Genomic DNA, 57,671 nt, shown 5'->3' on the forward strand with positions numbered 1-57,671 from the left:
AAGCATCTTGGCATCTCCGGCGGGGAGCCAACCTTACGTAAAGATTTGTTAGCTTGCGTAGAAGCAATTCTAACGGCCTTGCCACGCTTAAAAAGCCTTTCGATTACCTCACACGGCTTCCATCCCACAAAATGGCAAAGGCAATTGCCACTAATTGTAGCTTTATGTAAGAAATACAATACCTTTTTTAAGCTTAATATTAGCGTTGATGGTATAGGTGAACTGCATGAAGAGGTAAGAAGAATAGAAGGAGGTTGGGCAAAGGTTGTGGAAACTATTGATGTGGCCAAGTCAAATAATGTTCCTGTGCAAATACAATGTACGGTTTCAAAACACAACGTTTTTGGGGTCAATGAAGTTCTCCATTTTGCAAAGTCCAATAATTTGGAATATATCTTTAGGAGGGCAACAAGCATTAACAGGCTTTATAATCATGAGATAACCAACGAGTTTTTTAATAGCAATCAGGACGATTCTTTTTTTGCAGATTTTGTCACATCAACAAGTGTGACCCATACCACCGAGAATCCAGGGAGAAGGTTGTTCTACAAAGATTTAGCTAAAAGACTTACAGTTGGCGGCAATAGAAAGGCACCTTGTCACTTTCAGTATAACGGCGTCTTAATCTCTGCCCATGGTGAAATGTACCATTGTTCAATAGATGAAGAACCTTTGGGAGATTGTAGGACCACCGACCCCTATGAGGTGTATTTTGCCCAAAACTCTAGAGAGCAACTAGAAGCATTGCTATCCTCTACCTGCCCATCATGTATTCATGATCAATCTGGGGCTTGGAATCCAATTCTTATCATTAATGAGGTATTGTCACAAAAATTTCCCTTTTTTCCAAAAATTAAGCAATTAAGCACATTCGCATTTGCTAACCTTAAGTCAGCTTTTGGGATTAGTCCCCGTAATATCGGTATCAGCGAGGCTAAGAATACCGCACAGGCACACATAATAGGTGCCTATGGCGGCGAACATGTTGGCGACTCCGCTATCCTAGGAGGTGTGATATTACGCATTGCAGAAAGGCACCCTAATTTAAAAAACGTAGTGGTTTATAGCAAAAGACCTGATAGGACCAAGTTTTGGGTGCGTGGCCTAGACTTTGAAAGTGAGCTCACTATTGTGGTTAAACCTTATACTATTTTAAATGCTTTGGAAGCTTCTGCAAAGGACGTTCTATTTTGGGCAGGTGGACCGATTATGGAGATGCCGATAGATTTATTTGAGCACCTTAAGACCATCGATTGCTTTGTTAAGAATGGTTTAAGGTTTGAAATTGTAGGTTGTGGTTGGGGCCCATTTAAAACAAAGTATTCCCGTGCAAAGGCAAATTCTATATTGAACAAAGCCGCCAAGGTTGAGATGAGGGATAAATACGACCTGCCAGTGGAATACCAACTAAACCAAGACCCTGCATTTGATTATCTATTAAGTGGAGTGCACAAAGAACCAAAAATTAGCTGGTCAAGAAAAAAAACCGATGATTTTCTAGATAAGGTGAAGACAACCCAACAAGATACTTTGGTGTTACTAAATTTGAGACCAATTTGGGACAAATACAACAAATCAAATCAGTCATCCGCGGAGTTGGATGATCAGGTTGTAAATGAAGTTTTTCAATTAATCAAAAAACTTCCGCATCATGTGGCGCTAATTTCAGTTCCGTTTAATACTGATCATTATGGATTTTCTGACATGGAGCCAGCACTTAGGTTAAAAGACAAGTGCACGGCAGCCAAAATAAAGAACTTTCACGTTTTTGACCGAGAACTAAATGCTAGGGATATGCAGTATTTTTTAAAGAGCTTTGATTTGGGGATTTGTATGAGATTCCATGCCTGTATCTTTATGAAAAGCTTGGATATCCCCGTTTATGGTATTGACTATACGGCTGGAGAAATAGGAAAGGTAGGAGGCCTCTTCAAGTCTTTTAATGACGACAATTGGTCTAATATAATGGATTTAAATCACAAGCAAATCTTGAAATTCATTGAACGACAATAGTAATTCTATGAGAATTCTCATTGTTCACAACCAATACAAACAATATGGAGGAGAGGATACCGTAGTACAACAAGAATTGTTAGCTTATAAAGAACTAGGCTACACTGTGGCAATGTACCAACAAACAAACGCTGACTTAGGCTTTATTGATTTAGTGCTTAGTCCTTTTAATATCATGTCTGCCATCCGTTTTAGAAGAATAGTGAGGGATTTTAAGCCAGATGTTATCCATATCCATAACCTTATATTTAAAATCTCCCCTTCAATCTTATGGTTTAACACAAAAAAACCAAAGGTATATTACACCATTCATAATTACAGGTTTTTGTGCCCAAGCGGAACACTTTTTCACGACGGAAGGATTAATTTGGATTCCAAAACCTTTTTAGGGTTTTTAAAAAACGTATCAAGGGGAGTATACCAAAATTCAAAATTCAAAACCCTTATTCTAGGTCTTATTTATAGGGCCAATCTATTCATTGGAACCTTTAATAGAGTTGATAATTTCATTTTTCTTACCTCTTTCTCGAGGGATATCCATATGAAGTGGAGACCTAGACTTTTTTCCAATAACGTATTAAAACCCAATTTTTTAGCCACCCCGGCTAAATTTGAAAACACACCTAAAGAAATTGACTTGCTGTTTGTTGGGCGGTTTACGGAAGAAAAAGGTATTGCTTCTATCATGGAATTGTTATTAAAAAATCAGCAATTGAACATTCATTTAGTTGGGGATGGCCCAGCTTTCGAAGCTGTTGAAGGAAGGTCCAAAGACGTTGGGCATATAAAACTCCATGGAAATCTAGATAGGGATGTTATACTTTGCCTCATGCAAAAAACACGGTTTTTGATATTTCCGTCAATTTGGTACGAAGGAATGCCTATGACTATCATAGAATCTTTCTCCAATGGCACTCCTGTAATCGCGAAAAACCTAGGAGCCATGTCCTCAATGGTGACCCATAATAAAACAGGGTATCTTTATGAAAACTTAAAGGAGTTGGATACCATCCTGTCTACATTAAATTCCATAGATGCTGAAACGAGAAATTTGTTCAGTCAGAATTGCTTCGCTGAGTTTAGGGATAAATATAGTTATGGTGTGGGGTTGAAAAATTTAAAAAAAATCATTGAGACAAGGTGAAAATTAGCTTTAACCAACTACAGCAATTACTGTTGGCAGCGTTGTTTGTCGCAAGTTTTACCTTCGTAAGAAAGTATCTTATACTGGTATATCCTTTCATAGCATTTGTTATACTTGTTATTTTTAAGTTGTCTTTTAGTTACAGAACGGTCTTTTTCTTTTTCATATTGGTCTTGATTACTGCATTTTCGTCGTTTTATAATGGACTTTGGCTCACCAACAATGTTTTGTCCCTGTACATCTTTCTTCCTTCTTTTTTGTTGATTTTAGCGAGGCCCAAGACAGGAAATTTTTATCATCTGAAGCTTCGGTCTCAATTTTGGCGGATTTCATCAACCATATTAATCATAGTAAATATCACGGCGTTAACGACTTTTATCTATACACATTACTCTCATAGGTATATTGCTCCGATAACTTCTGATTTGCTAGATGATGCATTTTATGGCCTTTATGGCAAGTATGGGCTTGGGGGCCATATTTTAAGCGTTTTTAACATTATTTATGCCACAAGATTTTTCTTTGTTAAGAAAATAAAACTTGCCATAGTGTTCTTGATTTGTTCAATCCTTGGTTTTTATGGCTTAGGTTTAATACTTGCAATTTTATCCCTTTTATTCACGCTTAGAAAAAAGATTTTCAGCAGAGGTAGTTTAAAAGTTGTTGTGGTTACTTTTCTGTTTATGGCAATAAGCGTGTTGGTCATACGAACAGTTAATAGGCATAACTACAATTACATCAAAAACACCTTAATGTCTTTTGTTAATAACATGGATTTTGACTATCAGGAAGAGATGGAAAAGGCAAATAACTTTAAAACCACCAGAGTGCCCAGAAAGATTACCTTTTATAAAGGGGTTTTGCTAAGAATTAAGGAGACTCCAAGTATTTTAGTACTAGGCACATCTCCTGGCACTTATAATTCAAGAGCAGCATTTCTGTTAAACGGAGATTTGTCCAGAACAAAAATTCTTAAGGATAACGTTAAGAAACGGCCTCCTTACCATCAAACAGATGTCTTTCCGCTATTTAATACAATAACAACTCGGGTGCCTTGGATGGGCGGCACAAGGAATCAACCATTTTCGTCCGTAATAGCTATTTTTATGGAGTATGGTTTTATCCTTGGAATCCTTACAATGTACATACTTTACCGTGCCTCAATGAATATCATTGATAAACACAAGAACTCTGACGATTATTATCCTTTACAATTTATTCTCATATATACTTTTTTACTATCGTTTTTCGTGTATTATTTTGAACTGGTAGAATACGCCTTACCTATAGTCTTGTTACTTAAAATGTATCAAATTTCAAATATAGATTCAACCAATATTGTACCTAATGCGACAAAATAAAACAGATATAACAACATTTTATCTGTTAATACTTATTGCTGTTTTACTTCCTTGGAGCAATGCACTTACCATGTTGTTGTTGATTCCACTCGGCATTGTGGCAATTTTAAGATTAAAACATACCTCTTATCAAGAGATTATATTTTGGCCAGGAGTTTTAATAACCGTTTTGTTTTTGGTAAACCTTGCGGCTTGTTTTGTTCAGCCCAATGTATTGGATAATCTGCAACGGGTTTTGGGTTTAGCCCCTTTGATTATGATACCAGTTTTTGTCAAAGCTACTAGCGCCGGGATTACAACAAGGGCAAGATGGAAATTGTTAAAAGCTTTTTCTTTTTCTACCCTACTTATGGCAGGAGCAAATTATATTGGCGGACTAGTGAACGGATATAGACAATACAACTCCATCGCAAAAGCGATTGCTGAGTTAAAGTACGATGTGTTTTCCATGGCTTTGGTACACCACCATCAACTGTATATGGCAATGTACTTAACCTTTGCGGCCATATTGTTTTTCTATCTTGTATTAGGTGCAAAAAACAATAAATCACGCTTTCTTTATGTTTTCAGCCTGGCAACAACTTTGTTCTTAATGGTCATATTAAGTGTTAGAATGGCGATGCTTACCTTGCTTGTTTCTTTTGTTTATCTCATTTTGAAAAGGCAAAAGGCGTTGTTCTTTAAGGCCATATTAATTTCTGGAGTATGTGTTATTCCTGTAGTAGCCTATAAAATGAATCCTGAATTCAAAAGAAGGGTAGATTTTATAACAGAATTTTCCTTTGAGTACAACTATCATGAAGACTGGACCTATCAAGGATTGGCATTGAGATTGATGAATTGGGAGTGCTCTTGGTCGGTAGCAAAGAAAAACTTTTTTTATGGTGTAGGTGTAGCAAATGTCCAACAAGAACTGGACAGCTGTTACTTGGAAAAGAAATTTGATTCTATTTTGTGGTTTCAAAAGAATCAAGGATCAAAGTTCAACTCCCATAATATGTTTTTACAGACTCTTGTATCCAGTGGTGTTATCGGTCTTATATTATTTGTGCTCAGTATTGGAATGTTATTCGTGTTAGCGCTAAAACAAAAAAATCTTTTACTACAAATTTTTTTAATTTCCTTTTGTTTACAAGGGTTAACGGAGTCTTTATTATATAGGGAAAAAGGGATTTTATTCTTCGCCTTCTTTTGCTCGCTTCTGCTTTTATATCCAAACAAAGACATGCAAACCTTACCAACGGAATAGAAACATGAAAAAAGAACTTTTTGGCCTTCAGTTAAATGTCATTTCAAAAGCAGAGGTGTTAGATGAAGTAATTGCCTGTGCAAAGAGCCAAAAGCCCTCTTATTTATGTGCGGTAAATGCCCACATGGCCTCCGAGGCCCAAAGGGACCATGCTTTGCTGCGCGCGGTCAACAGTGCAAACTGGGCGGTTACTGATGGAATGCCTGTTGCTTGGGCATTTAATAGGTTAAATAGGCTTGGTCAAGAAAGAATTGCAGGTATGGATATAACCCCACTACTAATTCAGAAAGCAGCGTCACTAGGATTGGTGGTTTCTATTTTTGGGAACACAAAGAATAATTTAAAATCTTTTAAAAGTTATGTTTCAAGGCATTATCCCGCTTTGAAGATAGGGGAACTTATTTCTCCACCATTTAGACCGTTAACCAACGATGAAACGGAATTGTTTATTGAAAAAATCAACAAGGCAAGGACAAATATTCTTTTTGTTTCTTTGGGTTGTCCAAAACAGGAAAAGTGGATGTTACACCATGCGGCTAAAGTAAACGCGGTTTGTTTGGGAATTGGTAATGCAGTCAATACTTTAATAGGTGTTGAAAAAAGACCACCTAATTGGGTACAAAGATTAGGAATGGAATGGTTTTATCGTTTAGCTCAAAACCCAAAACGCTTATTCAAAAGATATCTAATTACCAACACCAAGTTTATAGTTCTTTTCTTTAGGGATTGGTTGGGAATAAAGAGGCATATTTAAATAATAATCCAGTTATCTTTGTTTCCACTATAATTAAAAAGTGATTAACAAAGTAAAATATACAACATCCATATATTTAATATCACTCCTTCTGGATTTGTTGATAATCAATCTGCTTGCCTATTATTACCCCATACTTTTTAAGAATCCGCTACTTTTTCATAGTTATGTGACCGTTGCTTGGTTAATAATCTCGTTTAGAACTAAGTTTTACGGAATATACGCAAACACAAAAATCACTTATATATTAAAATTATCCGTTAGGCAGTTTTTATTTTTTTTCTTAATTATTTATGCGTTTATAGGTTTTTTTAAACAGCCTAATATCAGTAGATGGAATTTAGGATTATTTTTTGTTACCGCCTGTGGGTGCATTTTCTTTTTTAAGGCAGTCAGCTATTTTGTTTTAATGGAATACAGAAGGCGTGAAAAGTTTGATTTGACCAAATTTGTTGTTATTGGGAATAACAAAAAAACGGATGAACTAATAAAGATATTTAGGCTTAACCAACAATATGGTTTTCAGTTGACTAAACAATTTTTTCCTAAGGACTCGGATTTTAGCGTAGATGAATGTTGTGATTACATCAAAAACAAAAATATTACTGAAATCTTTTGTTCAATAAATCAACTGGCGAATGAACAAATTAAACACCTGGTGAGCTTTGCGGACAACAATTTGGTCAAACTAAGGTTTATTCCTGACAACAAGCAGATTTTCACAAAATTCTTAAAGCTCGAGTATTACGAGTATTTCCCAATTTTATCTTTAAGGGAATCTCCTTTGGACAATACTTTTAATCGTATTTATAAAAGAGTATTTGATTTTTTCTTTGCGCTTGTGGTCTTTGTTTTCCTTTTATCTTGGTTAATGCCTATTATAGGGTTATTGATTAAGATGGATTCCAAAGGACCAGTATATTTTAAACAAAATAGACCAGGTTTTCAAGAAGAAGGTTTTGGCTGTTATAAGTTTAGGACTATGAGGGTCAATGATAGCACAGAAAAATCAGCGATCAAAAACGACCCAAGGGTTACCCGGGTAGGTGCTTTTCTCAGAAGAACTAGTATAGATGAATTACCACAGTTCGTAAATGTCCTTTTGGGAACTATGTCCGTGGTGGGGCCAAGACCTCATTTATGGCGGCAGAACGAAGAGTATAATAATAAGATTCAAAAGTATATGTTACGTCACCATGTAAAGCCTGGGATTACTGGATTGGCACAAGCAAAAGGATATAGGGGCGAAATTTTGGCCAATGAAGAAATAGTAAACCGCACAAGGTACGACGTATTTTACATTGAAAACTGGTCAATGCTTTTGGATATGAAAATTATCATCCAAACGGTACTTAATGTTATCAAAGGGGAGGACAAGGCATACTAAAACACCTATAAAATAGTTGTATAACAACAGAAATACAATAATAAATTCCAATGAAAAAAACCTTAATTACAGGCGCGGCAGGATTTTTAGGATCCCATCTATGCGATCGTTTTTTGGCAGAAGGCCATTATGTGATCGGAATGGATAATTTAATAACAGGTGATTTAAAGAATATTGAACACCTATTTGGCCATAAAAACTTTGAGTTTGCGCATCATGATGTCACTAAGTTTGTGCACGTGCCCGGTTCATTGGATTATATTTTGCATTTTGCCTCTCCTGCAAGCCCTATAGATTACCTTAAGATACCCATACAGACCTTAAAGGTTGGGGCCTTGGGAACGCATAACTTATTGGGACTTGCCAAGGACAAGGGCGCTAGGTTCATGATTGCCAGTACTTCTGAAATCTATGGAGATCCCTTGGTACACCCCCAAACGGAGGAATATTACGGCAATGTCAATACCATTGGCCCAAGGGGCGTTTACGATGAGGCCAAACGCTTTCAGGAGTCCATTACCATGGCCTATCATACCTTTCATGGATTGGACACCCGTATCGTTAGGATTTTCAATACCTACGGCCCGCGGATGAGGCTCAATGACGGAAGGGTAATCCCAGCTTTTATGGGGCAGGCCCTACGGGGAGAAGACCTTACGGTTTTTGGGGACGGCTCCCAAACCAGGTCCTTTTGTTTTGTGGACGATGAAATTGAAGGAATCTACCGTCTGCTCATGAGCGATTATAACCTGCCTATGAACATTGGAAACCCACATGAGATTACCATTAAGGATTTTGCCGAGGAAATCATCAAACTAACCGGCACCGATCAAAAAATTATCTACAAGCCACTACCCAAGGACGATCCCATGCAAAGACAGCCAGATATTACAAAGGCTAGGGAGATTTTAGGTTGGGAACCAAAGGTGGGCCGTGAAGAAGGTATGCGCAAAACCTTTGAATTCTTTAAAACCTTGACCAAAGAAGAATTGGAACGTACAGAACATAGGGATTTCTCAAAAATCAACAGAAAGTAGGTAGGCGAGTGGCTCCATTTTTTGATTGTTCTTACATTTGGTCAAAATTCAAATGATGAACATACTAATTCTTGGTTCCGGGGGCCGCGAACACACCTTGGCATGGAAAATAGCCCAAAGCTCCAAAACCGATACCTTGTACGTGGCACCCGGTAATGCCGGCACCAATGCAATAGCCACTAACCTTTCCTTGGACGTCAATGATTTTGAAGCCATAAAAACGCATGTGCTTCAATATTGTATTGATATGGTCATCGTAGGTCCTGAAGACCCATTGGTCAACGGCATCCATGACTTCTTCTTGCGGGATAAAGTTTTAAGCAAGGTACTGGTGGTAGGCCCACAAAAATTAGCGGCCACCTTGGAAGGAAGTAAGGAGTTTGCCAAACAGTTTATGATGCGCCACAATATCCCAACCGCTGCCTACCAAAGTTTTACAGCGGACAATCTAGAGGAAGGCTATGCGTTTTTAGAATCTTTAACACCGCCCTATGTCCTAAAGGCAGACGGGCTCGCAGCGGGTAAGGGCGTGTTGATCCTCAATGACCTACAAGAGGCCAAATTGGAATTGCGAACCATGTTGCTCGATAAAAAGTTTGGCGCGGCCAGTAACACGGTGGTTATCGAAGAATTCTTGGACGGTATTGAATTGAGTTGTTTTGTCCTTACTGACGGCGAATCTTACAAAATATTGCCGGAGGCAAAAGATTACAAGCGTATAGGAGAAGGGGATACAGGTCTAAATACTGGCGGAATGGGAGCCATATCGCCAGTGCCGTTTGCGCAGGGGGAGTTTATGCGTAAAGTGGAAGAACACATCGTACGGCCAACGGTAGAAGGTTTAAAGAAAGACGCTATCCCTTATGTAGGTTTTATATTTATCGGCTTGATCAAAGTAAACGGGGAGCCTAAAGTGATAGAGTATAACGTTCGTATGGGAGACCCGGAAACGGAGGTGGTTATCCCAAGGATAAAGAATGACTTGGTTGAGGTGCTAGAAAGCCTTAGGACCAAAAACCTACAATCTATTTCCCTTGAGGTGGACCATCGGGCGGCAGCGACGGTAATGACCGTATCCGGAGGCTATCCAGAAGCGTACGCAAAAGGAAAGGAAATAATAGGATTGGACACCATTAAAGAGGCCATAGTGTTTCATGCGGGCACAAAACAGGATAACAACAAGGTGCGCACCAACGGTGGTAGGGTCATTGCGGTCACTGCTTATGGAGATTCCATAGCCCAAGCGTTAGAAGTGTCCTATCGTAACACCAAGCAATTCTGTTTTGAAGGAATGTATTACCGATCGGACATTGGTTTTGACCTTTGATCCCGTAAGGCATTCATCAAAAGCAATCGTCCAGTGCCGGTCTAAGATGTTTACAGGTAAGTGTGGGAAGTACTGGTCTTGTCCTCTTCCCCGTTATCATTAAAGATTTTGAGCTGAATCATCCAGTAGACCATGGCAATGGAGCCAATTACCATAAACAACCAGTTGATGGAGTTAGCGGCCCACCAGCTTTCCATAAAACGGAGCATATCCAGCGGGGCAAAAAGGATATTTACAAATAAGTCTTCTATAGCGTAAAAAAATGAACTCATGTTATCTTATCTTTAGCTGGGCAAAAATAAGAAAACCATAGAATTATTTGGGCCTACCGGTGAAATTTCGATAAAACAGTGGTTTGCATTTGGTACCAAGGCAATGATTACTAGCTTTTTTAATAAGACAAAACCCATTAACTATGTAGTGGTCCTGGGAGTCATTTCCTTTTTTTATGGGACAATGGTCCTGGCTTTGGATACCACATCCAAGGATATGGTTGGGGTGTTCACCAAGGTTGTGGGATTGGGTTTTTTATGGCTTACTTTCTTTGCCGTAAATCCTACACTCAAAGCAGATAAACTGGCACAAAAAGACTCCTATGCCATGTTTTTTTATGCCCTACTGGCCATTGCCTTTATTTCGCTTTTTCAAAATCAAGCTGTCATCATAAGTAATTTCTTGATCGTATTGTCCATGGACAAGACTCTTGCGCTAAAGTTTGAGAAAAACGCGGGGAATAAAATTTTTGAAGCATCGCTATTTGTGTTGCTTTCAAGTCTACTTGTGCCGTGGTCGTCGGTTTTTGTGATTCCCATATTTTTTGCCATAAACGTCTATTGCGGAGGCCAAATAAGGCTTTGGCTAATTCCTTTTGCCGCGTTGACCGTATTTGGGATGTGTGCTTTGGCTGTTATTGCATCACTTGGGGATTGGAACCTGGTTTTGGGTTATTATGATTTTGACATCCAAGCCAACTATGTTTTTACTGAATATTATCCGTTGTTGGTTTATATCTTCTTAGCTGGCGTGGTAATGGTAATTGTTTTTATAAAACTGGGTAATCGTGGCCTAGGCCGTATTCTCTCTTTGCGAATTTTGTTGGCGTATTTTATCCTAAGTGCCTCATTGGCCATTATTTCCTCAAAATTGCGCTCCCAAGCCTTGATTTTTTCTTTTTTTCCTCTTACAGTTTTTATGACAAATTATTTGGAAACCATTCGGAAAAAGAAATTTAAGGAAGCTCTTTTAATCTTTTTGGCAATTGCTGCGCTTAGCCTGGCTTTTTTTCAACTGTATTCCAAGGTTAAAATTTAGTGGAATCGGCTATGGACAAAGTGGATATTCCTGCCGGATAAAAGCACGTCATGGGCATAGGATTTTGCCAATTCTGTATCTTTGTGGAAATACTGTTTGTTATGTTCAGCAAATTGGCCAATGCCATTTTCCAAGAGAGTATAGATACGTATCACGTTGCGGATCGTGTAGACCAAGTGTTTACCAATCCGTATTCTGGCAATAGCATTGAGCAATTGTTATTTCGCAAAAATTGGATAGACACCGTTCAATGGCATTATGAAGATATTATTCGTGACCCACAGATAGATCCGACTGCTGCACTTAGTTTAAAGCGTAAAATTGATGCCAGTAACCAAGACAGGACGGATTTGGTGGAGTATATTGATAGTTATTTTTTGGACAAGTACAAAGAGGTGCAAATTTTGCCAGATGCGGCTATTAATACTGAGAGCCCCGCTTGGGCCATAGACCGCCTGTCCATATTGGCGTTGAAAATCTACCATATGCAAGAAGAGGTAGACCGGACAGATGCTTCATCTGACCACAGGGAAACCTGCCAAAAAAAGCTTGCAATTTTGTTGGAACAACGTAAAGACCTATCCACGGCTATTGATGCCCTTTTGGAAGACATTGCAGCAGGTAAGAAATACATGAAGGTTTACAAGCAGATGAAGATGTACAACGACGACGAACTTAATCCGGTATTGCGTGGCCAAAAAGGGGAATAACGCCCATGTACTCATCATTCGCCTATCCGCCATGGGAGATGTGGCCATGCTGGCACCTGTTGTCTTAGCGCTAACCAAAACCTATCCAGACCTTAAGCTCACCCTTCTTACCAGGGCCAGATTTGCACCTATTTTTAAGGACATAAGCAACCTTACCGTTTTAGAGGCCGATGTCAAAGGCGCGCACAAAGGCGTCTTTGGATTATACCGATTGTATTGTATACTACGGCAACAGCAATTAACGGCCATTGCAGATGTCCATCACGTATTACGAAGTACCATCCTAAAGTTGTTTTTCACCTTTTCCAAGATTCCGTTTGTGCAAATAGATAAAGGAAGAAAAGAAAAAAGGCGATTGATACGTCCAAAAAACAAATGCTTTAAAGCCTTAAAATCTACCCATCAGCGTTATGCGGATGTATTTGGAAAATTAGGGTATCCCATAAAGATCAACGATAATCATAGGCTACAAAAGGCCCCGGTAAAACTGAAAAAAATCGTTTTGCCCAGCAATAAAATACTGATAGGTATAGCGCCATATGCCGCTTATACAAGCAAAACCTATCCGCTAGAGCTAATGCGGCAGGTGATGTCCATGTTAGTGGCTTGGGAGCAGGTACACCTAGTGCTTTTTGGTGGTGGTGAAAAAGAAGTAGGCCAGCTTAATGAACTTGCCCAAGACGTTGGGAGTAGCGTCACCAATGTAGCAGGGAAACTGTCCTTTTTGGAGGAGTTGCAAATAATTTCCAACCTTAAGGTGATGTTGGCCATGGATAGCGGTAATGGTCATTTGGCCGCAAACTATGGTGTCCCGGTGGTCACGCTTTGGGGCGTAACGCATCCATTTGCAGGATTTGCGCCCTTTGGTCAGCCCAAAGAAAATTCGCTCTGCGCGGACAGGGACCAATTTCCACAGCTTCCAACATCAATCTACGGTAATTCCTATCCGGAAGGCTATGAAACTGCCATTGCCAGTATTCATCCAAACACCATAGTGCAACGCATAAAGCGCATTTTGCAGCTAGATGTACCTTAGGCTGCCCGCTGCTTTGCAATGGAATTAAAGTAGTATCGCAATTGTTGTAAATACTGTCTTTTTAAGCGTCTAGGGTCTTCATTGCCCATAAGGGTTCTTATCCCAATAAAGGAGGATACAATATATTTCGCGGCACTTTCCGCGTCTACATGCTGGTCTACGTAGCCATCTAATTGTCCCTTTTTTAAAAGACTCAGAAGGTTAATTTCCCAGATTCTTAAGATTTGCACAAGGACTTTGGACACTTCTTTATCCTTGCCATGGAATTCCGTCAGGAAGGTATTCAACATAAAACCACCATCTACAGGGCTGTCCGCGCTGTTTTCCAGCTCGTTTTCCAACATTTGAAGTATGGAAGGAAAAGGGTTCTGTTTATAGCTGTTGGGTTCTATAAGCAAGTTTAAGGTTCGCTGTAAGAGCAGATTTTGTGCTATGCCGATAAAAAATTGCTTTTTGGAAGAAAAGGTAGCTTCAAAAGCTTCCTTGGTGATGGAGAGGTGGGCCAATAATTCTTCCGTTGTAGTGGAATAATATCCATTCTGGTAAAAAAAGGAAAGCCCGCGCGCCCTTAGTTGGTGAAGCTTGCTGCTATTGGCAATGGAGTTTGACATAAGATTTGGATTTAAATAGGATGTTATAAGTAGGTTGATGCTACAAATTTCATCACATTTACCTGTAGGATAAATCTTATAAGATGATCAGCAGGTTTTATCGGTATGTTGCCTAATTATGGCAGTGGAGTGTCGTTGGTCTAGGGAATGGTAATCTTTTGAACGATAAAAAAGGCCATTGAACGGCAAGTATACTAAATAACGTAATTATAGTAAGATTTATAATTACGAATGTAAATAATTGGCAGTGTAAGTTAACCGTCTTTTTGTTAGGATATCGAGTAGTTCAAATTCATCCAAATCTGGGTTTCTCCTATTTAGTACCATTTCCTTAAATGCTTTTGTGGCTTGTTTTGGGTTTAAGTCGATGATGTCAGTAAGAAAGTCATCTGCTGTTTTTGCGCTTAGACCATAAGAGGATAAATACTCTTTTGGAAAATCTTTGATGTTGTTCGTTACAATAATATTGGCGTTGGTTTTTATGGCAGCGGCCAAAACATGGCAATCTTTTGGGTCTGGCAATTCCAGACCTTTAATTAAGCCAGTATAATTGATTACTAGAGCATCTGGAAAGGCAAGGTTAGCATTATTCACTCGTTTAATAGCTTCTTTATCTGTTATGCCTTTTCGTTTCATGACATCTCGCCATTCATCAAAAATATGTTCGCTCCATTTAGGCGTAAATCATAATAGGCGAACCAAAAAAGTAAATCCCTGATCTCTATGGGATAGATAACATTGGTGTCCAACACACAAATAAAACGAACGCTATGAATCATACAAACCCAGCGCTTCGTCAGATTTCATCATATGGATAATGCGCTGTTTCTGCTCTGCTTTCATCCTCCTTTTGTATTCCATGACATCTTCAAACTTTACACGCCGATGTTTGCCAACTTTGGTAAAAGTTATTTCACCGTTATCCAACAACTTCACAAAATGAGGTCTGGAACAACCTAACATTTCAGCGGCCTTTTGTGTAGTAACTTCAGTCGCAAAAGGGACCAATGAAAATGGTTTTCCTTGGCTCATGGCCTCTAAAATATCACCCAATAGTTTTAAGGCGTTTAAAGGGATTTTAATACGCTCTTGGGTTTCTTCAATCTCAATTTCAGGATTTTCAGATTTCAACTCTTTTAGTACGGCAGCCAGCGCATCATAAGATTCTATGGCTATCTTCTGTTCGTCTTTAGAGGGTTTGTTTATGTTTTTAAAGGTATCCATTATTATGTTCAATCGTTAGACAATCCAATAAACGAAATAAACGAAACAATAGTATATTTTTTTTGTTAAAATAGAGCCTTAGTGTAGTAAAGTCACTTGCTCCCTGTCCAATAATTCCCCCTCTGGGGGCTAGGGGGCTACCACTCCCTGACAGCTACTGCCCGCACCGGCGGTACAACCATAACAGTGTTGCGAAATGATAATGTTCCTATCGTTCAATAAATCCTCGTTGTAGTCTTTAATGTGTTTCACTTTGCTAGCCACTTTAAGGTCTAGCATCTGGTTAAAATCACAATCGTACAACCAACCATCCCAACTAATGGAAATGGTGTTGGTACACATCACATTGGCCACTGCGGCGGGATTGTAGGCTTCTACTAAAGCATACATGTAATCCTCATAGTTTTCTGAAGCGATAAGGTAATCTAAGAAACGCGCTATGGGCAAGTTGGTAATGGCAAAAAGATTGTGGAACTGAATGCCAAAATCTTCGTCCAAAGCCTTTTTAAAGTCTTTTTCCATCGCCATTTGGTCACCTGGTAAATAAGCTCCGGAGGGGTTATAGACCAAATCCAATCGTAAATCGCTACCAGGCATGCCATAACCACGGGCGTTCAGTTCCTGTAAGGCTTTTATCGATTTATCAAAAACTCCATCACCACGTTGCTTATCCGTTTTTCCACGTGTCCAATGGGGCATGGAAGAAATAACGTGTACGTTGTGTTTTTTGAAAAAATCTGGCAGATGGTAGTATTTTTTATTTGCCCTAATAATGGTAAGGTTGGAACGAACGATAAAATCCTTAATTCCTGCTTTGGCAGCTTCTTCCACGAACCATTCAAAATTAGGGTTCATTTCTGGTGCGCCACCAGTTAAATCCAAGGTATGTGCCCCTGTGTTCTTAATAACCTCCAAACACTGTTTCATGGTTTCGCGAGTCATGATTTCCTTGCGGTCCGGCCCGGCGTCTACGTGGCAATGTTCGCAAACCTGGTTGCACATATAGCCAACGTTGATTTGTAGTATCTCCAACTTTTTTGGACGGAGGGGAAAATGTCCAATCTCGGCGATTTTATCTTTGAAAAAAGGAAGCTCCCCATCGGCAAAGATGCCACCATTTAAAATATCGAGTTGTCTGTTGCTTTGTGCCAACTCATTTCCTTTTGCTTTTAACGATTTTGTAGCCATTTCTTTATTGTTGTTCGTTGTTCGTTGATGGTTGTTTGTTGATGGTTGTTTGTTGATGGTTGTTCGTTGTTCGTTGATGGTTGATAGTTATCCGTTGATGGGTTTTGGTAAGCATCGAACCACTATCAACGGATAACTATCAACTATTTTACATACTCAACTTATTGTACTTATTCATCATCTGTACCCCGTGCACTAAGGTTGCGCCGCTTTCAATAGCCGCGCCTACATGCACCGCTTCCATCATCTCCTCTTTGGTGATGCCTTTTTGCAAGCCGTCTTTGGTATAGGCATCTATGCAGTAAGGACATTTCACCACATGGGAAACCGCTAGGGCAATCAAAGACTTCTCCCTGGCAGTTAGTGCGCCTTCTTCAAAAACGGTACCGTAATAGTCAAAAAACTTAGTACCAAGCTCTTCGCTCCATTCCGTTATTTTTCCAAATTTTCTAAGGTCTTTGGGGTCGTAATAGGAATCTGCCATTTTTTTTTGTGTTTTAGGTTCTGTATGTTGTTTTTTACGATCTAAATTAATTGGAATGCCCTGATTCATTCTTTCAAGTTCTGGGAGGATTTCCATATTGTCCCAAATCCCTGAAGAGAGCGTATCTGCGTATGCTTCGGGCAAATGGTTTTTGAACATTAATTGTTGTGCGGTAGTATGGTCATACTCAAAAGACCGATGCGTATATTTAATGTTGCCGTCCTGGATTTCCAATACCATATACCAGACCCTGGTAGTGCCGTCATTTGCTGGCATACCAATGACCCCGGGGTTAAGCCAAATCTTTTCTTTTATTGTTTGATGAAAGGGAAGCCCGCAATGCCCGGCAATAATGACATCACTTTTGGTGTCATCAAAACATTTTTGCTTGCTAGTATCGGCATTGGACTCAAATATAAATTCTGATGTATTTCCATAATTTCCATGGACAACGGTTATCTTTTTTCCACCGTAATCAAAACTGAGGTATTCGGGTAGGGTAGCGATATACTCCAAGGATTCCTGTGACAAATGGCCTTTAGTGTAGGGAAACCATAGTTTGGAGAAACTATCACAACGGCTACCAGCTTTAAAATCACAACCACAATCCTCACTGTCATTCGCCAATTGTAATTCTACGTTACCTGCAATGCTTAAAGCGCCCCATTTTCTAAAGGCTTGGATGGTTTCTTCGGGCTGGGCACAGTATCCAGTGATATCACCGGTACAAATGCAGTTTTCTGCGGGAATATTGGCCTCTTTAGTTATGGAAATCAGCTGTTCTAAAGCTTGTAAGTTGCTATAGACACCCCCAAAAAGCAATAGCTTTCCGGTTTTTTCACCAAGATGATTTATTTTCTTATCCATAGCGGTATCAAATATAAGAGGATACAAGATAGGATGCCCCAGAAGTTAATCCATAAGAGGTCTGCATAGGCACCACTAGTAAAGATTAGGTCTTTAGGAAACCATTGGAACAAGAGGAGCACTCCAAAAAACAACCCGCAAAATACACTCAGGTGAAAACTGATGTTGAGAGCGTCCTTTTTCCAGAATAGGAATATGGGGGTTAAACCAATCACCATGGTACCGCTGATGGTCGTGGCCGATAAAATTTCAGCATCCAAAAAAACCGGAATCGTTCCCAAAACGGCAACCGCAACCATAGAAAGCCGACCAAATTTTAAAGAATTGCCCAAGTCTAAATCAACGGATAATAATTTGGAAAATGATGAAAATGTAGAATCCAATGTAGAAGCCGCTGAGGTAATCATAATAAAGTTGATGACCAAAAGGATGATGGCCCCAAACGCTTTACCAACTTCCACCGCTGCTTGTCCTTTCATGCCCTGAAATTGGGCATACACACCAATTATACTGAAAAGTATAATACAGACCGCACCAATCAGCCCTGCCCAAAGAAAGCTTTGTAGGGTAACTTTAGGACTGCTAAGAAACCCCCTATCCGTTAATACGGGATCATGAAAAGGATAACTAAAGGATTGTATCAAGGCTGCAAAAAGAAGATTGAGCCCCATATCAAAAGTCCAGCTTCCTGAAATTGCTACATCTTGGGTAGAAAATTGGGTAGTGGGCTCAAAAAGTACCCAGAGAATAACCCCCAGCAATATGGCAAATAGCCCCATTTGTATGACATCGGTAAAAATAGAACTACTTAGGCCACCTTTTAAGGCATAGGCCAAAGTCAATAGGGTAAAAACAATAATTGCCCAATAGTAGGCAGTTGTGCCTATGTCTCCAAAATAACTGCCAATGACCATGGTATTGCTCCAAACCTCATTAAACAATCTAAACGCTATTAAGATGGAAAAAATAGAAATGGCCGCTTTGCCAAAACGTTGTGTCAAAAAGTGGTGTATGCTTTTAAACCCTCCCTCGGTCCGCATTTTGTAGATGATAAAACCAGCTACGACAAAGGACAGGTAATAACCAGCATACGCCACGCCACCAACAATTCCAAAGGCTAACCCAAGATTGGCGGCATTGGTGATGCTTTTGGCAAAGATCCAGGAAATGACCAAGCTGCCCATAAGCATAAAGACATTTGGGGCCTTCTTTCGATGCCGAGCTTTAAAAAACTGATTGGTATTTTTTGCAAGGGGAGAAAGAAAGAATAGCACCAAACTAGATAGAATCACCAATGCCCATTGAAGCCTCCCAATCCCCATAAGGGTGGGTTCAATAAGTGCTATAAGGCTATTACAATTCATTTATAAGTTAGTAACTCTTTTATATTTATGAGGTCTCGAATTTCTATCCAATTCCCATAAAATATATTATTATCAACCATCAACCATCAACCATCAACCATCAACCATCAACCATCAACCATCAACCATCAACCATCAACCATCAACCATCAACCATCAACCATCAACCTAGGGGGCTTCATCCCACCAAACCGGAACATTGATACTATTGCCCTCCGTTTTGGCGGCTGCCGCTTCATAATTTATTGTGTTCAAGGCTTGTTCCTCCGCCGGATATGGCATTCGCACCGGCAGCAAATCATTATTTAAGCTCGCCGAAATTGTTTTTAACTGCGGAAAGCCCGTTCTGCGGTATTCTATCCACCCTTCGTACCCGTTGATGATATTGGCAATCCATTTTTGGGTAATTATATTTTCTATGGCGTCTCCGTTGTTAAAGGCACCTTCCGTACTTAAATAATTGGTTGGTAATTCCGTATTCCAATACTCGAAAGCTTGGGTAACGCCAGTTTCGTATAAGGTTTGGGCATCTGCGCTAATAATACCGCGTGCTGCGGCTTCTGCCAACAGAAAATGAGTCTCCCAACTGGTCATAAAGTTAGCATCCAAGGCACTGGTGGCTTCTCTAAAATTGGTGCTAGCTAAGGAGAAATCTGCCAAGACCACTGCATTTTGTGTAGCGTCGACACCATTGAGCAAACCATTGAACCCTCCCGTATCACTATTGGAAAACGGGCGAAAGAAGGTTGCCATTCGTGGATCGTTTAAATCCGTCAATATTTCCTCCATGGTTTCGGAAAGCACAAAGTTGTTAAAATCTCCAATCCGTAATCGTGCTAAACGGAAATTATTGGGTTCACCATTATTAAAATCAAAAGTGGCATTTTGGGCATTATTACGTATAAAATTGGCCTCATCAAAAAGTGCTTGTAGTGCAGTTGTGTTATTCTGGACATTAGCGGTGCGCATTAAAAACTTTATTTGAAGCGATTTTGCAAAACGCACCCAAGCATCCAAATCCCCATTAAAAAGGATATCGCCCTCTAGGGCAATGTTGCCATTGTAGTTTTCAATGGCCGCAACACCCTTTTCAAGATTATCAAAAATGCCACCTTCCGCTAGGTAAATATCCTCCTGTTCATCATAAACTGGGGTCACCGTTAGGTTTTTGCCCTTAAAAGCTTCAAAATAGGGAACGTCCCCAAACATATCGGTCAGGGCTGCGGCCATATAAGCCTTTAATATTCTGGCAGGGCCCTCATATACCGAAAAGGTTTGGTTCGCTAAGGCCAGATCTAGTAGCTGCTCATTGTCCCTGAGATTCGTATATAAAATGGGCCAAGGATTACCACCCAATTGGGGCGATTTTAAATCGTGACGATCAAATAGGTTAAAGTCCAAGGCTGTACGGTACTGCCCTAACAAATCACCTGCCGTAAAACCCTCATAAGACATTTGCTCCCCATAATCATAAATCACTTGTCGCAACAATAAACTGGGCTGTACGGTAAGGGGTTGATTAGGATTGGTATTGATTTCTTCAAAGTCCTTGGTACAGCTGGAAAGCACAAGCGCGAGTATCAAGCTCAAATATAAAAGGGGGCTCTTAAGCTGTGAGCAGGAAAAATAGAACCGTACTTGGGTTGCTCTCCATGTGGGTGTGCGCTCCTTCCCTTGGGTAAGGGAAGGTGGATTTTGACCTTTTTTTAAGGTCAAAATACGGAAGGGATTGAAAGCCCAAACCCTTACAGGCCTTCCTAAGCTTACAACCGACCCCAAGGCTTGGGCTTTCCACCCTCCCCGTCTTCCTAGCTTCGCAGGAATCCACCCCACCCTGTCCAGGGCGGGGAATTTTTTTGTTAATCTGTTATCTATAAATTTCATCATCTTCCCATTAAAAATTAAACCCAGCCTTAAACCCGATACTTCTGGTGGTGGCGTACGACATGTCTTCCACTCCCCCTACAAAACCTTGGCCTTGCACGGCAAACTGTTCCGGGTCAAAATGTGGATTTTCCGTAATGGCAAACAAATTTCTGCCAATGAGCGAAAGGTTTAAGCTGGCGTTCCGTTGTAAAAAATTGATATTTTCAAAAGTGTATCCTATGGCAAACTGCCGTAGTTTTAGGAAAGAAGCATCATAAGTGTTGTTTTCCTCATGGTTTCTGTCATAAAACTGGCGATAAAAACTCTCTGCGGTCACCGCCGTGGTATTGGGTGTAAATACTGGATTTTCTGCAGAGCCGGTATTGACAACTCCCTCAGGGATGATGCCTTCTTCTGGTCTAAAACCGGTTTCGGCCAACTGGCCACCCACATTTCCCAAAGCTCTAGTACGCGAAACAATGATACCACCTTGGCGCCAATCCAACAAAAACCCAAGGTTCCAGTTTTTGTAGGTAAACTGGTTGTTAAATCCCATCATAAAATCAGGATTTGAATTTCCCAATTTTTGTAAGGTATTGTCCGGTATATAGCGGCCTTCATCGGTTAGGATAAAATCGCCTGCATCATTTCTAAGATATCCCGTTCCGTAAAGGTCTCCCACACGGCCACCTTCCTCCACCTGTACAAAAACAGTTTGGTTCTGGCTGTCGTAAATACGTGAAAAGGCTAAAGTAAGGCGCCCATCATCTTGTGGTAAATCCTCTACCGTTACCCTGTTTCGGCTAAAGTTCACGGTGCTGTTCCAACTAAAATTATCGGTAGCAATGGGCGTTGCCCCTAAAATGACCTCCACACCTTGGGAACGTACTTTTCCACCATTGACTACTTGCTGGTTAAATCCGGAAGAAATCCCAATGGGAAGTGATATGATCTGGTCTTTGGTCACGGCATTGTAGTAAGAAACATCAAACCTAAGCTTGTCCCCAAAGAAACGAAGGTCCGCACCAAACTCTAGGGCCACTGTGCGTTCCGGGCGTAAATTGGGATTGGCAATAAAGTTTTGGTCACTAAATGTGGGTTGGCCGTTAAACGGGGTCTGTGCCACAAATGCCCCGGTGGTCTGATACGGGTTGGTGTCATTGCCCACTTGGGCATAACTGGCACGTAGTTTGGCAAAAGAGATGGCTCGTGGTATTTCCACTACATTGGATAGAATGAAACTACTGGAAACAGATGGATAAAAGAACGAAACATTGTCCACGGAAAAAGGGGTGGCCAAGGCACTGGACCAATCGTTCCTTCCGGTAATATCCAAAAACAGGTAGTCCTTGTAACCAAATTTGGCCAGACCATAAAAACTATTGATGCGTTTGTTGGATTCAAACTCAAAAACTTCAATAGGCGATGCAGCGTTGCTTAACCTAAAGATACCAGGCTGCGCCAAGCTTGTGGTCTGTGATTGTCCGGTGAAGGCTTTTTGGTCCAGTCGATTTCCGCCCAGGGAAACATCAACTTTAACATCCCCAAAAACATTGTTATAATTTAATAGGAAGTCCGTATTTATTTCACGGTAGAGGACATCATGTTCCGCATAACCACCGTTGCGAAAACGGTTAGAACTAAAAGAACGCCTAAACTGGCGCTGCTCACTGGAATAATCCATTCCTGTGCGTACTGTAGCCGATAGATGGGTAGTGATATCATAGGAAGCGGACACATTTCCAAAAACCCTGTCCCTGTTAAAAGAGTTTCGGTTTTCGTTTAAGATAAAGAACGGATTGTCAAAGAAGGTGTAGTTAAAGGAATATTGTTGCAACCCCTCCAGCCCTGGCTGCCAATAGTCACGCAGGTTATCGATGTTTAACGACCGTGGACCCCATGCCACCAAGGAGTAGTTGACGTTCTCAGAACCGTATCCACTGGAAGGTCTGTTGTCACTTTGGGAATTTACATAACTAATGCTAGACCTAATGCGCAATTTATCCGTTGGACGGAAGCTTAAACGAGACGATACGGTCTGTCTATCCAAATTCACCCCAGGGATGATACTTTCACTCCGTAAATCTGTAAAAGAAAGTCTAAAATTACCCTTGTCAAAGCCAGATGATATGGCCAGATTGTTGATGGTGGTGGTACCGGTTTCATAAAAATCACGAAGATTGTTGGGGTTGGAATTAAATTCCGTGGGTGTAATAGGTAAGCCGGAGTACAGTGCCGTATCTCCACCCCTAACTACGCTGCCGTCAGGCAAGGTAACGGGACTGTCAAATTGCGGAATTAGGTTGCCAACATCCAATTGTGGCCCCCAACTGTAGGTAATATTGTCGCTTATGCCACCACCTAGTCCGTCCACAAATTCAAAAACACCGGCCTGTCCTTGACCAAATTGGTTTTGAAAATCAGGCAGCCTAAAGGCAGAATCCACAAAAAGACTGGTGTTATAGCTAATGCCCAAACCCTTGCCTTTGGAGCCGTCCTTGGTTTCTATGACAATAACACCGTTGGCGGCACGGGTGCCGTACAAGGCCGCGGCACTTGGCCCTTTAAGGACGGAAACTTCGGCAATATCATCTGGGTTCACCTCCATGGCACCGTTCCCAAAATCTACTTCCTGAAAGCCCGCAGCGGCCTCATTGGTAAAATTAAAGACCGAATTGTTGTTGATGGGCACACCATCTACAATAAAAAGGGGATTGTTGTTAGAGAAGGAAGCTTCACCGCGGATACTGATGTTTGATGAGGAGCCTACGCCCGTGGCCCCTTGGTTGATGGTCACCCCAGCGAGCTTCCCCGCCAAATTGTCCAGAAAGTTCACGGCCTTTACCTCGGTAACCTCTTGTGGCGAAAGGCTCTGCACCACGTACCCCAGCTCTTTAGTCTCCCGTTTAAGCCCAAGAGCTGTCAAAACCACCTCTTCCAATTGCTCAGAAGCTTCTTGGAGCTGTACGTTGATACGACTTTTATTTTGGATGGGAACAATTTGTGCCTTAAACCCCAAAACGGAGAATTGGAGTGCCCCCAAAAGGTTGGGCACTGCTAATTTGTAATTGCCATCTTCATCGGTTATGCCCCCTATTTGTGTCCCAACAAGGGAAACATTAACATAGGGAATACCTTGATTGTTGGTGTCTGTTACCCGTCCAGATATGGACTGTTGGGCATGTAGTGCAGCTGTAAATAACAGCAAGACGCACCAGAAAATGTGCTTCATGTACTTGGTTAAAAATAAGTTGGAAAATAGGCCGGATTGGACCGCGGAGGTTCGTTAAAAGAACAGGGGAGAGCCCTTATTGTCCGGTGCTGAGTGAAATTGTCCTTCTTTAAAATGGGGATGATGCTGTATGCTGTTTTGTTTACTGCGTACCAGCCTTATGAGGATAAAAAGAAGGGCAGAAGATAGTCTCTGGCCCGTATTGAGTACTGTCTTAATATCAGAAAGACCATCAATATCCGTGAGTCTGGGAAGCTGGTGCAACATTCCCCGCCTTAAAAAAAACCGTGCAATTTCTTGGAACAAGTCTTGTTGTTGCCAAGGCAATTCCCTAAACCCAAAAGATTCAAAACGGTTTTTATGAAAACCCAAGATATAAACGCCGCCATCCGTACTGGGGCCAATAACCGTTCTTCCCTCCTGTACTTCCTTAAAAGCCTTAAGGATGGTTGCCGTAGTAAGGTTGGGGGTATCATTGCCAACAGTGATAATACTGTCATAACCCTTGGCAAATATAGATTGTATGGCAGCTGTAAAACGCGTCCCAAAATCGCCACCGATCTGTAGGGTTTCGTTGTAATGAAAATAAGGTAGGGATGTTTTTTTTACTTTGTCAAGGATATCTTGGTTCAGTGCTTCAAACAGCTTGCCGGAATTTGGAATGTTCTTTCGACCTTGGTCCAAACTGGACGAATTGGCAAAAACGAGGATAGCGGTTTTATGGTGGTGCACTTTGTAAAAATGGAATGAACAGTAAACTTACAATAAATGTTTAGGAGCAAAGTCGATATTTAGGGTAAAAAATTACAATGGCATCTAAATTTTAACAAAGAACGTACCTTGTAGTGTATAATAGTAAATATCATGGGTTTGCCAGAGCAGAAAAACATCGGATTGGTCCTATCTGGCGGAGGTATCCGCGGGATGGCGCATATTGGCGTGCTAAAAGCCATGCAAGAGCGGGGCATTGAAGCACATGAAGTTGCGGGAAGTAGCGTTGGTGCCTTGGTGGGTGCGTTGTATGCCAACGGCAACAGCACGGAAGAAATGTTGCAGTTTTTTAAGGACACTCCCCTGTTCCAGTACAATTTTTTTGCCATAGGAAAACCCGGCCTTTTGAATACCGCCAAGTTTGGGAGTGCATTTGGCGCCTTGTTAAGTTCCGATAGTTTTGAAGCACTTTCCAAACCTTTGCATGTGGTTGCGACAGATTTAATGAGCGGTAAGGAAAAAGTGTTCAACAAAGGGGCGCTTATCCTGCCCCTATTGGCCTCTGCTGCGCTAAGTCCAGTTTTTAGTCCGGTTGAGGTGAATGGGGTATTGTATGCGGACGGCGGAATTATGAACAATTTTCCCAAAGAATACCTGCAATCCAATTGTGATTTTTTTATTGGTAGCAATGTGTCCATTAATAGTGAACTGGGCAAAAAAGACCTCAATAACTCCTTTCAGTTAATGGGAAGAATCACTGGTTTGATGATTTACGCTTCTTGTCGCGAAAAAATAGCATCCTGTGATATTTTGATCGCGCCCCAAGAACTGGAAAAAATAGGGATTCTAGATAAAAAAGGAATAGACAAAGCCTTTACCATTGGTTACGATAAGGCTAGCTTTACATTTGATAAAATGATGGGGTAGGTTGGTTATTGAACATTCCTCATCGGTATGTTATTAATTTACTTTTGTCATTCTGACCATTGGGAAGAATCCCACGCGCTAGTATCATTTGAATAAGACATAGGAAATACTTGCTCACGCATAAGTGCGATAAGTCGTGCCTAAGAATGACAAACCTTTTTTAAAAAGCGCCTAGCACAAAGCATTAACCCTAACGGTAAGGTCCTCTCCTCCGTAGGGTTGATTATTGATCACAAGGAGCGTTTACACATCATCATAATCAATCTTTAGCGTAGGCGTTACCGCATGGGCTTGACAGGTAAGGATAAGTCCTTCCGCCACTTCGCCATCGGTTAGGATTTGGTTTTTGACCATTTCTGCCTTTCCTTCTGTTACCCTGGCAATACAACTACTGCAAACCCCACCCTGACAGGAGTATGGGGCATCAATATCCTCTTTTAAAACGGCATCTAGCACCAAGGTTTTTTGGTCCATGGTAAAGGAAAATTCCTCATCGTCTACCACAACATGGACCTGGGTAGTTCCTTCAGAAGGTGCATCAATTTCCGAGGCATCGGCCGTGGAACTGGTAAAGAGCTCAAAAAAGATATTGGCCTCAGCGACACCATTATTTTTTAAAGTATCGGAAACAGTGGTAATCATCTGTTCCGGTCCGCATAGATAAAAGGCGTCAAAATCCAATTCCTTAAACTTGTTTTTGGTGACAAGGTTCACCGTTGAGGTTTCAATACGTCCAAAAAGGCAATCGGGTTCGGCGGTACGGCTGTACAGCCATTGTACAAAAAATTGGTTGGGATATTGTTTTTGTAAGGCCAAAAGTTCATTGTGGTACATGGTCTCTTGTGGGGATTGGTTGCCAAAAACCAGTACAAACTTGCTGTTTCCATGGCTTTCCAGTACGGTCTGGGCAATACTCATTATCGGGGTTATTCCGCTGCCTGCAGCAAAAGCGGCCACCGTCTTGGGCTTTGGTTCTGGCGTAAAGGTAAAACGGCCGTCTGGAGGCATCACCTGCAGTACGTCTCCAACTTGTAAGGTATCGTTGGCATAGACAGAAAATGTACCGGTAGGTACTTTTTTAATGCCTACCGTAAGTTTTCCGGAGGAAGGTGCGGAGGAGATGGAATAGGCCCGTCTCACTTCCAATCCGTTTATCTGCGTTTTTAGCGTAATATATTGGCCCGCAGTGAAGGCAAAAGTTTCGGTCAAATGATCGGGTACTGCAAAGGTCAAGGCTACGGCATTGGGTGTCAATTTTTCAACGGCCGATAGTGCCAAGTCATGAAAATCACTCATGGAATCAATTTTTGTTCAAAATTAACCATTGCGCTCTTGGTTTTCACTCAACCTTTGGAAAATTTTATACCTAGAATTCTTATGCATAAGAAAATGATGTATATTAGTGTTCACAATAGGAATGAACTTATACCATCCATCCAGGTGATATGAGGGTAGCCCTTAGCCGTGTTCCCTTATTCTTTGGAAAATAAATGACTTTAACAACTAAAGATTGGCTAACTCTAAATTATACAAAGGCAGTTTAAACACCATCATTCTAAAGTTATTGGAAGAGGGAGGTAAAATGTACGGTTATGAAATTACCCAAAAGGTAAAGGCGCTCACCAAGGGGGAGTTACATATCACCGAAGGCGCGCTATATCCAGCACTACATAAATTAGAGGCCCAAGGCCTTCTAGATGTGGAAGTCGCCAAAGTGGACAATCGCTTGCGCAAATATTACAAGCTGACAGAACAAGGGAAAAAAGAAACCGTAAACCGTTTGGCAGAGCTGGAAGAGTTTATCCGTAGCATGGAACAACTGCTAAACCCTAAATGGAGGATATCATGAATACAAAGTTGACTCGGGAAGACATTAGGCATATGGATACATGGCTTAAAAATAAAGGCCTTAAGTACATGGATATTCGGTATGAACTCATAGATCATCTTGTTGAGGAATATCAACAACTAAAATATGCACCAGATTTGGAAAGTTTTCTTTTAAAGCGATTGATGTGGTGTAAAAAAGTAGACAAGCAAAAACAAAAGGCGGTAAATTTAGGCATGACTAAAGAACTTTTTAATAGGTTCTTTAGGGTAATGACGCATCCTCTTTGGTTATGCCTCCTGCTTTTTGTTGTCCTTGGTTTGTTTTGGCTCTCAACGATAATACCCATTAAATTCTTTAGAAAAGCGTACTTTGGTCTTTATCTTTTGCCCATAGCATATCAAATCTATTTGATGTTTTTCAGCGGATTAGGGTCCAAAATCAAAAAACAGGCTATTTCCGCAGTCTATTTGGTGAATATATTCACCATTCCGCAACTTCCCTTGTACTTTATAGGCCTTATACCAGATGGTTTAGCCCACAACCCTAATTTCTACATCCCTGTGTTCTCGGTGGGAATTGTGTTGAACATTGTTGCCATCTTATTTTTTTATGAGAAACGGAGCGCTTTGCGAGTTGAATTTGAATTGTTGAATAGTCAATTTTCATGAAACTGTCTGCCAATCAAATCAAACATATAGATACCTACTTACAAAACTCAGGTATTGAATATATCGATGTCCGTATGGAACTCGTAGACCATGTGGCCCTTGCCGTATTAGACAAGATGGAGCAGCAAAGACTATCCTTTTATGATGCTTTTAAATGGTATATGGTAGAACACAAAAAGGATATGGTAAAGAACTATGATAGGTTTAGAAAGAAAAACCAATTAAGAGGATTTAGTTTGCTTTTTACCATGTTGAAAAAACCATTCTTCATTGGTCTTTTTGTCTTGCTGTTTTTTGTCATTTTTAATTGCAAAAGAATGTTGGGAGTACAATTTCCGCATATCCCGGTGCTTTGGGGTTCTTTGGTTGGCCTGGCGCTTATTTATCTGGTTTTTTCAATTCCCTTTAAAAAGAATCGATTTTCAGGAATGGAATCCTTGGCTTGGATAATTTCTTTGATACATTGGATGATATTATTGCTTTTTAATTTTACTGATCTTACGCCAGGTTGGGTTTTGGGCTGGCCCATTATGGCAGCCTTGGTAAGCAGTAGTTTGCTTACCGTATTTATGGTTTGGATAGTTGTGTTCTTCCAACAAAAAAACGTGTACAAGACCAAATACGCTCAATTATGCCAATGACACAAGAACAAATTAACCAGCTCTATTCCTTTACCCGAGCCCATTTTGTAGAGCATTATGACGTGCAGACAGAGCTCGTTGATCATTTGGCCAACGGTATAGAGCGTTTGCTCAAAGAGGATTCCTCACTCAGTTTTAACGAAGCGTTGCAGACGGAGTTCAAAAAATTCGGGGTCTGTGGTTTCCATGATATCGTTCAGGAAAAGAAAAAAGCCATTGCCAAAAGATACCGTGGCATGGTTTGGCGGTTTTTTATACAATGGTTTCAATGGCCAAAATTAGTGCTCACCCTTGCCCTTTTTGGAGGTATTGAGCTTACAATGACCACCCTAAACCAATCCCAGTTTAAGCCTATGCTGTTTTTTGGGCTATTATTGGCATTTACTTTGCTGCCTTTGGGCTATTTGATCGTAAACAGAAAAAATCGCGAACTGGATCAAGTCCGCGGCGGTAAAAAATGGATGCTGTCCGAATTGATTTACAACTTGGGAGATATGCTGCAAGTGCCCAATCTTCTCTTTAATTTAGGTGCCTTGGGCTATAACACGGAATTGTTTTCCATCCATGCCAACCATTTTAATTTGGTTTTTGCAGCGTTGATCACCTTGGCCGGCATTTTAAATTATGTGCTATTGGTTGTGATTCCGTCCAAAGCAGAAACCTTGTTGTCCGATACCTATCCTGAATATCAAATGCAGTAAACAGTGTAACAAAAAAAGTATCTTCGCTACCTATCATTAAACCAAAAAGACCAAACCTATGTTCAAACGCCTTTTTGATTTGCAGTGGAAATCCTTTTTCCGTTCCGCCTCTTTTAGTACGGGCATATGGATAAAGATTTTCATGGGCATTGGTGCCCTTTACTTTGCCATAATTTTTCTAGCCATGGGTTTTGGGGTCTTTTTCCTCATAGAAGAACAAGGCTTGGGAGACCCGTTACGGGTAGTGAACCAATACTTGATCTATTATTTGGCCTTTGATCTTGGGTTTAGGTATATGCTGCAAAAAATGCCGGTCACCAATATAAAGCCGTTATTGTACCTGCCCATGAAAAAAAGCCATGTCGTGCATTTTTCATTGGGCAAGACCATCGTTTCCTTTTTTAACTGGTCCCATGCGTTCTTCTTTATTCCGTTTAGTATCATTCTATTGACCAAAGACTACGGATTCCTAAATGTGCTGGGGTGGCATTTGGGCATCATTGCCTTGGTCTATGCCAATAATTTTATCAATGTGCTGGCTAACAACAAAGACACTGTTTTTGCCGTGTTTGCCGGAATCTTTGCCCTCTTGGGACTTTCCCACTATTATAATTGGTTTGATGTTACGCAGTATACCGCTCCCTTTTTTGATATGTTGTATGACATCCCCGTTACCGCCTTGATTCCTTGGGCAATTGCCCTAGCCTTATTCGTAAGTGCATTTAATTATTTTAAAAACAATATGTATCTGGATGCTGGTTTGGCAGCCAAAAAGGCCGAGGCAAAAACAGAGAACTTAGATTGGCTCAACCGTTTTGGCAATTTGGGCACCTTTCTAAAAAACGATATTAAGCTCATTAAAAGAAACAAGCGGTCCAGAACATCGGTCATTATGGGCTTCTTTTTTATTTTTTACGGACTACTTTTTTTCACAGGTGCCATTGAGGCCTATGACGGACCTTTTTGGCGAATTTTCGCCGGGATTTTTGTCACGGGGGGATTCTTGTTCAGTTTTGGCCAGTTTGTGCCAAGCTGGGACAGCAGTTACTACCCGCTCATGATGAGCCAAAACATTGCCTATCGGGAATACTTGGATTCTAAATGGTATTTAGTCATCATTGCCACCGTAATATCCACCTTTTTGGCCACTTTTTACCTATATTTTGGCTGGGAGGCCTATGCCGCCGTTTTGGTAGGGGCCATTTATAATATTGGCATCAATTCCTACTTGGTGCTATGGGGCGGGGCCTATATCAAAACGCCGATTGATCTTACTTCCAACAAAAAAGCGTTTGGGGACAAGCAATCCTTCAATGCAAAAACCATGCTGTTGTCCTTGCCCAAATTGTTGTTGCCCATGGTGATCTACGCCATAGGGCATTTTCTGGCAAGTCCGCTCGTTGGATACTTGTTGGTAGCGGCTACCGGGGTGCTGGGCTTTGCTTTTAAGAACAAGGTGTTTACCCTAATTGAAAAAATCTACAAAAAAGAAAAATATAAGACCCTTGCGGCCTACAAACAAAAAGCTTAACATGTTTAAGCCTGGAGCAATTAAAACTTAAACTATGATTTCAACATCCAATCTTTCTAAAACCTACGGTCAGCAAACCGTGTTACATATAGAGGAGCTTACCATCCCTAAAGGTCAAAGTTTTGGTCTGGTGGGGAACAACGGTGCTGGTAAGACCACCCTTTTTTCATTATTGTTGGATTTGATACAACCTACCACTGGCCATATAGAAAACAATGGCGTACGGGTAGACCAAAGTGAGGACTGGAAACCTTTTACGGCCGCTTTTATAGATGAAACCTTTTTGATCGGCTACCTAACGCCAGAGGAGTATTTCTATTTTATCGGGGAACTGCGTGGGAGGAACAAAGCAGATGTCAATGCCCTCTTGGCACAGTTCCAAGATTTCTTCCATGGGGAAATTTTGGGCCAAAAGAAATACCTGCGAGACCTCTCCAAGGGAAACCAAAAAAAAGTGGGTATCGTGGCCAGTTTTATCGGCAATCCAGAGGTGGTTATTTTGGACGAACCCTTTGCCAATTTGGACCCAACCACACAAATACGTCTAAAGGGAATCATTAAGGAACTGGCGCAAAAAGAGGGGGTGACGGTCTTGGTGTCCAGCCATGATCTACTTCACGTTACCGATGTTTGCGAACGGATAGTGGTATTGAACAAGGGGGAAATTGTGAAGGATATTCAGACATCCGCCCAAACATTAAAGGAGCTGGAAGCCTTTTTTGCGGGAGAGGAGCAGCTTTCTGCAATCCAACAGGAATGACGTTACATTTTCATCATGAATGGGGTGTCTTCCAAAAGCTGATGGCATACCTAGTTGTTCCTCTAATTTTTACCTTGGCAAAATCACCAAGGTAGCCAAAATAACACGAGGCTATTTCTTTAGATTACAATTTGTGCACTTTGCCGATGACTGCAATACTAAACAGGGCTTTTTTTAGTTATGCTAACTAGGAAAGATGATCGGATTGAAGCTTTACGTTAAACTTACGGTTACCGCTATCATTGGTTTGCTTGTTTTTAATGCCTGTTCGGTAAAAAAAGACAAGTTCATCAACCGCAATTGGCATGCCCTAAACACCAAGTACAATACCCTATACAATGGCAATATTGCCTTTGAAACCGGAAGGCAGGAGTTAAACGATGGTTACCGGGACGATTTCTGGGAAGTATTGCCCATAGAACGCCTAGAGGTCACCGACCAAATTAAACTGGACTCCGAAGACAACAATCCCAATTTTGTCCTGGCCGAGGAAAAAGCGACCAAAGCCATCCAGAAACATAGTATGGACATTAAGGATGAAGAGCGAAATCCGCAGACGGACGAGGCTTTTTTGCTATTGGGCAAGTCCCGATACTACGACGAACGCTACATACCTGCATTGGAATCATTTAATTATATCCTCAGAAAATATACCCAGAGTGATAAACTTAATGAAGCCACCATTTGGCGGGAAAAAACCAATATGCGCTTGGATAATCCAGAGTTGGCCATAAAAAACCTAAAGCGCCTTTTTAAGTTTGAAGAGCTCAAGGACCAAGAATATGCGGATGCCAGTGCCGTAATGGCCCAATGTTATCTGAATCTGAATCAGCTAGACACCACGATTCAAAAACTAAAAATTGCACAGAGCTACACCAAAAAAAACGAGGAGCGCGGAAGGTATTTGTTCATCATAGGGCAACTCTATAACCAATTGGGTCATAAGGACAGCGCCAACTATGCCTTTGACAAGGTAATCGCCCTAAACCGCAAATCTCCACGGGTCTACATGATCAATGCACACCTTAAAAAAATTAATAATATTGCCATAACGGAAAGTAATAAAGAAGAACTTTTGGAATACCTCACGGAACTGGAGGAAAATCGTGAGAACCGTCCTTTTTTGGATAAGATTTTTCATGAGATAGCCCAATTTCACCTTGCTGTGGGCTCAGATAGCTTGGCCATTGCCTATTATAACAAGTCTTTGCGTGCCACGGGACAGGACCAAAAGCTCAACGCCCGTAATTATGAAAATTTGGCCGAATATAATTTTGATCAAAACAAGTACAAAAAAGCAGGAGCGTATTACGATAGTGTTTTAACCAATTTGGCGGAGAATACTAAAAAGTACCGGGCCATTAAAAAGAAGTTTGACAACCTAGAGGACGTTATTAAGTATGAGGATATTGTGCAGCACGCAGACAGCGTGATCACCCTTTTTGAAATGCCGGTGGAAGATCGGGTCACCTACTTTGAGACCTTTATTTCAGAACTAAAGCGAAAAGACGCAGAAGCCCAAGCGGCAAAGGAAAAAAAGGCCAATGCCGGTTTTGCCGCCTTTGCCGAAAGTGCTGGTGGTAAGCAGAACAAGGGCAAATTTTATTTTTATAACGTTACCAGTTTGGGGTATGGGAAAACTCAGTTTAAAACCCGTTGGGGCAACAGGGAATTGGAGGATGACTGGCGATGGAGCAATAAAAACACCATTTCCATTTCAGAGGCAACTGGGGAGGCGATAACCGATGGCTCTGATGCCAATACACCTGCAGAAGAGGACGAAAAATATAATCTTGATTTCTATCTGTCCAAAATACCCAGGGATGCCATTGTGGTGGACAGCCTAAGGGGTGAGCGTAATTTTGCCAATTACCAATTAGGTTTGATCTACAAGGAAAAATTCAAGGAAAACCTTTTGGCAGCCGGTAAATTAGAGCGGGTACTGGCGGAGAATCCTGAGGAGCGCCTAGTGCTTCCATCTAAATACAATTTATATAAAATTTATGAGGAGGTAGGAAGTCCACTGGCCTTGGAAGTAAAACAGAACATCATCAATCAGCACCCAAATACGCGTTATGCAGAGATATTGCTAAATCCGCAGGCGGTGCTTGACAATGCCACGGATAGTCCGGAAAAACGCTACAAGGAGCTCTTTAGGCGCTATGAGAACCAAGAGTTCTTAAAGGTGATCACAGAATCCCAAGAGTACATTAACAAATTTACGGGCGATCCCATAGTGCCTAAATTTGAAATGCTCAAAGCCAATGCCATTGGACGCTTGCAGGGTTTTGAACCCTTTAAGGAGGCATTAAATTATGTGGCGTTGACCTATCCCAACAATCCAGAAGGCAAAAAGGCAGAGCAAATAGTAGCGGATCAATTGCCCAAATTGGCCAAAAAGGAATTTTCCCCCGAAACAGGTTCTTCTGGCACAGGAAACTGGAAGGTGGTCTTCCCCTTTAAAAGAAAGGACGATGACAAGGCCGAAAAGCTTAAAAAGCGCTTAGAAGAGTCCATAGAAGAATTAAAATATAAAAATAAGATTTCCAAGGATATTTACTCTTTGGAGGACCAATTTGTGGTGGTACATGGCTTTAAATCAAAAGATTTTGCCCTGGGCTACGCAGAACTCATAAAAAAGAATAAGGACTACCGGATTAAGGACGAGAATTTTGTAGTTTTATCTTCTAACTATCAAATTGTCCTGGTTCATAAGAATTTAGACGATTATATAGCACAACAATTAACCCCAAAACCGTGAGCAATATGTTTTCAGACAAAAACAGACCTATGGAAAGCTTTGGCGGACAGCCAAACAGAATTGAAAAGAACACCGTAATCAAAGGTGATATTACATCCCAGGCCGATTTTCGTATAGATGGAAAATTGGAAGGTAATGTAAAGACCTCTGGCAAAGTGGTCATTGGCAAGGATGGCTTGATCAAGGGCAAGGTAGAATGTGTCAATGCCGATATTGAAGGTAACTTTAATGGGGAGCTGTATGTGTCAGAGCTATTATCGTTAAAAAGCGCCGCCAAGATTGAGGGTACGGTCAATGTTTCAAAACTTGCCGTTGAACCGGGCGCCACCTTTAATGCGTCCTGTACCATGGGCAAGGGAATGCCCGCGGCAACCCACAAAATGCAGCCGAACAAAGTGAATGAGCCAGCAAAAGTCTCCTAGGAAGAAACCCTTAAATAGCTATGCGCGGTTTTCAGGAATTGCCTTTCAGATGGTAGCCATTATCGGAGGGGGCACCTATTTAGGCGTGTATTTGGATAAAAAATATCCAAATAAACACGCAATGTATACGGTGATTTGCGCTCTAGGTTCCGTGCTCATTTCCATTTACTTTGTGGTAAGGCAAATTATTAAAATGTCCAAACGGAATCCATGACTTCCCCATCCTTTAGAAAAAGACAACGCGCTTTTATCCTCCAGCTTGCAGTTCTTGGTGCAGTGCTTTTTCTTTTACATTCCTATCTACTGTCCTCCCTTGCTCCAGACAGCATCTTTGTGATTCCCATCTGGCAGGTATACCTGTTCCATGTGATTACGGTGTTGCTGGTATATGGAATTATCAATTACCGGTATACTATGGGCAAGACCCAAGTATTCAATGCCTTTATAGTGCTGATGGTTTTAAAAATGGTCTTGGTTGTTGTTTTTCTCTTGCCTTTGTTCCTCTCGGACGTGGGCCATAAGATTGGCGATGCCGTTAATTTTTTCATCCCATATTTTATCTTTTTGGCTTTTGAAGTTTTTAGTATTACCAGCTTTTTGCAGAGTGATGAGCCGTGTTGATTTAATCTTTGTCAATTCATTTAATGTCCTTACATTTGCAGCGAATTTTTAGAGCGGTATTTCTAAGACACGGTACGCATGCAAATAAGCACTTTTAAGAAAGTATTTTTAGGACTTCTACTGGCACTTCCCCTTGCAACCTTCGCTAGTGATGAAAGCGACACCAAAGCGGATAAAAAATTTGACCCCAATGAAATGATCATGCACCACGTTAAGGACGCGCATGAATTCCATATCATTGATAATAAGGACAAACCAATATCAATTCCCTTGCCTATTATTTTATGGACGGACAACGGTCTGGTTTCATTCATGTCAAGTGAATTCCATCATGATGATGAAGGCAAAGTAGTGGTGGAAAAGGAAGGAAGCCGCTTTGTAAAATATCATGAAAAAATCTTTCAGTTGGAAGAAGGTGCCACTGCTTTGCTTTTTGATGAAAAGCACAACCCCACCAACGCAAGCAAGCCTTTGGATTTCTCCATCACCAGAAACGTATTTATGATGTGGGTATCTGTGTTGGTGTTGCTGTTTATTTTTATTTCTGCGGCAAGGGTGTACAAAAAGTCCGATAGTAAAGTGCCCACAGGTATTGCTGGGTTTGTGGAGCCGTTGATTGTTTTTGTTCGTGATGAGATAGCAAGGCCCATGATCGGGGAGCATAAGTACAAAAAGTACATGCCCTATTTATTGACCATCTTTTTCTTTATATGGATCAATAATATTTTTGGTTTGATACCTATATTAAACGGTGCCAACCTAAGTGGAAATATAGCATTTACCCTAACCCTTGCGGTATTTACCTTTATCATCACAACCTTTAGCGGAAACAAGAACTATTGGAAGCATATTTTCTGGATGCCGGGCGTTCCAGTTCCTATGAAACTATTTTTGATGCCCATAGAGCTCATCGGTATTTTTACCAAGCCCATTTCGTTGATGATCCGTTTGTTTGCGAACATTACGGCAGGCCACATTATCATATTGGCGTTAATGTCATTGATTTTTATTTTTGAAACGGTTTGGGTTTCCCCTATCTCTGTTTTGTTTTCATTGTTTATTACGGTAATTGAAATTGTCGTAACGGCAATTCAAGCTTATATATTCACCATATTGTCCGCCCTTTATTTTGGTATGGCAACAGAAGAAGAACATCATTAATTTAAATTTTGTACTATGACTATTTATGGAATCGCAGCTATTGGAGCTGGTTTAGCCGCTATCGGAGCTGGTGTTGGTATTGGTAACATCGGTGGAAGGGCTATGGAAGCTATGGCGCGCCAGCCAGAAATGCACGGAAAGATTCAGTCTTCTGCGCTTATTCTTGCGGCCTTCGTTGAGGCAGTAGCGTTATTTGGTGTGGTTGTTGCTTTGTTGCAAGCCGCTCCAGCCGCTTAAGTGTTTTAAGGTGCAGAAGTAACGGTTGGTTGCTTCTGCCCCTTTTTAAGGTAGTCTAATACAAGAATTACATCAGTTAAAACAGTATACAATGGATTTAGTACAACCAGGGTTTGGATTGGTCTTTTGGACAGCGATAACATTTTTAATTCTGTTGTTCATTTTAAGAAAGTTTGCATGGAGACCCATTTTAGGGGCCGTAAGCGAGCGGGAGGAATCAATTAAAAGTGCATTACAGTCTGCCGAGGAGGCCAAGAAAGAAATGCAGAACCTCCAGGCAGATAATGAAAGAATCTTAAAAGAGGCCCGCGCAGAACGGGATGCCCTGCTCAAGGAAGCAAGGGAACTTAAAGACGGGATTATATCGGATGCCAAGGAACAGGCAAAAGCTGAGGGCGATAAAATGTTAAAGCAGGCACAAGCGGCCATAGAGAGCGAAAAGAAAGCCGCCGTAGCCGAAATTAAGGCACAAGTTGCCACCCTATCCGTAGACATTGCAGAAAAAGTGATCAAAGAAGAGTTGTCCGACAAAACCAAGCAATTGAAACTTGTGGAAGATATGTTGGGAGACATCAAATTAAATTAACCCATGAACGAAGCTAGAGCTGCCATACGCTATGCAAAAGCAACCTTGGATTATGCCGTAGAGCAAAAAGCCGCCGCCAAGGTGGAGGCAGATATGCGCAATATCGCCGATGTCATTGCCGGAAATGCGGAGCTTCAGGGTATCATTGCAAGCCCTGTGGTCAAAACAACGGGCAAGAAGGCCGCATTGGAAGAAATTTTTAAGGGCAGCCACCAGATTACCTTGGGATTGATCAATACCCTTAAAGAAAACAAGCGTATTGAAATGCTCCAAGAAGTGGCCTATAAGTATATTGTCCTTTTTGAAAAGATGAAAGGTGAAGACGTGGCCTATGTCACTTCTGCGGTGCCTTTAACGGCCGAGTTGGAAAAGAAAATATTGGCGCAGGTAAAGAAGATCACCGGGAACAGTGTTAGCATAGAGAACAAGATTGACGAAAATATTGTAGGTGGTTTTATCCTTAGGGTGGGAGATTTACAATACGATGCCAGTGTAGCGAGCAAACTCAACGGTTTAAAACGAGAATTTACAAACAGTCTATAATTACTAAAGAGATGGTTTGACGTCTCACGTCTCACCTCTCATGTCTTATACTAAAGAAAATGGCAGGAGTAAAAGCAGCTGAGGTCTCAGCAATATTAAAAAAGCAATTATCAGGGTATGAAGCATCGGCTTCGCTAGATGAAGTGGGTACCGTACTCCAAGTAGGGGATGGTATCGCTAGGGTCTATGGGTTACAGAATGTCCAATACGGCGAGCTGGTAGAGTTTGAAGGCGGCCTTAAAGGTATCGTTTTAAACTTGGAAGAAGACAATGTAGGGGTGGTGTTATTGAGTCCATCCAGAGACGTTAGGGAGGGCTCCGTGGTCAAAAGAACCCAGACCATTGCTTCCATCAACGTTGGTGAGGGCATTGTAGGACGTGTGGTAAATACCTTGGGCGTTCCTATCGATGGCAAGGGCCCTATCTCAGGGGATACGTATGAAATGCCGTTGGAACGCAAGGCACCTGGGGTTATTTTCCGTGAGCCGGTTACAGAACCATTGCAAACAGGTATCAAGGCAATCGATGCGATGATTCCGGTAGGCCGTGGCCAAAGGGAATTGGTTATTGGTGACCGCCAGACCGGTAAGACTACGGTGTGTATCGATACCATTCTAAACCAAAAAGAATTTTACGATGCCGGTGAGCCCGTATATTGTATTTATGTGGCCATCGGACAAAAGGCGTCCACGGTAGCGGGTATAGCACAAGTGTTGGAAGATAAAGGAGCTTTGGCCTATACCACCATAGTTGCCGCCAACGCATCCGATCCTGCACCTATGCAGGTATATGCCCCTTTTGCAGGTGCTGCCATTGGAGAGTACTTTAGGGATACGGGTCGCCCAGCATTGATTATTTATGATGATCTGTCCAAACAAGCGGTAGCCTACCGTGAGGTATCCCTTTTGTTAAGAAGGCCACCGGGACGTGAGGCCTACCCTGGTGACGTTTTCTATCTACACTCCAGATTGTTGGAGCGTTCTGCAAAGGTGATAGATGATGATACCATTGCGAAGGATATGAACGACTTACCAGACGTGCTCAAGCCTATGGTAAAAGGGGGAGGGTCTTTAACGGCTTTGCCCATCATTGAAACACAGGCGGGTGACGTATCGGCATATATACCTACCAACGTTATTTCCATTACGGATGGTCAGATATTCTTAGAGCAAGATTTGTTCAACCAAGGGGTTCGGCCAGCCATCAACGTGGGAATTTCAGTATCCCGTGTAGGGGGTAATGCGCAGATCAAAGCAATGAAAAAAGTTGCGGGAACTTTAAAATTGGACCAGGCACAGTTCCGTGAGTTGGAAGCTTTCGCCAAATTTGGTTCCGATTTGGATGCCGCCACCTTAAACGTCATAGAAAAAGGAAGACGTAACGTAGAAATCTTAAAGCAGGCACAAAACCATCCTTTTACCGTAGAAGACCAGGTAGCCATTATTTTTGCAGGTTCTAAAAACTTGTTAAGGTACGTACCTGTTGAAAAGGTAAAAGAATTTGAAAGGGACTTTTTAGAGTTTATGAACGCCAAGCATAGAGGGGTTCTGGACACCATAAAATCTGGAAAACTGACCGATGAGGTGACCGATACACTAATAGCGGTTTGTAAGGATCTTTCTTCTAAATATAATTAAGAGTTATGAGTGCAGAGTTATGGGCAGGTTGAATGATAGTCCAATACGGATAAAAAGCTTTCAGTTTGCCTGTAATATTGTTTTGTACTGTGATTCTTTAAAGGAAAATAAAGATTTTGCGTTAGCCTCTCAACTTGTAAGAAGTGGAACCAGTATTGGAGCTAATACTAGAGAAACCCAAAGAGAGGTGAGCACAAAGGATTTTAAGAATAAGTTTGGTATAGCTCTAAAAGAAGCAGATGAAACCATGTATTGGTTAGAAATTTTAGAAGCGACTGGAAGAAAAGTACCTAAAGAAATGAAGAACAATTGTGAAGAGTTAATTAGAACTTTAGTGGCAATTATTAAAAACTCTTAACTCAATCACTTTTAACTCATAACTTGAAAAAATGGCCAATCTTAAGGAAATAAGAAATAGGATAGCGTCGGTTTCATCTACCATGCAGATTACCAGTGCCATGAAAATGGTTTCTGCTGCAAAATTAAAAAAGGCGCAAGATGCCATTACGGCGATGAGACCTTATTCTGATAAGCTAACGGAATTATTGCAAGGCCTCAGTGCCAGTTTGGACGGCGAAGCCGGCAGTAAGTTTACGGATAACCGTGTGGTCCATAAAGTGCTTGTTGTGGCCATAACCTCCAATCGTGGACTATGTGGCGCCTTTAACACCAATATATTAAAGCAATGTGCCGTTCTATCCGCCAAATATGAAGGGAAGCAGGTAGATTTTATGGCCATTGGCAAGAAAGCCAATGATATCTTGGCAAAGAAAAGTGCCGTGATAGCCAACCATAGTGACATTTACGAGGATTTAACATTTGAGAATGCCGCTAAAATTGCGGAGGATTTAATGTTGAAATTTACCTCTGGGGAGTATGATAAAATAGAATTGGTCTACAACAAATTCAAGAATGCCGCTACCCAAATTGTAATGACAGAGCAGTTTTTACCATTGGTTCCCGTTGAAGGTGATACCAGCGTGGCATCAGACTACATCTTTGAACCCTCAAAACCTGAGATTGTGGAACAATTGATTCCAAAATCGCTAAAAACACAATTGTTCAAAGGGATACGTGATTCCTTTGCCAGTGAGCACGGCGCCCGTATGACCGCTATGCACAAGGCAACGGATAACGCGACAGAATTAAGGGACCAATTAAAGCTAACGTACAACAAAGCCCGTCAGGCCGCAATTACCAACGAGATTTTGGAAATTGTTGGTGGTGCAGAGGCATTGAACAATTAGGAGGCTTAATCGCTTTATTTATCCATTAACCTAAATATTTAGCCTTGCATACTATGCAAGGCTTCTTTTTTTGTCCCATTTTTGCCAAGCAATGAAAAGCAAAAAAACCGCCTTATTATTTATCTTCATTACCGTTTTGGTAGATGTCATTGGGATTGGCATTATTCTGCCCATTATCCCGGACTTTATTATGGAATTAACCGGTGAGGGCAATGCAACGGCCGTGATTTACGGTATGTGGTTAACTACCGCTTTTGCGGGCATGCAGTTCCTGTTTTCCCCGGTCATGGGTGAAATTTCTGACAGGTTTGGGCGCAAGCCCATTTTATTGTTATCGCTTTTGGGATTGAGCATTGATTATTTGATACACGCTTGGGCCCCAACCATTTTGTGGTTGTTTATCGGTAGGTTTTTGGCCGGTATTACGGGGGCAAGTTTTACCGTCGCAACCGCGTATATAGCAGATATCAGTACTCTGCAGGAAAAGGCCAAAAATTTTGGATTAATAGGTGCTGCATTTGGATTAGGGTTTATCATAGGGCCGGGCATTGGCGGCTTTTTTGGAGAGATGGATATTAGACTGCCTTTTTATATTGCCGCGGCACTCACCTTTGCCAATTTTTTGTTTGGATGGTTAGTGGTGCCAGAATCCTTGTCCAAAGAGAATAGAAGGCCTATAAACGCGGTTAAAATGATTCCGGGGGTGTCTCTTATGGCACTTAGGAACTATCAAGGGGTCTTGTTACTGATTTTGGCATTTTTTCTTGCCAACCTTGCAGGACAGGCATTGCCCTCTGTATGGTCTTATTTCACCATAGAGCGTTTTGACTGGAACCCCAAACAAATTGGGCTTTCCTTGGTCGTGGTAGGCCTTTTAGTGGCTGTTGTACAAGGCTTTTTGGTAGGTAAGGTAGTGGCTTGGTTTGGTAAACGTAAGGTGGTTACTTTTGGTTTTTTGCTGTGGACTTTTGGGATGTTCCTCTTTTCATTGGCAGATGAGCCATGGATGCTTTACGCATTTTTGATACCTTACGCCCTAGGGGGTGTCGCAGGTCCTACGGTACAGGGAATAATTTCCAATCAGGTATCCCAAAAAGAACAGGGCATTTTACAGGGTTCCATTACCAGTTTGGTAAGCATCACCGCTATTTTAGGGCAACTTATTTTTGCTCCCGTATTCTCTTACTTTATCCGTCCAGAATCCACTTTATATTATCCGGGCGCACCCTATGCACTGGCGGCCCTATTGTTGGCCGTTGCCTTTGTGTTTGCTACCATTGCCATGAAGCGAATTACCCTTAAAGAGCACCCTGTAACCGAAGTATAACGTAACTTTGGCACTAAATTTGGTTTCCTATCTTTACCATATGTAAATTATTCACATGAAAGCTATAGCCTATACGCTGCTTGCGGCACTTTTTTCATTATCCGCTTGCAAATCACAAAAAAATCATATGACAGAAGCTCCGTTGCAAATAGGTGAGGCCAGCAGTCAACGCTGGATGGGAGGCCGTGCAGAAAGCGGCTCCGGAACTATTTTAGAAATTCCCTTAACTGCAGAAATGCCCAATGGACTGGAATTAAAACAAGCCTTCTTTAGGGACAAAATAGCCGATGTGAGGCTCAAGACCCAAAACGGACAAGCAGTGTTAACTGCCAATTTTAGAAATGTTTCGCTTGATAAGCCAGATATTATCATGCATGCCGACCCAAAACAGGAGGTTGGTAACCAGCCACCTACCCCTAAAGGGAAGTTCCCTTTTAAACTAGCAGATGATGAATGTATGATCAGTTATATGGATGGAGATACCGTAAAATACTTCAAAATACAAGGTGTCAAAGAGAAAAAAGCTCGGATGTACCAATAATCGTTTTCTGTTTTCTATCATTTAAAAGGAACACAAGTAGTTCATTTACTACCTTTAATGAAATAAAACGAGAGGCTTTTGCAACTAAAGCAGTCGATAGCTATGAGGTTTAGATGTAAAACGGGCTGTTGCCAAAAATTGTTAACCTATGCCCTATAGTTACACTAATTGCCAAACTTGATTGTAAACCTTCCTTATTTAAAATGTATATTTCCTATTGAACCCGCTAAGGACGCTATTTAAACAAACTGTAATTTATGGTGCGGCCACTGTGCTACCACGGGTTTTGTCTGTAATTCTTGTGAGGCTGTATACCACGGTGTTTGAAAACGCCTCTGGCTATGGGGAATATGTAAAAATCTACGCTTGGATAGCAATTTTCAACGTCATCTTGGCTTATGGCATGGAAACTGCTTTCTTTCGTTTTTATAATGAAAAGAGGCATAAATCCAGTGTGGTATCCACAGCCTTGATTTCGCTCATGGGGAGTTCGTTCTTGTTTCTTGCCTTAGCATTGCTGGTGAAAAACGATATTTCCCTTCTTACCGGTATTGCCCCGGATTTTATAGGTTATGCCGCTGCCATTTTGGTGTTGGATGCCTTGGTCATCGTTCCTTTTGCCATGCTTAGGGCCAATGGTAAGCCCATGCGCTATGCCGTGTTGAAAATCATTAATGTGGCAATCAACTTAGGTCTTAACCTCTTTTTCTTACTGCTGTTGCCCAAACTGGCCCAAGGGAACGGCAATGGTTTCTGGGCATCTTTCTATGCTCCCAACTTTGAAATCCCCTATATTTTTATATCAAATATCGTAGCCAGTGGATTTACGCTCATGTTCTTTTTGCCTACCTATCTGAAAACAAAATTCACTTTTAATCTTGCCTTGTGGAGATCTATGTTGGCCTATGCTGGACCCATACTGGTTGCTGGCATTGCCTTTACCATCAATGAGGTAGTGGATAAAATTTTCTTGGCGAACATGGTTTCAGAAGAGGTGGCCGGCATTTATGGTGCCTGTTACAAATTGGCCCTGTTCATGACCTTGTTCGGTACTGCATTTAGAATGGGGGTAGAACCGTTTTTCTTTAGCCATGCCAAGTCTGAAAATGCGCAAAAGACCTACGCACAGATTACCAACTACTTTGTCATTTTAGGCAGTGTAATTTTGCTGCTGGTAGTGGTATTCGTAGAGTTGTTGGCGGGACTTCTTCTTGGGAACGACACTTACTTTAAAGCCTTGGATATAGTGCCCATAGTGCTTTTGGCCAGTTTTTGTTTGGGAATTTACCATAACCTTTCCGTATGGTATAAAATTACGGATAGAACTAAATTTGGCGCCTATATTTCTTCTATTGGGGCTATTATGACCATCTGTATCAATTTGGCATTGATTCCAAAACTGGGTTATATGGCTTCTGCGCTGGCCACCTTGGCAGCCTATGGGAGCATGATGTGCCTTTCTTACTATTTTGGAAAGAAACACTATCCAATTCCTTACAATATGCGCAAGATTACCTTTTATGGCGGGATATCCATATTGTTTTCCTTCCTTTCTTTCTACGTATTCCATAGTAATCTAATTGTTGGCTGCTTCTTGGTTTTAGTATTTTTGGGGCTTATTTACAAACTAGAGGGAGATAAATTAAAAACCATATTCTTTAAACGTGGAAATTAACATCATCAACAAATCAAAACATCCTTTACCGCATTACGAAACCAATGCTTCCGCAGGGATGGATTTAAGAGCCAATATTTCTGAGCCAATAACGTTACAACCATTAGAACGAACCATTGTAAAAACGGGACTATTTATAGAACTGCCCCTTGGTTATGAAGCGCAAGTGCGACCAAGAAGTGGTTTGGCCGCAAAAAACGGCATTACCGTGCTTAACGCTCCGGGAACAGTAGACGCAGATTATAGGGGAGAAATAGGAGTAATACTCGTAAACCTTTCCAATGAAGATTTTACCATTAAAGATGGCGAACGCGTAGCTCAATTGGTCATTGCCAAACATGAAAGAGCCAGCTGGAATGAGGTAAATCAATTATCAAACACAGCTAGGGGATCTGGTGGTTTTGGTTCAACAGGTGTCAAATAAAAGCTGAATACTAATAACTAAAGATTAACTACTAGTTTTATGAAAATAATAGTCCCTATGGCCGGCCGCGGCTCAAGATTAAGACCCCATACCTTAACCGTCCCAAAACCATTGGTACCTGTAGCGGGCAAACCAATTGTGCACCGTTTGGTGGGGGATATTGCCAAAGTGTTAGGAGAGCCAATAGAGGAAATTGCCTTTATTTTGGGTGATCCCGCATTTTTTGGTGATGAGGTTGTCCAAAGCCTAGAAAAACTTGCTAGGGAATTGGGCGCTAAACCCAGTATTTACCGTCAGTTAGACCCAAAAGGTACTGGGCATGCCATCATGTGTGCGGAACCATCTCTTTCTGGACCTGCCGTGATTGCCTATGCAGACACCTTAATCCGAGCAAGTTTTGATTTGGACAAAGATGCCGATAGCGTTATCTGGACAAAGAAAGTGGACAACCCGGAAGCCTACGGTGTCGTTAACCTCAATGAGGAGCATCAGATTGTAGAATTGGTTGAAAAACCCGAGCGGTTTGTAAGTGACCAGGCGGTCATCGGCATTTATTATTTTAAAGAGGTGGCAGAACTCAAAAAAGAACTACAGTATGTACTGGACAATGCCATTATCAACGGTGGCGAATACCAAATCAACGATGGAATAAAGCGTATGATGGCCAATGACAAGATTTTTGTCACGGGTAAGGTAGATGAATGGATGGATTGCGGCAATAAGAACATTACCATTGAAACCAACCAGCGCATGTTGGGCTTTTTGGCTAAGGATGGGGAGAAGTTGGTCGCAGATTCCGTTGTGCAAGAGAACGCCAATATCATACCCCCATGCTATCTGGGAGAGAATGTGGTGCTCAAAAATACCACCGTCGGCCCGTTTGTTTCCATTGGCGCCGGTACCGTTTTAGAGAATACCACCGTTAAAAATAGTTTAATACAGAACCATACGGTCATTAAAAACGCTAATTTGGATAAGGCAATGATAGGCAATCACGTAAAATTTAACGGGAATTTTGAACACATCAGCATTGGGGATTATTCCGTGTTGGAGTAAATATGCGGTGAACTAATGGTTATAATCCCATATTGGACGGTAAAACTGCTAAGCCGCAGCTCGCAAAAAGATAAGTAATGAACCTAGGGTTGAATAGACTAATAAAAAGACGGAATTGGAGTTTTACCCTTACTTTTTGTATTGCAATAGCGTATTCTTATGGCCAAGAAACCCCAAAAGTAGTGCAGCAAGAGGAAAGTTCTGAGGTATTTTTGGAAGAATATACCGATGAGTTTCAGGAAACTTTTTTTGAAGCGCTAAAGCAAAAGGGCATTCAGAATTATGACCGCGCCATTAACCTGTTGCTGGATTGTAAGCGCTTACAGCCTAAGAATGATGTGATTGACCATGAGCTTGCCAAGACCTATCTTTTAGATAGAAAGTATACACAAGGACAGCCTTATGCCATTGCGGCTTTGCAGGCCAGTATAGAAAATTATTGGTACTTGGACACACTAATGGAACTGTTAGCCAAACAGTCCATGGATTTTGGGAGCGTCGCCAACCAGTTACCATCCGATAATGAAGGTTTCCGAAAAAATCTCGCGCTTATTTATTACAAACGCCAAGCCTATGATGCCGCCACCAAAGTCTTGAACAATCTTGGTAATTCTGACTTTAAAGCTAGGCTACAGCAAAAATTAGCGGAAGTTGCGGTAAAAACGGAAACGACCCAGTTCAAAACCGCCACCTTTGAGGTAAACAATGATCCGGTTAAGGCCTTGGAGCTTAATTTGGGCCAACAATTAAAGCTGGGCCAGTACCGTATGGTGGAAATGCGTGCAAAAAAGGCTGTGGAGCTATATCCGTTACAACCGTTTTTTTATTATGCTTACGGGGTGTCACTTCACCATAACAACAAAAACAATCAAGCGATTGATGTTTTGATTTCCGGCCTTGATTTTCTTTTTGACGATATACCGCTTGCCAACAAGTTCCATAAGGCACTTGCCGATGCATATACCAAGGCCAATAACATATCAAAGGCAAATGAGTACCTTCGTAAGATAAAATCTGGGTTTTAAGATGCACCGTATTTCTAGTTTATTCATGGGAGGCTTGGCTTTGTTGCTACTGTTCTCCATGTCTTGCAAGTCTACTAAACCACTTACCTCGGGAGAAGCTAATCCGGCCTTGTCCGCAAGAAAGATTATCCAGAGACACTACCAAACGGAGGCAAATTTTAAAACATTGAGCGGGAAGCTAAAAATAAATTTTTCGGACGGAGAGCAATCACAAGGGGTTTCCGTTAGTTTTAGAATGAAAAAAGATGAAGTTATCTGGATAAGTGCCCCAGTTGGTGTGGTAAAGGCAAGGGTTACCCCAGAGAGCGTATCTTTTTACAACCGTTTGCAAAATGAGTATTTTGATGGCGATTTTCAATACCTGAGCAAGCTGCTGGGCACAGAGGTAGATTTTAATTTGGTACAAAACCTGTTATTGGGCAACGCCGTTTTGGATTTAAGAAAGGAGAGGTATAGCAACACTATCGAGAACAATACCTATGGTTTAAAACCAAAAACGGCAAACCAGTTGTATAAGATTCTTTTCTTTTTAAATCCAGATAATTTTAAAATTGCCAAACAACAGATTTCCCAGCCAGAGCAAGGTCAGTTTTTAACCATTGACTATAAGTATCAGACCGTTGCTGATCGTATTATCCCAGATAGGATAAATGTATTGGCAGAAAAAGGGAACTTAACCAATACCATTGACTTGGAGTACAGGAACATGGAGTTCAACAGAAACCTTAATTTCCCATACAAAATACCCAAAGGTTTTAAAAGAATTGTTTTATAGTAGGATGCCGCGGTTAAAACCACAGATACAACTTATGTTCTTGCTGTTAATTATGGCAATGGCAACCCATGCGCAGACCAGAGAACAAAAAAGCCTAGAAGCCAAACGGGCACGTATTCAAAAGGAAATCAAAGAAATTAACCGTTTGCTTTTTGCGGAAAAAAAGGAGAAGGGCACGGTTTTGGACCAAATGGATGCTTTGGACCGTAAAATAAACATGAGCCAAGAATTGATAAGGGTCACCAACCAGCAAACCAATCTTTTAAATAGGCAAATCAATGCCAACGTTCGGAAATTGGCAAAGCTAAGGGAAGATTTAACCTTGTTAAAAGATGACTATGCCACCCTTATCCAGAAGTCTTACCAACAAAGATCACAGCAGAACCGCTTAATGTTCTTACTGTCTTCCAAAGACTTTTTCCAAGCCTTTAAAAGGCTACAGTATATGAAACAATACGCAGACCACAGAAAAAAGCAAGGGGAAGCTATTGTCAAGGCCGCAGAGGACTTAAAACGGACCAATACCCAACTCATTGGCCAAAGGAAAATAAAGGAACAGCTTTTAGCAGATAATAAAAGGGTAAAGGACAACTTATTTAAACAGATCAATACCCAAAAAGAGTTGTTGCGAAGCATTCGCCAAAATGAAAGTAAGTACGTTGCGGAGATAGATAAAAAAAAGAGGGAGGCAAGGCGGATTGATAGGGAGATTGAAAAACTCATCCGTAGCGCTATTGCCTCTACCAACAAAAAATCTGGAAGTGCCGATAAAAACAGCTTTAGCCTTACTCCAGAGGCCAAATTAATTGCCAATAACTTTTCATCCAATAGGGGAAAACTGATATGGCCGGTAGAAAAAGGGATTAAAAGCCAAGGTTTTGGTAAGTATAAGGACAAAGTATACCCAGGCATCATCCACCAGAACAATGGGGTCACCATATCCACGGATAAGGATGCGGTAGCACGTGCCATTTTTGAAGGGGAGGTGATAGAGATCATGACCATGAAAACAGGGCAAAAAGGGGTTTATGTGCGCCACGGAAATTACATTAGCATGTACTACAACCTTGCTGAGGTTTTTGTTAAAAAAGGCGATAAAATAGCGGCTAAAGAGGCTTTGGGCAAAATTTATACCAGCAAGTTTGACGGGGCCACCAAGCTAAAATTTTATCTTTATCAAGATACCAAAAAACTGAACCCAGAGGACTGGGTCTATCAGTTGTAGCTAATGAAAACCATATGAAACCGTTGCCTTGTTTGCTAGTTGTAATGGCTATTTTGGTTTCCTGCCAGAAAGAGTTGGTGTTTGAGGATAACCAGAGAATTGGTTTTGAGGCCCTTTTGATGAACAGCGCACAGGAACCACTTTCCAATGTTTCTTTGGAAGTATTTGCGGCTACGGAAACCGAGCTACGGTTTGATGAAGCCGTTAGGGGAATATATGGAACCAAGATTGCAGAGGGCCGCAGTGATGGGGAAGGTAAAATCCGTATCCTTACTTTTAATCCAATCAACGCCAACAACATATTGGCGTCCATTAACTTTAAACCTAGTGGGAATACAGTGAGCTATGCCCGGACCATGGTAAATTTTGTAAATGGCTTAAGTTTTGCCGACAATACGTATAACCTGGGTACCGTGGTTTTAGATACTATAGTGCCCTTTGATCTAAGGGTGTCCAGGCAACGGAACAGCACGGATACCTTAAACCTTTCCGTAGAAAGTAACCGGTCTAGGATAAAACTATTGGATAATGACCCAGTAGACAATCCTTTTTTTAATCCAAATCGGGATTTTTCTTTTTTTAGCCTTGCCCCAGGTACGGAGGACAGACAAATTAGGGTAACCACCATAGAAAGTGACACTATCCTTTTAAATTACCAATTGTTCAACAACGGTGTTACGGAACAAGGGGAGCTTAAGATTAACGTAGCCGAAACCAACGGAACTTATGAGTTTATATTTTAAGAAATGCTCGTTCATCTTATGGTTTTTGGTAGCCTATCCTTCCTTAGGCCAAACCACGGAGGATACCAGGATGGCAGATTCAACAAAGACAAAAGTGCAGGCCAGGTGGGGGTATATCCGGCCATTGCCTTTTGGAAATCATTTTGTATCCTCAGATTACGATTGGGGAGGCGGTTTTGAAGTTGACTTTCAATTTCGGCTAAAATCCAACTTTTTAATAGGGGTCCAATATCAAAATATGGAGGGCAAGGTCATTGATGAACAAACATTGAACCTATTTGAGACCAGTAAATGGAATAGAATTTTGCTGACTACGGCCTATGATGTATTTCCTGGCAACGAGCAGCTGCATGGGTATGTTGGTATGGGAATGGGCAGTGCTATTTTAACCCATCAATACCAAATAGAGAATTTTAAGGATGATGCCTTTACCCTTATGGTGAATGTAACGTTGGAACGTAAATTAGGCAAGGCCATAGGCCTCTTTTTATCCCTGCAGCAATACATTGATTTCTGGAATATTGAGGCCCCTGCAAACCAATTGAAAGATTATGGCACAAGTTTTCTTTTTATGCCCACTGCAGGGGTTAGCTTGTTTTTTTAATTAGTCCATAAACAGTGCCCGAAGTTCTGTTGCTTCATTAGGTTTCATTTTTCCGGCAAGAACAAGGCTTAATTGTTTTCTTCGCAAAGCAGCGGCAAAACGTTCTTTCTCCAAATCGGTCTCCGGCATTAGCGGTGGCACCTCTGTTGGGGTGCCGGTCTCATCTACAGCCACAAAAGTGTAAATGGCCTCATTTGCCTTGGTACGTTCTCCCGTGATACGATCTTCCATCCAAATATCAAGGAAAACTTCCATGGAAGTACGGAAAGCCCTAGAAATACTTGCTTCAACAGTGACAACGCTGCCCAATGGCACAGAACGGTTAAATGCTACGTGGTTTACGGATGCGGTTACGGTGATGCGTCTGCTATGGCGTCTTGCGGCAATACTGGCAGCACGGTCCATACGTGCCAACAATTCCCCACCAAACAAGTTGTTTAAGGGGTTGGTTTCACTTGGCAGAACCATATCGGTCATGATAGTCCTAGATTCGCTGGGAGTCTTTGCGCGCATGGTTTATATTTTTTTGCAAAGATATTGAAGTTAAAAACGCTGGCTTTGGTATACTCCCTTTATTTCTCGGAAAGAATCCAAACATCTGGAGAGGTCGTTCGCTTAATCTCCCTATACAGCCGTAGCGCATCTGTAGCGTTCGTAAAACTGCCGTAGGCAACTTGGTGCAGCCCATAGGCATTGGTGCCAATATAGGTAGCCCTGTAGCCCTGTTGGCTTAGAGCGGTAATCTTTTTATCTGCATTGGCCTGAATTCTAAAAGCTCCGGCCACAACATGGTGCAATGGCCCTTGCTGTTGTACCTTGCCCTTATTTACATTTAAACGTAAACCAGGTAGCTCCAAAGGATCGGTGTCAAAAAAAGTGGCTTCCTGTATTTCTTTGGAGACCACTTCTTGCACCTGTTGGCGCACCAAAAATGCCTGCTGCTGCTGTTGGCTTTGTCTCAACTGGTATCCGGAGGTGCCAAGGGCAATACATAAAAGCCCAATGGCTGCGTAACGTAGCCATGGCCTTTTTTCAATAGCTTCACGCTTTTGAGGGGTAAAAACAAATGGAACCCGCTCTTCAGTAAGTTCAATGTCTTTTTTCAGTTCTTCTCGTACCACGGGAGCGGCACCTACATCTGCCAAACCAAAAGAAGTGACCAAGTAGTTCGTGCGCTGCTGCGGAAGAAACTGTATTTTTTGATGGGCCCCCAAGGACAAGGTCCCAAGACCTTCCAATGTTAAGGATTTTTCTTCTTGCAATGTCAATTGCCACTGTGCCACGGTTTGTTCTACTTCGTCCAAAAGACTGTCATACTCTAGATGTAAGGCCTTTGAGATAAAAGAAATTAGCAATCCGTCATTTTCTTGTAGTTGCTCATTAAAGGAAACGATTTTTGTAGGTGGGTGCACGGTTTGGCTTTCCGCTCCAATCTTTGCGGAAACAGTCTGCGCAAGGAAAGCACCAAACTGTGGCACAACTACACAGTGATACCGATAGAGTAATTGCGTGATGTAGTGTTCTAACTGCATAAAGACAAATATTGAAAAAAATGACTTGGCACAAAATAGCTAGGGTAAGTTTTTATTAACATTGTACCGTCAACGATTTTTTCATTTAGTTCAACTTATATTTCAATGAGTTCCATTCCCAAAAATGAATTGATATCCCTTTTGCGGCTGCAGCGTATTCCAAATATTGGTGATGTCATTGCCAAAAAATTATTGGAAAAGTGTGGCAGTGCATCAGCGATTTTTGAACACAAACGTTCCCAACTTTTACAGATTGATGGCATTGGTAGCTTTACCTTAAAAGCTTTGTACGACACGGTTTATTTGGAGGAAGCCACCCAAGAATTCCAATTTATTGTTGAGAATACCATTAAATGTCATTTTTTTAAGGATGAGGACTATCCAACAGCTTTAAAACACTGTTTGGACAGCCCTATCCTTTTATTTTCTAGTGGAAACATAAATTTGAGCCCAAGAAGGATCATAAGCGTAGTGGGTACCCGGAAGATAACCAGTTACGGACAAGCATTTTGTGAACAGTTTGTGGAAGAACTGGCGCCTTTGAACCCCATTATCGTCAGTGGGTTTGCCTATGGAGTGGATATAGCCATCCAAAAAGCGGCCTTAAAGTATGGATTGCAGACCATAGGCTGTTTGGCCCATGGGTTAAACCAGATATATCCAAAGGCACACAAAAGGTATGTTAAGGATATTGAAAAGAACGGAGGGTTTTATACCGAGTTTTGGAGCAGCAGCCATCCAGAGCGGGAAAACTTTTTAAAAAGAAATCGCATCATTGCCGGGCTCAGCGAAGCAACTATTGTCATAGAATCTGCCGAAAAGGGAGGGAGTTTGGTCACCGCGGACATTGCCCATGGCTATAACCGTGACGTCTTTGCTGTGCCGGGAAGGGCGGGCGACAAGTACAGTATGGGCTGTAATAATCTCATAAAACAGCAAAAGGCCCAAATATTGACCTCTGCTGCGGATTTGGTCTACCTTTTAGGGTGGAAATTAGATGAGCCCAAGCAAAACAACATACAAAAGCAACTATTTGTGGATTTGGATGCTAATGAACAAGCTATTTATTCGTTATTACAGGAACAGGGCAAGCAGCTACTGGACAGTATCGCCCTTGCTTGTAGTTTGCCCATTTATCAAGTCTCATCAACCTTGTTGAACATGGAAATGAAAGGCGTTGTAAGACCGTTGCCTGGGAAATTGTTTGAGGCGATATAAACATCAAATTTTTGTAAGCGCCGTTTATCGATTTTTTTGAGACAGAATGGGTTTTCTACTTGTTTATGCGCTTCGGCAGGGTGATCAATACCGGTTAACTTCGTTTTATTGAAAAAGTTGAAAAAAAGTAGCTTGTGGCTCACTATGTAAACGACTTCATTGGATTTTTTTACAGGATGAATGGTGATTATGACATTCTGATGAGGAGTTGGGAGGAAGAAGAATCTCAATTACAGCTGCATGCGGGTTATATTATCTTCAAAAACAGGTAAGTTTTACGTAGGATGCCACGTGCCTCAGTACGATATGTGGTTTTACAAAGAACCACATGGTTTTTTGATACACCTATGGTTGACGAAAACTTTAATTTTAATATTTGGCTAGTCCCCTTAGACTAATAGCCCACCTTCCCTCGAACTCTAGCCAAAACAGCATCAGCCACTTTTTTTGCTTTTTCAGCCCCTTTTGCAAGAGCCTCATCCACTTCATTGAGGTTGTTCATATAGTACTCAAAGCGTTCCCGAGGCGTTTCAAATTTTTGGAGCATCAATTCATATAGCGCTTGTTTGGCATGGCCATAGCCATAACCTCCTGCAAGGTAATGCGCGCTCATATCCTCTATTTCTTCTTGGGTGGCCAAAAGTTTATAAAGTTCAAATACATTATCGCCATCCGGGTTTTTGGGGTCTTCCATTGGAGTGCTGTCCGTGACGATGCCCATGAGCTGTTTCCTCAATTTTTTATCTGGCTGAAAAATATTAATGGTATTGCCTTTGCTTTTGCTCATTTTGGCGCCGTCCGTGCCGGGCACGTACATCGTATTTTCCTGTAATTTGGTTTCTGGCAAGACAAAGGTTTCCCCAAATTGGGCATGAAACCTGGAAGCCACATCCCTGGTCATCTCTAAATGCTGGGATTGGTCTTTACCTACTGGCACAATGTTGGCATCGTACAATAAAATATCGGCGGCCATGAGCATTGGGTAGGTAAAAAGGCCTGCGTTCACATCTTCTAATCGATCTGCCTTATCTTTAAAAGAATGGGCAAGTGTAAGCCGTTGGTAAGGGAATAAACAGCTCAGGTACCAAGAAAGTTCGGTGACCTGTGGTACATCGCTCTGGCGGTAGAATACCGTTTTATCAACATCCAATCCAAAAGCCAACCAAGTTGCAGCGGTGGCGTAGGTATTGTTGCGCAAGGTTTCCCCATTCTTAATTTGGGTTAGGGAATGCATGTCCGCGATAAACAAAAAGGATTCGTTTTCAGGATGTTGGGCCATCTCAATGGCGGGCATAATAGCACCTAAGATATTGCCTAAATGGGGGATGCCAGTACTTTGTATACCGGTCAGTATTCTTGCCATGCGTAACGTTTAAGTGGTAAATGTAACAATCACATTGGGATTAAAAAAAGGAAACTTTGGTGTATGCTTTCTAAGCTAGCCTGCCCATACAGCGGCAAAAAGGGTCCCAGCAGGGTGTAATTCACATGAACTCGCAGGTGTTGTGTTGGCCCAGGCCTACTACATGTTTTACTGCCCTTAACCAATTATTTTTTAAATAGCCCAGCTACAAACAGAATCACCAATGCCCCAATGACCCCGGTAATAAGGTCGCCAATAATTCCAGTACCAACCTGTATGCCAAGCGTGCCAAAAAGCCAATTGCCAACACTACCGCCAACAATACCCAATAAAATGTTGATCAGGGTGCCATAGCCACCACCTTTCATGATTTTGCCTGCCAACCAGCCCGCCACTGCGCCAATTAAAAGAGCGTATAAAAGTCCCATAGGTTTATATTTTATCTAAACGGGAAGATAAGTAAATAAACTAAGGTTGCCAGCTAAAGGGGATACAAGCAGATTGGACGCTTGCTGCAACATCTAAGTTGTGATGTGGCAAATGCAAGCGGAATCCTTTTAACTCAGGATTATCATTGAAATATTCTACTTTTGGAAGATGATAAAACTCCTAAAAAACATTGGACATGTCCTATACAGGGTTTGGTTTTATCTCTTGGTAGCTCTGCCCATCTTCGTTTTTTTCCCCATTTTGCTCCTCACCACTATTTCAGAACGCACGTATCCCCAGTTTTTTTGGATTGCCAGAAACCTCTGGGCAAAGACCATTTTGTATGGTATGGGTTGTTTTCCAAAAATTACCTGGCAGCAAAAGCTGGAGCGGGATAAAAGTTATATGCTGGTAGCCAACCATACCAGTATGTTGGATATTATGTTGATGCTTTATACAAGCAAAAATCCTTTTGTATTTGTAGGCAAGATGGAATTGGCCAAGATTCCAGTATTTGGCTTTTTTTACAAACGTGTTTGTATTTTGGTAGATCGGAACAATCCAAAAAGCAGGACTGCGGTGTATAGACGGGTACAGCACAGGTTACAACAGAAACTTAGCATCTGTATCTTTCCAGAAGGTGGTGTCCCAGATGAGGAGGTGCTCTTAGATCGGTTCAAGGATGGTGCTTTTAGAATGGCGATAAGGCACCATATACCTGTGGTTCCCATGTCTTTTTTGGATTGTAAAAAACGATTTTCTTGGACCTTCCTTAGCGGAGGTCCGGGTCCGCTGCGGGTAAAGGTGCATTCCTTTTTTGAAACCGGTATTTTGGGCGCAGAGGATACCTCAACACTTAGGGAAGAGGTACGCCAAGTTATACTAAGTGAGCTTGATGCTTCCACTTAACAGAATGGACAGGTATTTTTACCCAAGCCTTAAAACCTAAAATTAATTCCGCTGTACACCCCAAGTGAATAAGGATTAAAACTTCCGGCAGTCTCGGAAAAAGTGTTTAATTGATACTTAAAAATCGGCTCCAAGTTAAACTGTAATTTTGGGGCAAACCTATACCGGATACCAAGGCCAATATTGGTGCTAAAGTTTAGTGTGTTCACATTGTTGGCACTGCCCATGGCGGTTGCGGCGCTAGCATTTTGCAAATCTTGTAGGGTCACTGCGTTATCCACCAAAAATAAAGAGCTAAAGCCCCCAATGATATTGACACCCAGCTTCTTGTCCAACAAAGCGTAATTGAGTTCAAAGGGCACTTCTAGGTAGCCCAGTTGTTGCACCATACGGCCATCCCTACTCGGATTTGCAACCAAAATTTCATTGTCCGTGCTAGTTGGGTTTTGGGCTTCTAGCGGCTTACTGCGCACTACCAGATTCCTAGCCGTGGGTCTATAATCGATATTATCTATCAATGCGTTGGTAGAGGATTCTGGGGAAGAGGAAAAAGCCACTTCATTGGTGTCATACCCAAAATCTACCCGGTGAACCCCTGATCGCAGGCTTAGTTTTTTACTTAGGTTATAGGATACCTGTAGTCCGTAGCTCAGATTTACATTCCCAGATTTGTCATTGGATGCAAAGTTGGAGTGGATTGGGGAGCCTTCGCCAATAGAACCATAGTAGACCGGTGCAAACGCAGCGCCCATACTCCATTTATCAGAAGTGCTTTCTTTTTCCAAGAGGGCAACCTCTTCTTCCTTGTCCTTTTCTTTTATGGCGTCAAAAATCGATGTTTTCTCATTTTGTTGCGCAATTGCCGTTTTCTCCTTTGAGCCTAAACTATCCTTGGAACGTTCCAATGGATTCTCGTCATCCTTAACGTGGGCAACATCTGTTTGCCCCGTAACTGCCGAAATAGCTTCTTCCTTTTTGTTTGCCATGGCATTGGGAAGACTTTTTTCTACGTTATCTGGTGTTGTAGTGGCTACCTCTGTGCTTTCTGATTTGAAATTAAGGGGTTGATTCTGCTGTTTGGGTTTGGGTGTCGCTTTTGTTGCCACGTCAGTTTGTGTCCTTGATTTTGGTAGATAGCCCTTATTAGGCCGTTCTTGATTTACCAAACGCTTTTGTTTTTGCGGCAAAAGATTTTTGTCTATGCCATTACTAAGGTCCCCATCCCCGTTTTCTTCTTTTTGTTGTGCTCCATTGGGTAGATTGCTGGGCCTATCATCTTTGTTATCATTGGAATCAACATTAGTAAGCTGAATTTCCTCTTTTTTATTTTGCTGGCTATTGGGAGCCACATTTTCCGTGTCCACTACTGGATTGTTTGGTGTGGTTTCAGGAGTATCCGCTACTGGGTTAAGGATATATAAAAGTATGGCCAATAAAGCGGCCACTCCACCTAATTGCCACCAAATGGGAACCACCCGTTTCTTCTTCTTTTTGTCCAAAGAAGCTTCAATGCGCTGCCAGACCTGCGGGTCTGCCGGTGCATCAAAGTCTTTAAACTTCTGTTTAAAGAGGTTATCTAAATTATTTTTTTCCATTCTTAACCAGAATTAAGTAATGTTTACTTTTTCTTTTTCAATTTTTTCTTTCAGTATCATTCTAGCCCGCGCAAGGTTAG

At 41.5% G+C, this 57,671-nt stretch carries 58 protein-coding genes and 1 pseudogene (2 of these 59 running past the window's edge); 41 read left to right on the forward strand and 18 right to left on the reverse strand.

Annotated elements, in window-relative coordinates:
- The 8 genes from I595_RS13355 to purD all read left to right on the forward strand — a co-directional run.
- Nucleotides 1–2,013, forward strand: partial view of a radical SAM protein gene (locus I595_RS13355; protein WP_054559935.1) — the 3' portion only. 219 nt of this gene lie to the left of the window's left edge; only the last 2,013 of its 2,232 coding nucleotides appear in the window; its start codon lies beyond the left edge, outside the window; its stop codon occupies nucleotides 2,011–2,013.
- A 7-nt stretch (nucleotides 2,014–2,020) separates the two neighbouring features.
- Nucleotides 2,021–3,157, forward strand: a complete 1,137-nt coding sequence (locus I595_RS13360) for a glycosyltransferase (protein ID WP_054559936.1) — start codon at nucleotides 2,021–2,023, stop codon at nucleotides 3,155–3,157.
- 752 nt (nucleotides 3,158–3,909) lie between these two features.
- On the forward strand, nucleotides 3,910–4,518 hold the full coding sequence (locus tag I595_RS17440; protein WP_157449750.1) for a hypothetical protein: 609 nt from the start codon (nucleotides 3,910–3,912) through the stop codon (nucleotides 4,516–4,518).
- Nucleotides 4,505–5,767: an O-antigen ligase family protein gene (locus I595_RS13370; protein ID WP_083467603.1), complete on the forward strand. Its 1,263-nt coding sequence runs from the start codon at nucleotides 4,505–4,507 to the stop codon at nucleotides 5,765–5,767. Before I595_RS17440 ends, I595_RS13370 begins: the two co-directional genes overlap by 14 nt.
- Nucleotides 5,768–5,771: 4 nt before the next feature.
- Nucleotides 5,772–6,521, forward strand: coding sequence for a WecB/TagA/CpsF family glycosyltransferase (locus I595_RS13375; RefSeq protein WP_054559939.1), 750 nt, complete (start codon nucleotides 5,772–5,774; stop codon nucleotides 6,519–6,521).
- 40 nt (nucleotides 6,522–6,561) lie between these two features.
- Entirely contained in the window at nucleotides 6,562–7,908 is a 1,347-nt protein-coding gene (locus tag I595_RS13380; protein ID WP_054559940.1) for an exopolysaccharide biosynthesis polyprenyl glycosylphosphotransferase, read from the forward strand.
- 50 nt (nucleotides 7,909–7,958) lie between these two features.
- A complete protein-coding gene (locus I595_RS13385; RefSeq protein ID WP_054559941.1) occupies nucleotides 7,959–8,945 on the forward strand; it encodes a UDP-glucuronic acid decarboxylase family protein in 987 nt (328 codons plus the stop codon).
- A gap of 55 nt (nucleotides 8,946–9,000) precedes the next feature.
- Nucleotides 9,001–10,272: a phosphoribosylamine--glycine ligase gene (gene purD, locus I595_RS13390; protein ID WP_054559942.1), complete on the forward strand. Its 1,272-nt coding sequence runs from the start codon at nucleotides 9,001–9,003 to the stop codon at nucleotides 10,270–10,272.
- Between the two features lie 50 nt (nucleotides 10,273–10,322).
- Here the strand turns inward: purD and I595_RS13395 are convergent, their stop codons facing one another.
- Nucleotides 10,323–10,544 (reverse strand): DUF6341 family protein, encoded by a 222-nt coding sequence (locus tag I595_RS13395; protein WP_054559943.1) that lies wholly within the window; start codon nucleotides 10,542–10,544, stop codon nucleotides 10,323–10,325.
- Between the two features lie 103 nt (nucleotides 10,545–10,647).
- On the opposite strand from I595_RS13395, the gene I595_RS13400 reads away from it, so the two are divergent.
- The 3 genes from I595_RS13400 to I595_RS13410 all read left to right on the forward strand — a co-directional run bounded on the left by I595_RS13400 (nucleotide 10,648) and on the right by I595_RS13410 (nucleotide 13,329).
- The gene (locus tag I595_RS13400) at nucleotides 10,648–11,583 is read left to right on the forward strand and encodes a DUF6427 family protein (protein WP_054559944.1); all 936 of its coding nucleotides are present in this window, start codon (nucleotides 10,648–10,650) and stop codon (nucleotides 11,581–11,583) included.
- A gap of 101 nt (nucleotides 11,584–11,684) precedes the next feature.
- Complete coding sequence (locus I595_RS13405) at nucleotides 11,685–12,293, forward strand: DUF4254 domain-containing protein (RefSeq protein ID WP_054559945.1); 609 nt, start codon at nucleotides 11,685–11,687, stop codon at nucleotides 12,291–12,293.
- Nucleotides 12,274–13,329 carry a glycosyltransferase family 9 protein gene (locus I595_RS13410; protein WP_245628288.1) on the forward strand — a complete coding sequence of 352 codons (1,056 nt, stop codon included), beginning with the start codon at nucleotides 12,274–12,276 and terminating at the stop codon, nucleotides 13,327–13,329. Before I595_RS13405 ends, I595_RS13410 begins: the two co-directional genes overlap by 20 nt.
- Here the strand turns inward: I595_RS13410 and I595_RS13415 are convergent.
- From I595_RS13415 to I595_RS13455, 10 genes and pseudogenes are all read right to left on the reverse strand, one after another.
- Nucleotides 13,326–13,940 carry a TetR/AcrR family transcriptional regulator gene (locus tag I595_RS13415; RefSeq protein ID WP_054559946.1) on the reverse strand — a complete coding sequence of 205 codons (615 nt, stop codon included), beginning with the start codon at nucleotides 13,938–13,940 and terminating at the stop codon, nucleotides 13,326–13,328. The two genes, I595_RS13410 and I595_RS13415, sit on opposite strands and share 4 nt — an antisense overlap.
- A gap of 225 nt (nucleotides 13,941–14,165) precedes the next feature.
- Nucleotides 14,166–14,576, reverse strand: coding sequence for a PIN domain-containing protein (locus I595_RS13420; RefSeq protein ID WP_217997195.1), 411 nt, complete (start codon nucleotides 14,574–14,576; stop codon nucleotides 14,166–14,168).
- Nucleotides 14,577–14,708: 132 nt separating this feature from the next.
- Nucleotides 14,709–15,164, reverse strand: a complete 456-nt coding sequence (locus tag I595_RS13425) for a helix-turn-helix domain-containing protein (RefSeq protein WP_054559947.1) — start codon at nucleotides 15,162–15,164, stop codon at nucleotides 14,709–14,711.
- A gap of 129 nt (nucleotides 15,165–15,293) precedes the next feature.
- Complete coding sequence (gene arsS, locus I595_RS13430) at nucleotides 15,294–16,352, reverse strand: arsenosugar biosynthesis radical SAM (seleno)protein ArsS (RefSeq protein ID WP_054559948.1); 1,059 nt, start codon at nucleotides 16,350–16,352, stop codon at nucleotides 15,294–15,296.
- Between the two features lie 148 nt (nucleotides 16,353–16,500).
- A complete protein-coding gene (locus I595_RS17190) occupies nucleotides 16,501–16,836 on the reverse strand; it encodes an arsenosugar biosynthesis-associated peroxidase-like protein (protein ID WP_083467612.1) in 336 nt (111 codons plus the stop codon).
- A gap of 231 nt (nucleotides 16,837–17,067) precedes the next feature.
- A pseudogene (locus I595_RS13435) lies at nucleotides 17,068–17,703 on the reverse strand (metallophosphoesterase family protein); the annotation flags it as partial.
- Complete coding sequence (locus tag I595_RS13440) at nucleotides 17,688–19,067, reverse strand: sodium:solute symporter family transporter (RefSeq protein ID WP_245628289.1); 1,380 nt, start codon at nucleotides 19,065–19,067, stop codon at nucleotides 17,688–17,690. The pseudogene I595_RS13435 and the gene I595_RS13440, both read right to left, overlap by 16 nt.
- A 168-nt stretch (nucleotides 19,068–19,235) precedes the next feature.
- Nucleotides 19,236–20,951 carry a SusD/RagB family nutrient-binding outer membrane lipoprotein gene (locus tag I595_RS13445; RefSeq protein WP_083467604.1) on the reverse strand — a complete coding sequence of 572 codons (1,716 nt, stop codon included), beginning with the start codon at nucleotides 20,949–20,951 and terminating at the stop codon, nucleotides 19,236–19,238.
- A 10-nt stretch (nucleotides 20,952–20,961) separates the two neighbouring features.
- On the reverse strand, nucleotides 20,962–24,165 hold the full coding sequence (locus I595_RS13450) for a SusC/RagA family TonB-linked outer membrane protein (RefSeq protein WP_054559949.1): 3,204 nt from the start codon (nucleotides 24,163–24,165) through the stop codon (nucleotides 20,962–20,964).
- 54 nt (nucleotides 24,166–24,219) lie between these two features.
- Complete coding sequence (locus I595_RS13455) at nucleotides 24,220–24,897, reverse strand: TIGR04282 family arsenosugar biosynthesis glycosyltransferase (RefSeq protein WP_054559950.1); 678 nt, start codon at nucleotides 24,895–24,897, stop codon at nucleotides 24,220–24,222.
- Between the two features lie 132 nt (nucleotides 24,898–25,029).
- Here I595_RS13455 and I595_RS13460 point away from each other — a divergent pair, with 132 nt between their 5' ends.
- Nucleotides 25,030–25,803: a patatin-like phospholipase family protein gene (locus I595_RS13460; RefSeq protein ID WP_054559951.1), complete on the forward strand. Its 774-nt coding sequence runs from the start codon at nucleotides 25,030–25,032 to the stop codon at nucleotides 25,801–25,803.
- Nucleotides 25,804–26,046: 243 nt separating this feature from the next.
- Here I595_RS13460 and I595_RS13465 read toward each other — a convergent pair whose 3' ends face one another.
- Entirely contained in the window at nucleotides 26,047–27,099 is a 1,053-nt protein-coding gene (locus I595_RS13465) for a ferredoxin--NADP reductase (RefSeq protein ID WP_054559952.1), read from the reverse strand.
- A 214-nt stretch (nucleotides 27,100–27,313) separates the two neighbouring features.
- Between I595_RS13465 and I595_RS13470 the strand changes: the two genes are divergently transcribed.
- The 27 genes from I595_RS13470 (at nucleotide 27,314) to I595_RS13595 (ending at nucleotide 50,545) form a co-directional block, all read left to right on the forward strand.
- Entirely contained in the window at nucleotides 27,314–27,652 is a 339-nt protein-coding gene (locus tag I595_RS13470; protein ID WP_054559953.1) for a PadR family transcriptional regulator, read from the forward strand.
- Nucleotides 27,649–28,302 carry a hypothetical protein gene (locus I595_RS13475; RefSeq protein ID WP_157449751.1) on the forward strand — a complete coding sequence of 218 codons (654 nt, stop codon included), beginning with the start codon at nucleotides 27,649–27,651 and terminating at the stop codon, nucleotides 28,300–28,302. Before I595_RS13470 ends, I595_RS13475 begins: the two co-directional genes overlap by 4 nt.
- Complete coding sequence (locus I595_RS13480) at nucleotides 28,299–28,943, forward strand: hypothetical protein (RefSeq protein WP_054559955.1); 645 nt, start codon at nucleotides 28,299–28,301, stop codon at nucleotides 28,941–28,943. The genes I595_RS13475 and I595_RS13480 overlap by 4 nt, the downstream gene beginning before the upstream one ends.
- On the forward strand, nucleotides 28,934–29,644 hold the full coding sequence (locus I595_RS13485; protein WP_157449752.1) for a hypothetical protein: 711 nt from the start codon (nucleotides 28,934–28,936) through the stop codon (nucleotides 29,642–29,644). Before I595_RS13480 ends, I595_RS13485 begins: the two co-directional genes overlap by 10 nt.
- A 58-nt stretch (nucleotides 29,645–29,702) precedes the next feature.
- Nucleotides 29,703–31,175: a DUF5687 family protein gene (locus I595_RS13490; RefSeq protein WP_054559957.1), complete on the forward strand. Its 1,473-nt coding sequence runs from the start codon at nucleotides 29,703–29,705 to the stop codon at nucleotides 31,173–31,175.
- 34 nt (nucleotides 31,176–31,209) lie between these two features.
- Nucleotides 31,210–31,935: an ABC transporter ATP-binding protein gene (locus I595_RS13495; protein WP_054559958.1), complete on the forward strand. Its 726-nt coding sequence runs from the start codon at nucleotides 31,210–31,212 to the stop codon at nucleotides 31,933–31,935.
- A 196-nt stretch (nucleotides 31,936–32,131) separates the two neighbouring features.
- On the forward strand, nucleotides 32,132–34,696 hold the full coding sequence (gene porW / locus I595_RS13500) for a type IX secretion system periplasmic lipoprotein PorW/SprE (protein WP_245628290.1): 2,565 nt from the start codon (nucleotides 32,132–32,134) through the stop codon (nucleotides 34,694–34,696).
- A gap of 5 nt (nucleotides 34,697–34,701) precedes the next feature.
- Entirely contained in the window at nucleotides 34,702–35,118 is a 417-nt protein-coding gene (locus tag I595_RS13505; RefSeq protein ID WP_054559959.1) for a bactofilin family protein, read from the forward strand.
- Nucleotides 35,096–35,332 carry an AtpZ/AtpI family protein gene (locus tag I595_RS17195; protein WP_083467605.1) on the forward strand — a complete coding sequence of 79 codons (237 nt, stop codon included), beginning with the start codon at nucleotides 35,096–35,098 and terminating at the stop codon, nucleotides 35,330–35,332. Before I595_RS13505 ends, I595_RS17195 begins: the two co-directional genes overlap by 23 nt.
- Nucleotides 35,329–35,739 (forward strand): hypothetical protein, encoded by a 411-nt coding sequence (locus tag I595_RS13510; RefSeq protein WP_054559960.1) that lies wholly within the window; start codon nucleotides 35,329–35,331, stop codon nucleotides 35,737–35,739. Before I595_RS17195 ends, I595_RS13510 begins: the two co-directional genes overlap by 4 nt.
- A gap of 78 nt (nucleotides 35,740–35,817) precedes the next feature.
- Nucleotides 35,818–36,900, forward strand: coding sequence for a F0F1 ATP synthase subunit A (gene atpB, locus I595_RS13515; protein ID WP_054559961.1), 1,083 nt, complete (start codon nucleotides 35,818–35,820; stop codon nucleotides 36,898–36,900).
- 15 nt (nucleotides 36,901–36,915) lie between these two features.
- Nucleotides 36,916–37,137 carry an ATP synthase F0 subunit C gene (gene atpE, locus I595_RS13520; protein ID WP_054559962.1) on the forward strand — a complete coding sequence of 74 codons (222 nt, stop codon included), beginning with the start codon at nucleotides 36,916–36,918 and terminating at the stop codon, nucleotides 37,135–37,137.
- A gap of 91 nt (nucleotides 37,138–37,228) precedes the next feature.
- The gene (locus I595_RS13525) at nucleotides 37,229–37,723 is read left to right on the forward strand and encodes a F0F1 ATP synthase subunit B (RefSeq protein WP_054559963.1); all 495 of its coding nucleotides are present in this window, start codon (nucleotides 37,229–37,231) and stop codon (nucleotides 37,721–37,723) included.
- 3 nt (nucleotides 37,724–37,726) lie between these two features.
- Nucleotides 37,727–38,266, forward strand: a complete 540-nt coding sequence (gene atpH / locus I595_RS13530) for an ATP synthase F1 subunit delta (protein ID WP_054559964.1) — start codon at nucleotides 37,727–37,729, stop codon at nucleotides 38,264–38,266.
- Between the two features lie 59 nt (nucleotides 38,267–38,325).
- The gene (gene atpA / locus I595_RS13535; protein ID WP_054559965.1) at nucleotides 38,326–39,903 is read left to right on the forward strand and encodes a F0F1 ATP synthase subunit alpha; all 1,578 of its coding nucleotides are present in this window, start codon (nucleotides 38,326–38,328) and stop codon (nucleotides 39,901–39,903) included.
- Nucleotides 39,904–39,922: 19 nt separating this feature from the next.
- Nucleotides 39,923–40,261: a four helix bundle protein gene (locus tag I595_RS13540; protein WP_054559966.1), complete on the forward strand. Its 339-nt coding sequence runs from the start codon at nucleotides 39,923–39,925 to the stop codon at nucleotides 40,259–40,261.
- 31 nt (nucleotides 40,262–40,292) lie between these two features.
- Nucleotides 40,293–41,150: an ATP synthase F1 subunit gamma gene (atpG, locus tag I595_RS13545; protein WP_054559967.1), complete on the forward strand. Its 858-nt coding sequence runs from the start codon at nucleotides 40,293–40,295 to the stop codon at nucleotides 41,148–41,150.
- Nucleotides 41,151–41,241: 91 nt separating this feature from the next.
- Nucleotides 41,242–42,477 (forward strand): MFS transporter, encoded by a 1,236-nt coding sequence (locus I595_RS13550; RefSeq protein WP_054559968.1) that lies wholly within the window; start codon nucleotides 41,242–41,244, stop codon nucleotides 42,475–42,477.
- A gap of 55 nt (nucleotides 42,478–42,532) precedes the next feature.
- On the forward strand, nucleotides 42,533–43,018 hold the full coding sequence (locus I595_RS13555) for a hypothetical protein (RefSeq protein WP_054559969.1): 486 nt from the start codon (nucleotides 42,533–42,535) through the stop codon (nucleotides 43,016–43,018).
- Nucleotides 43,019–43,235: 217 nt separating this feature from the next.
- Nucleotides 43,236–44,693: an oligosaccharide flippase family protein gene (locus I595_RS13560; protein ID WP_054559970.1), complete on the forward strand. Its 1,458-nt coding sequence runs from the start codon at nucleotides 43,236–43,238 to the stop codon at nucleotides 44,691–44,693.
- Entirely contained in the window at nucleotides 44,683–45,117 is a 435-nt protein-coding gene (dut, locus tag I595_RS13565) for a dUTP diphosphatase (protein WP_054559971.1), read from the forward strand. The genes I595_RS13560 and dut overlap by 11 nt, the downstream gene beginning before the upstream one ends.
- A 39-nt stretch (nucleotides 45,118–45,156) precedes the next feature.
- Nucleotides 45,157–46,173 carry a sugar phosphate nucleotidyltransferase gene (locus tag I595_RS13570; protein WP_054559972.1) on the forward strand — a complete coding sequence of 339 codons (1,017 nt, stop codon included), beginning with the start codon at nucleotides 45,157–45,159 and terminating at the stop codon, nucleotides 46,171–46,173.
- A gap of 77 nt (nucleotides 46,174–46,250) precedes the next feature.
- Nucleotides 46,251–47,198, forward strand: coding sequence for a tetratricopeptide repeat protein (locus I595_RS13575; protein ID WP_054559973.1), 948 nt, complete (start codon nucleotides 46,251–46,253; stop codon nucleotides 47,196–47,198).
- 1 nt (nucleotide 47,199) lies between these two features.
- Nucleotides 47,200–47,973, forward strand: a complete 774-nt coding sequence (gene lolB1, locus I595_RS13580) for a lipoprotein insertase outer membrane protein LolB1 (RefSeq protein ID WP_054559974.1) — start codon at nucleotides 47,200–47,202, stop codon at nucleotides 47,971–47,973.
- A gap of 58 nt (nucleotides 47,974–48,031) precedes the next feature.
- Nucleotides 48,032–49,198, forward strand: coding sequence for a murein hydrolase activator EnvC family protein (locus tag I595_RS13585; protein WP_245628291.1), 1,167 nt, complete (start codon nucleotides 48,032–48,034; stop codon nucleotides 49,196–49,198).
- Nucleotides 49,199–49,230: 32 nt separating this feature from the next.
- Nucleotides 49,231–49,941 (forward strand): hypothetical protein, encoded by a 711-nt coding sequence (locus tag I595_RS13590; RefSeq protein WP_172675949.1) that lies wholly within the window; start codon nucleotides 49,231–49,233, stop codon nucleotides 49,939–49,941.
- Nucleotides 49,925–50,545 carry a hypothetical protein gene (locus tag I595_RS13595; RefSeq protein ID WP_054559977.1) on the forward strand — a complete coding sequence of 207 codons (621 nt, stop codon included), beginning with the start codon at nucleotides 49,925–49,927 and terminating at the stop codon, nucleotides 50,543–50,545. The genes I595_RS13590 and I595_RS13595 overlap by 17 nt, the downstream gene beginning before the upstream one ends.
- Here the strand turns inward: I595_RS13595 and I595_RS13600 are convergent, their stop codons facing one another.
- Both I595_RS13600 and I595_RS13605 read right to left on the reverse strand, forming a co-directional pair.
- Nucleotides 50,546–51,058 (reverse strand): acyl-CoA thioesterase, encoded by a 513-nt coding sequence (locus I595_RS13600; protein WP_054559978.1) that lies wholly within the window; start codon nucleotides 51,056–51,058, stop codon nucleotides 50,546–50,548. It lies immediately after the preceding gene.
- A 59-nt stretch (nucleotides 51,059–51,117) separates the two neighbouring features.
- On the reverse strand, nucleotides 51,118–52,077 hold the full coding sequence (locus I595_RS13605) for an HU domain-containing protein (protein WP_054559979.1): 960 nt from the start codon (nucleotides 52,075–52,077) through the stop codon (nucleotides 51,118–51,120).
- Between the two features lie 114 nt (nucleotides 52,078–52,191).
- Here I595_RS13605 and dprA point away from each other — a divergent pair, with 114 nt between their 5' ends.
- Complete coding sequence (dprA, locus tag I595_RS13610; protein WP_157449754.1) at nucleotides 52,192–53,295, forward strand: DNA-processing protein DprA; 1,104 nt, start codon at nucleotides 52,192–52,194, stop codon at nucleotides 53,293–53,295.
- 394 nt (nucleotides 53,296–53,689) lie between these two features.
- Here the strand turns inward: dprA and trpS are convergent, their stop codons facing one another.
- Together trpS and I595_RS13620 are read right to left on the reverse strand one after the other, a co-directional pair.
- The gene (trpS, locus tag I595_RS13615) at nucleotides 53,690–54,658 is read right to left on the reverse strand and encodes a tryptophan--tRNA ligase (protein WP_054559981.1); all 969 of its coding nucleotides are present in this window, start codon (nucleotides 54,656–54,658) and stop codon (nucleotides 53,690–53,692) included.
- 185 nt (nucleotides 54,659–54,843) lie between these two features.
- Nucleotides 54,844–55,086, reverse strand: a complete 243-nt coding sequence (locus I595_RS13620; protein ID WP_054559982.1) for a GlsB/YeaQ/YmgE family stress response membrane protein — start codon at nucleotides 55,084–55,086, stop codon at nucleotides 54,844–54,846.
- A gap of 169 nt (nucleotides 55,087–55,255) precedes the next feature.
- On the opposite strand from I595_RS13620, the gene I595_RS13625 reads away from it, so the two are divergent.
- Nucleotides 55,256–55,996, forward strand: a complete 741-nt coding sequence (locus I595_RS13625; protein WP_054559983.1) for a lysophospholipid acyltransferase family protein — start codon at nucleotides 55,256–55,258, stop codon at nucleotides 55,994–55,996.
- Nucleotides 55,997–56,025: 29 nt separating this feature from the next.
- On the opposite strand, the gene I595_RS13630 is transcribed toward I595_RS13625, so the two are convergent.
- Both I595_RS13630 and I595_RS13635 read right to left on the reverse strand, forming a co-directional pair.
- Complete coding sequence (locus tag I595_RS13630) at nucleotides 56,026–57,591, reverse strand: outer membrane beta-barrel protein (RefSeq protein ID WP_054559984.1); 1,566 nt, start codon at nucleotides 57,589–57,591, stop codon at nucleotides 56,026–56,028.
- A 12-nt stretch (nucleotides 57,592–57,603) separates the two neighbouring features.
- A protein-coding gene (locus I595_RS13635) for an RNA polymerase sigma factor (protein ID WP_054559985.1) crosses the window boundary here: on the reverse strand, nucleotides 57,604–57,671 show its 3' portion. 463 nt of this gene lie beyond the right edge of the window; only the last 68 of its 531 coding nucleotides appear in the window; its start codon lies beyond the right edge, outside the window; its stop codon occupies nucleotides 57,604–57,606.

The organism is Croceitalea dokdonensis DOKDO 023, assembly GCF_001306415.1.
Lineage (GTDB): Bacteria > Bacteroidota > Bacteroidia > Flavobacteriales > Flavobacteriaceae > Croceitalea > Croceitalea dokdonensis.

Excerpts from the sequence above, each read along its gene's own strand:
- I595_RS13360 (WP_054559936.1), top strand. The coding sequence starts at position 2,021 with ATGAGAATTCTCATTGTTCACAACCAATACAAACAATATGGAGGAGAG.
- I595_RS17440 (WP_157449750.1), top strand. The coding sequence starts at position 3,910 with ATGTCTTTTGTTAATAACATGGATTTTGACTATCAGGAAGAGATGGAA.
- I595_RS13370 (WP_083467603.1), top strand. The coding sequence starts at position 4,505 with ATGCGACAAAATAAAACAGATATAACAACATTTTATCTGTTAATACTT.
- I595_RS13375 (WP_054559939.1), top strand. The coding sequence starts at position 5,772 with ATGAAAAAAGAACTTTTTGGCCTTCAGTTAAATGTCATTTCAAAAGCA.
- I595_RS13385 (WP_054559941.1), top strand. The coding sequence starts at position 7,959 with ATGAAAAAAACCTTAATTACAGGCGCGGCAGGATTTTTAGGATCCCAT.
- purD (WP_054559942.1), top strand. The coding sequence starts at position 9,001 with ATGAACATACTAATTCTTGGTTCCGGGGGCCGCGAACACACCTTGGCA.
- I595_RS13395 (WP_054559943.1), bottom strand. The coding sequence starts at position 10,544 with ATGAGTTCATTTTTTTACGCTATAGAAGACTTATTTGTAAATATCCTT.
- I595_RS13400 (WP_054559944.1), top strand. The coding sequence starts at position 10,648 with ATGATTACTAGCTTTTTTAATAAGACAAAACCCATTAACTATGTAGTG.
- I595_RS13405 (WP_054559945.1), top strand. The coding sequence starts at position 11,685 with ATGTTCAGCAAATTGGCCAATGCCATTTTCCAAGAGAGTATAGATACG.
- I595_RS13415 (WP_054559946.1), bottom strand. The coding sequence starts at position 13,940 with ATGTCAAACTCCATTGCCAATAGCAGCAAGCTTCACCAACTAAGGGCG.
- I595_RS13420 (WP_217997195.1), bottom strand. The coding sequence starts at position 14,576 with ATGAAACGAAAAGGCATAACAGATAAAGAAGCTATTAAACGAGTGAAT.
- I595_RS13425 (WP_054559947.1), bottom strand. The coding sequence starts at position 15,164 with ATGGATACCTTTAAAAACATAAACAAACCCTCTAAAGACGAACAGAAG.
- arsS (WP_054559948.1), bottom strand. The coding sequence starts at position 16,352 with ATGGCTACAAAATCGTTAAAAGCAAAAGGAAATGAGTTGGCACAAAGC.
- I595_RS17190 (WP_083467612.1), bottom strand. The coding sequence starts at position 16,836 with ATGGCAGATTCCTATTACGACCCCAAAGACCTTAGAAAATTTGGAAAA.
- I595_RS13440 (WP_245628289.1), bottom strand. The coding sequence starts at position 19,067 with ATGAATTGTAATAGCCTTATAGCACTTATTGAACCCACCCTTATGGGG.
- I595_RS13445 (WP_083467604.1), bottom strand. The coding sequence starts at position 20,951 with ATGAAATTTATAGATAACAGATTAACAAAAAAATTCCCCGCCCTGGAC.
- I595_RS13450 (WP_054559949.1), bottom strand. The coding sequence starts at position 24,165 with ATGAAGCACATTTTCTGGTGCGTCTTGCTGTTATTTACAGCTGCACTA.
- I595_RS13460 (WP_054559951.1), top strand. The coding sequence starts at position 25,030 with ATGGGTTTGCCAGAGCAGAAAAACATCGGATTGGTCCTATCTGGCGGA.
- I595_RS13465 (WP_054559952.1), bottom strand. The coding sequence starts at position 27,099 with ATGAGTGATTTTCATGACTTGGCACTATCGGCCGTTGAAAAATTGACA.
- I595_RS13475 (WP_157449751.1), top strand. The coding sequence starts at position 27,649 with ATGAATACAAAGTTGACTCGGGAAGACATTAGGCATATGGATACATGG.
- I595_RS13480 (WP_054559955.1), top strand. The coding sequence starts at position 28,299 with ATGAAACTGTCTGCCAATCAAATCAAACATATAGATACCTACTTACAA.
- I595_RS13485 (WP_157449752.1), top strand. The coding sequence starts at position 28,934 with ATGCCAATGACACAAGAACAAATTAACCAGCTCTATTCCTTTACCCGA.
- I595_RS13490 (WP_054559957.1), top strand. The coding sequence starts at position 29,703 with ATGTTCAAACGCCTTTTTGATTTGCAGTGGAAATCCTTTTTCCGTTCC.
- I595_RS13495 (WP_054559958.1), top strand. The coding sequence starts at position 31,210 with ATGATTTCAACATCCAATCTTTCTAAAACCTACGGTCAGCAAACCGTG.
- porW (WP_245628290.1), top strand. The coding sequence starts at position 32,132 with ATGATCGGATTGAAGCTTTACGTTAAACTTACGGTTACCGCTATCATT.
- I595_RS13505 (WP_054559959.1), top strand. The coding sequence starts at position 34,702 with ATGTTTTCAGACAAAAACAGACCTATGGAAAGCTTTGGCGGACAGCCA.
- I595_RS17195 (WP_083467605.1), top strand. The coding sequence starts at position 35,096 with ATGAGCCAGCAAAAGTCTCCTAGGAAGAAACCCTTAAATAGCTATGCG.
- I595_RS13510 (WP_054559960.1), top strand. The coding sequence starts at position 35,329 with ATGACTTCCCCATCCTTTAGAAAAAGACAACGCGCTTTTATCCTCCAG.
- atpB (WP_054559961.1), top strand. The coding sequence starts at position 35,818 with ATGCAAATAAGCACTTTTAAGAAAGTATTTTTAGGACTTCTACTGGCA.
- atpE (WP_054559962.1), top strand. The coding sequence starts at position 36,916 with ATGACTATTTATGGAATCGCAGCTATTGGAGCTGGTTTAGCCGCTATC.
- I595_RS13525 (WP_054559963.1), top strand. The coding sequence starts at position 37,229 with ATGGATTTAGTACAACCAGGGTTTGGATTGGTCTTTTGGACAGCGATA.
- atpH (WP_054559964.1), top strand. The coding sequence starts at position 37,727 with ATGAACGAAGCTAGAGCTGCCATACGCTATGCAAAAGCAACCTTGGAT.
- atpA (WP_054559965.1), top strand. The coding sequence starts at position 38,326 with ATGGCAGGAGTAAAAGCAGCTGAGGTCTCAGCAATATTAAAAAAGCAA.
- I595_RS13540 (WP_054559966.1), top strand. The coding sequence starts at position 39,923 with ATGGGCAGGTTGAATGATAGTCCAATACGGATAAAAAGCTTTCAGTTT.
- atpG (WP_054559967.1), top strand. The coding sequence starts at position 40,293 with ATGGCCAATCTTAAGGAAATAAGAAATAGGATAGCGTCGGTTTCATCT.
- I595_RS13550 (WP_054559968.1), top strand. The coding sequence starts at position 41,242 with ATGAAAAGCAAAAAAACCGCCTTATTATTTATCTTCATTACCGTTTTG.
- I595_RS13555 (WP_054559969.1), top strand. The coding sequence starts at position 42,533 with ATGAAAGCTATAGCCTATACGCTGCTTGCGGCACTTTTTTCATTATCC.
- I595_RS13570 (WP_054559972.1), top strand. The coding sequence starts at position 45,157 with ATGAAAATAATAGTCCCTATGGCCGGCCGCGGCTCAAGATTAAGACCC.
- I595_RS13575 (WP_054559973.1), top strand. The coding sequence starts at position 46,251 with ATGAACCTAGGGTTGAATAGACTAATAAAAAGACGGAATTGGAGTTTT.
- lolB1 (WP_054559974.1), top strand. The coding sequence starts at position 47,200 with ATGCACCGTATTTCTAGTTTATTCATGGGAGGCTTGGCTTTGTTGCTA.
- I595_RS13585 (WP_245628291.1), top strand. The coding sequence starts at position 48,032 with ATGGCAACCCATGCGCAGACCAGAGAACAAAAAAGCCTAGAAGCCAAA.
- I595_RS13595 (WP_054559977.1), top strand. The coding sequence starts at position 49,925 with ATGAGTTTATATTTTAAGAAATGCTCGTTCATCTTATGGTTTTTGGTA.
- I595_RS13600 (WP_054559978.1), bottom strand. The coding sequence starts at position 51,058 with ATGCGCGCAAAGACTCCCAGCGAATCTAGGACTATCATGACCGATATG.
- I595_RS13605 (WP_054559979.1), bottom strand. The coding sequence starts at position 52,077 with ATGCAGTTAGAACACTACATCACGCAATTACTCTATCGGTATCACTGT.
- trpS (WP_054559981.1), bottom strand. The coding sequence starts at position 54,658 with ATGGCAAGAATACTGACCGGTATACAAAGTACTGGCATCCCCCATTTA.
- I595_RS13620 (WP_054559982.1), bottom strand. The coding sequence starts at position 55,086 with ATGGGACTTTTATACGCTCTTTTAATTGGCGCAGTGGCGGGCTGGTTG.
- I595_RS13625 (WP_054559983.1), top strand. The coding sequence starts at position 55,256 with ATGATAAAACTCCTAAAAAACATTGGACATGTCCTATACAGGGTTTGG.
- I595_RS13630 (WP_054559984.1), bottom strand. The coding sequence starts at position 57,591 with ATGGAAAAAAATAATTTAGATAACCTCTTTAAACAGAAGTTTAAAGAC.